We start from the raw sequence: 57671 nt of genomic DNA on the forward strand, positions 1-57671 counted from the left end.
TGGTTTTCCGCGGCCAGCAGCGGTGCCCACATCCGCCGGGCCAGCGCACCGAAGCGGGTGCTCTCCCCCGGCTCGCCCGCCGCGGCGGGCGCGGCCATGAGGTCCTCCAGCCGGGGCGCCGAACCCCACACGTAGCGCAGGTGACGGTCGGTGTGATCGCCGAACGGTCCCGGGCCGTTGGGTCCGCCGTTGAATTCGCGCTCCGCGGCGGCGATCGCGTCGTCGGTGCTCGCGCCACGCAGACGGCGCTCGGCGTAGACCGCGGACGCGGCGGGCGCGACCGGCAGCGGTTCGGTCAGGCCCGCGTCGCGCAGCGCGACGAGCTGACGCAAGATCTCCCCGGCCGCAGGCACGTCGGGCGCGGTGAGCTCGCAGCGCCAGGCAGGACGGCCGAACTGGCCGCGGCCGGTGCTCACGGCCCGCCAGGACCGATCCTCCGTGACGGTCAGCGCGAGCAGCGAAACCCACGCCGCGATCCGGTGTTTGGGAGCCAAGCGGGAGAAGGTGGTGCGGACCAGGGTGTCGCCGCGCACTTCGGGCACGGTGCCGGTGAGCCGTCGTCCGTTGCCCAGGTCGACCGCGATGTCCACCGCGCGCGCCTGGCCCGCGTAGTCCGCCTGCGCGGCGCGCACCAGCCGGTCCACGGTGTGCTCGACCTCGTCGAGCACGGCGGCGCCGAATCCGAAGGGCGGCAGGGTGCCGCGCCGCCACTCCGCCGCCCGCAACCCGGCGGGGTCCGCGCCGGTCAGGCGGGCCGCGAGCAGGCGTTCGCCCAGCTCCCACTTGGCCAGGCCGTCGAGTTCGATGGGCAGCCGGTCGGCGATGTCCTCGTCGTGCTCGGGCACCCGCAGGCCGAGACGCTGCCAGAGGAAGGCACGCACCGGGTGCTCGGCGAACGAGATCAGGTCGGCCAGCGCGACATCCGCCGCGTCCGCGGCGGGCAGCGGCGCGGGCAGGAATGCGGGCCGCGGTTGTGCGGGTCCGTCGGCCGCGCACGCGCCGGCCAAGGCCGCGGTGTCGAAGCTGAACGGCTGATCGGCCCGGAAATTCCGGCGATCGAAGGACTGCAGCGGATGCCGCGTCACCACCCTCGGCATCGCCGCGGCGCCGGCATGAGCGCGCAACGCGTCCAGCAACTCGGCGACCGGAATGGCGGGCGGGCGGTGCGCCCCGCTGACCGGATCGGCGCCGGTGTGGAACACCAGCAGTGCGTCCCTGGCCGCGAGGATCGCGTCCAGCAGCATCTGCCGGTCCTCGCTGCGCGGATCCCGTTCGCCGAGCAGCGGTTCGCGGGCCAGCACGTCGTCACCGTCCGCCGCGCTGGCGCGGGGGAACATCTCGTCGTCGAGGCCGAGCAGCACCACCACCCGGTGCGGCACCGATCGCATCGGCACCATCGTGCAGACGGTCAGCTCACCGGTGCGGAAATTGGCCCTGGTGGGACGCGCGGCCAGCCGCGAACGCAGCAGCACACCGACATCGGCCAGCCGCAACGACACCTCGCCCGCGTGGTCGGTGGCGGCGGCGAGTTCCTGCCTGGCCTCGGTGCGCACCCATGCCTGCGCGTCCGGCACGTCGGTCAGCAGATCCAGTGCGCGCCCCAGCACCACCGCCCATTCGTGCGCGGGCCGGGGGCCGCGCAGGTCACGCAGGCACACCGCGAGCCGGTCGATGAACTCCGCGAAGCGCCCGGCCAGGTCGACGTCGTTGCTGTCCACGTCGTCCAAGGGCAGTGCGAGATCCAGCCAATCGTCCGAGGTCTCGCCCGCGGTGACGCCGAGCAGGATCCGGTCCACCGCGCTGTTGAGCGTGTTCTGCGCGAAATCGGCGAGACCGAACGCTTGGCGCTGCCGCTGCCCGATGCCCCACCGCGCCCCGGATTCGGCCGCCCACTCGCGCAGTCGTTCGATGTCGTCGTCGTCGAATCCGCAACGGCGCCGGACGGTCTCGGCGGCCGCGAGGTCGAGCACCTGGGTCACCGTCACCCGGCCGTCGGCCAGCTCGAGCAGCGCTGCGATCACCGCGAGCAGCGGATTGGTCACACCACGTCCCCGGTCGGCCAGGCGCACCCGCAGCCGGTGTGCCGGATGTTCGGAGTCGGCCTGCGCCTCCGGCGTCCCCGAGGTGCGCTGCCCGAACGCCGCGCGCACCAGCGGCGCGTACGCCTCCACCTCCGGGCACATGATCAGCACGTCCCGCGGCTCCAGTGTCTCGTCGGCCGCGAACAGCCCGAGCAGGCATTCCCGCAGCACCTCGACCTGCCGTGCGGGGCCGTGACACGCGTGCACCTGCACGGTGCCGTCGGCGGCGGCTTTCCCCGGCACCGGCGGCCACCGGTCGTCCCGGATGCTCCGTTGCAGCGCACGCAGCAGTGTCGCGGGCGAATCGTTCTCCGCGACACCGTCTTCGGATCGGGCGGAGATGCTCGGGTGATAGGTGTCGGAGCCGGTGGCGGCGGGTACGGCCAGCCGCTGCTGCAACTCCCGCACGTCGCGGGCCAGTCCGGCCAGCAGCGGGTGGGCGACCGCCGTGACGCTGCGGTCCTCCGCCCGGGTGCGGGCGGTCGGCAGCTCGCTCAGCGCCGACCAGAGGACCGGGCTGGGATGCACGAGCCACAGGTGGACGTCGCGGCCCGCAGCCAGCGCAGACAGGACGGCGAGCTGGTCGCTGGGCAACCGGGTCACGCCGAACAACGACAGCCGCGGCGGCAGCGCGACCAGATCCGGCCGGGCACGCAACCGCGCGCAGGCGGTTTCGAGCCGCTCGGCCGGACTCGGCGCCCCGATCGCGGCACGCAGCCCGCGCCACAGCATCGGCTGCCAGAGCAGGTCGTCGGGCATCGGGGCGCCCGTCCCGTCGGTGTCCGAGCCCGCCGCCCACTCGGTGATCAACGCGGGCCGCTGGGCGCCGTAGCTGTCGAACAGCGCGGCGATCCGGGCCGCGGTCGCATAGCGCCGACCGGCCCGGTGCTCACCGCCCGCGGTGCCGCGTGCGCCGAGGTGCCTGGCCAGAACCGCGCACCACGGCTCGGACAGCGACGCATCGATCACCCGCAGCAGTGACCACACCGCCCGCTCCTGCGCCCACGGGTCCTCCGTGGGCTCGACCTCGCTCGCCGCGGCCAGCACTTCGGCGACCAGCGCCGAGGGCGAGGGAAACGCGACGTTGGCGCACACGCCGTCGCCCGAGCCGCCCGCGCCGAGCACCCCCGAGAGCGTCTGCGTCAGCCAGCGCTCCACGCCTTTCGCGGGTACCGCGACCACCTCGGCCGCGAAGGGATCCGCCTGCGGCGAGGCCAGCACCTCCGCGAGCACCCGGGCGAGCACGTCGGCGCGCTCGGCACGGTGGATGTGCAGCGGCATCTGCGGCCTCTCGATCGATGGTGTCCGGCTGCGCTGGCCTCGGACTTCGTGCACGTTTATACGCCCAGCGACCGACGCGCAACTGCACCGCCCCATCGGGACGCCAGTGAAATAGACCACACGAGAACGGATTACTCCGCCGTGTCACAGCGGGACCGCCGCGGCGATGTGCGACAGTGCTGCACCGGGGAGGTAAGAGTTTGCACCGGGGCGGAACGAGAGAGCTGCACCGAAAGGCTGGTTCGCGTTCATGGATGCGATGGTGATTCCCCTGGTCCCGAGAGGCGGATTCACGGTCCGCCGGATCGGAGACCGCTGGGAGCTCGTCAACTCCCGCCACTACGGGCGCACCGTCGTCCTACATTCCTGGCCCCGGGATCGGCACACCGAGGCGTTCGAACACTGCTACCGGCTCAACGGACGCACCGTCGAAGAACTGCGCGCCGCCTTCCGCTGACGCGCCCTGGCCAGCGGTGATGAGCGAATCACGCTGCGGCGCAAGCACCCGGACCGGGCGATAGCACACCCTGGACCCCAGCTCAAGACGTGCGTCCGGACCCGCGATGTGCGATCGTGGTCCCTCGTGCGTTACCCGTCCCCCGCCACCCGAACCGTTCCCCGCGTGGCCGCCTCCGCCTGTCTCCTCGCCGCCGCGGCGATCATCGCCCCGAGCCTGCCCGCCGCGCTCCCGATCGCGGGCGCGACGCCGCTCGCGCACACGCAGGGCTGCCTGCCCGGCTTCGACTGCGATCTGAGCAGCCGCATCGCCAAAGCCGACGCCTACCTCAACAGCCGGCCCGGTGTCACCGGCTATGTCCTGCGCGACCGTGTCTCCGGCGGCGTCTACGCCAACGCCAACGCCGAGAACGCGGTCTGGACCGCGTCCACCATCAAGCTCGCGATCGCCGCCGACCTGCTCAACCGGGCACGCGTGGGCGCCATCAACCTGACCCCCGAGGACCGCGGGCTGATGGAAGGAATGCTCGCCACCTCCAACGACGGCGCCGCCGACCTGCTCTGGACCAAGTACGCGGGGATCGACCGGATGTCGTTCAACAACGCCTTCCGCGCCAACGGGATGAGCTCGCTGGTGCCGCAGCCCACCAACACCGCGCTGTTCCCGGACTGGTCGTTCCAGAAGTGCACCGCCGCCGACCTCGACCGGCTGATGGACCACATCCTCAACCACATGCACCCCGACGACCGCAACTACCTGGTCGACCGGATGCGCGCGGTGGACTCCAACCAGCACTGGGGCGTATGGGGCGCGGGCGCGAGCATGCGTCCCGGCCTCAAGAACGGCTGGTCGGCCGAACAAGGCGGCTGGGTGGTCAACTCGGTCGGCTTCGCGGGACCGGGCGAGCGCTACACGCTGGCCATCATGAGCTCGCTGGGTGACGCGGGCGGCTACACCGAGGGCGCCGAGACCGACACCAAGCTCGCGGAGATCCTGCTCGCAGGCCGCTGACCCGGCCGGGCCGGTCGCTCAGGCGGCCGCGCGCCTGCGCAACGTCATCGGCGCACCGTCCCTGGGGAAGGGAATCGTGGTGAATCCCCAGGGCATGCGGTATTCGCCGGGGATTTGCCACTCGTATTCGCGCACCAGGGCGGCGGTCACCGTCTTCACCTCGAAGGTGCCGAAGTGCATCCCGATGCACTTGTGCGCGCCCGCTCCGAACGGCATCCAGGCCAGGCGGTGCGACTTGTCCTCGCGCCGCTGTTCGCCGAACCGCTCCGGATCGAAGCGCTCGGGCCGGGTCCACAGTTCGGGCAGCAGGTGATTCACCTGGTAGGCGAGGTCGACGGGGGCGCCCGCCGGGATGTAGTGCCCCGCGATCTCGGTGTCGCGCACGGCGCGGCGCGACAATCCGGGAACCGGCGGCATCAGCCGCAGGCTCTCCCGGACCACCAGATCCAGGTCGCGCAGCGCCTCCAGGTCCGCGATGGCGGGCGCCGCGTCGCCGAGGCGCGCGTCCATGTCCAGCACTTCGGCGCGCACCCGCTGCTGCCAGTCGGGGTGCTTGCCCAGGTAGTAGGCCACGGCGGTGGCGGTCGTCGTGGTGGTGTCGTGCGCCGCCATGATCAAGAAGATCATGTGGTTGACCACGTCCGCGTCACCGAAGACGCCGCCGTCTTCGCTGCGGGCGTGGCACAGGCCCGAGAAGAAGTCCGCCGATTCCGCGCGGCGCTTCTGCGGCAGCATCGCGGTGAAGTAGTCCTCGAGCACTCTCCTGCCACGCAATCCGGCCCGCCAGTGGCCGCCGGGTACCGAGTGCCGGATGATGGAAAGTCCCGCGTGGGTGCAGTCGACGAACGCGTCGATCAACTGCCTGCGCTGCGGCCCGACGTCGGCGGCCATGAAGCTCTCGCCGGCGATGTCGAGGGTCAACTCCTTGATCGTCGGATACAGCCGCACCGTGCGTTCGGCGTCGCGCTCGCGCGGCACCCAGCGTGCGATGCTCGCCCGCACCACCGGGGTCAGCGCGGCCAGGTGCGCCTCGAGCCGGTCCCTGGTGAACGCCTGCTGCATGATCCGGCGGTGGAATTTGTGCTCGTCGAATTCCAGCAGCAGCAGGCCCCGGCGGAAGAACGGGCCGATGAAGTAGTCCCAGCCCTGGCCGAAGTCGCGGCGGCGGTGGCCGAGCACTTCGTCCAGCGCGTCGGGTCCCGCGACCAGCACCCGGTCCACGCCGAGCGAGCTGTTCAGCGACACGGGGCCGTACCGGCGGTAGCGCTCCATCATCTCGGCCGGACCCCAGCGCATGTAGTGCAATGCCCGGCCCAGGTAGGGAAGTCCGGCATCGCCGCGCACCGGCCGGGCATCGCTGCCCCGCGGCGGGGTGGCCAGCACCTGGCGTCGTTCCGGCAGCAGTCCGAGCGCCCGGTCGATCAGATGGCCGTGCGGGACCTCGATCAGCGCGATGTTCTCCGAATCGGCCTGCACGCTGCGCTTTCGGCCGACCGCACGGTCACCGGCGACCATGGCAATCCTCCCTGGACGACAGTTACCATCGTAGGCTCTCGACCTCGTCCGCTCGGCCGATTCGCCGCGCGTCGATCCTCCCCGCCCCGGCCCGGCGGCGGGGAGCAACACGCCAGGAACGGGGATCTCGCCGTGACGCTGCCCGGCGCGGCGGCTACGGTTTAGCTGTCAGGAATCGCCGCCGGGGACGAGCCCCAAGGTCCATCGAGGAGCAGGACGATGAGCACTCAGACTGTCGAGAACGGCCGGCACCGGGTGGTGGTGATCGGCTCGGGCTTCGGCGGCCTGTTCGGCACCAAGCACCTCAAGCGCGCCGACGTCGACATCACGCTGATCTCGAAGACCTCGACCCACCTGTTCCAGCCCCTGCTCTACCAGGTCGCCACCGGCATCCTTTCGGTCGGCGAGATCGCGCCCGCCACCCGGCTGGTGCTGCGCAAGCAGAAGAACGCGCAGGTGCTCCTCGGCGAGGTCACCGATATCGACCTGACCCACAACACGGTGACCTCGCGCCTGCTCGACCGGGACACGGTCACCCCGTTCGACAGCTTGATCGTCGCGACCGGCGCCCAGCAGTCCTACTTCGGCAACGACCGGTTCGCCACCTACGCGCCGGGCATGAAGACCATCGACGACGCGCTGGAGCTACGCGGCCGGATCCTCGGCGCGTTCGAACAGGCCGAGCTCGCGACCACCCAGGAGGAGCGCGACCGGCTGCTGACCTTCGTCATCGTCGGCGCCGGACCGACCGGCGTCGAGCTGGCCGGGCAGATCGCCGAGCTGTCCGACCGCACTCTGGAGGGCACCTTCCACAACATCGATCCACGCGACGCGCGGGTCGTGCTCATCGAGGGCGCCGGCGCGGTGCTCGGGCCGATGGGGCCGAAGCTCGGCGGCAAGGCCGAACGACGACTGGAGAAGATGGGCGTCGAGATCCAGCTCAACGCCATGGTGATCGATGTCGACGCGTTCGGCGTCACGGTGAAGGACTCCGACGGCACGATCCGCCGCATCGAGTCGGCGTGCAAGGTCTGGTCGGCGGGTGTGCAGGCCAGCCCGCTGGGCAAGATGATCACCGACCAGTCCGACGGCACGGAGGTCGACCGGGCGGGCCGCGTCGTGGTCGAGCCGGACCTGACCGTCAAAGGCCACCCGAATGTCTTCGTGGTCGGCGATCTGATGTCGGTGCCGAATGTCCCCGGCCAGGCGCAGGGCGCCATCCAGGGCGCGACCTACGCCGCCAAGCAGATCAAAGCGGGGCTGAAGGGCCAGACGCCGCAGGAGCGCAAGCCGTTCAAGTACTTCAACAAGGGCAGCATGGCCACCATCTCGCGGTTCAGCGCCGTCTGCCAGGTGGGCAAGCTCGAGTTCGGCGGGTTCATCGCGTGGCTGGCCTGGCTGGCGCTGCACCTGTACTACCTGGTCGGCTACCGCAGCAGGATCATCACCGTCATCCAGTGGTTCGTCACCTTCCTCGGCCGCAGTCGCGGTCAGATGGCGGCCACCGAACAGTGGGTCTTCGCCCGGCTGGCCTTGGAGGCGATCAGCAACGGCGACGACGAGGACGCCGAACAATTGGCCGCCGCCCTCGGCACCTCCACCAACAGCCGGGTCGCCGTGGACAAGGCGCACACCGACGCCAAGGCCGGCTGACCGGTGTAGTAGCGCGCTCGACCAATCCAGGTCGCCGACAGATCCGAATGTGAGGCGTCGACGTCTCCTTCGGATGAAAGGTGATCTATGGGCACAGGCAAGCACCGGGCACCCGCACCGCATCGGCCGAAGCTCGGCTCCATCGTCGCCGCTGGGACGGTTCCTCTCGTTCTCGCGCTGGTGGGAACCGGTACGGCGAACGCAGAGCCCGATCACCCCGCTCCGGTGACCAGAACGGATTCCATCGAGCAGGCCCAGTGGCCCGCGGCCGAGGCGCCGAACGTGCGGCCGTACGAGGGTCTGCGAATTCCGGACGACGTCCTGAGTTCGTTGCAGTGGGCACGTCCGTTGCCGGATCACCAGTACCTGGCTCCGGTGGAAGGGCTGCACGCTCCCGTTCCGGTCGCCCCCGTGCCGCCGATCGCACCGCCTTCGGGCAAATTGCGCTTCGGTGACGTGCAGGTCGACGCACCGGAGTGGCTCTACCGGGAGCAGGCGATCCAGATCAACGACAGCTCCGCGATGGCCGAGGCCAATATGGCGACGTTCCTCGATTCGATCGGGATGGAGCGCACGAGGTCCGACCGCGTCGCCGGGCAGACCATGGGCGCCGCCGCGATCGGCGCGGCGGCGGGCTTCGTGTTCGCCAGCCCGTTCGCGTTGTTCGGGGCGGCCATGGGCGGGGGTCTCGGCCTGGCCATCGGTCTGCCGTTCGCGCCGATCGGCCTCGCCGCGGGCCCGGTCGGCGCCGCTTATGGTGCGGCCCTGATGGCCGCCCCGCTGTCCGCCATCGGCGCGGGCATCGGCGCGGGTTTGGGGGCGGTACACGCACTCAGCGCGCCTCCTCGAGCGCTCAGCGCGCCGACGCCGGGGGCGGAGGCCACCGAGCCGGCTCCGGAGGTCACAGAGTCGGCTCCCGAGGCCGCCGAGCCGGCTTCGGAGACCGCGGATACGGCCAACGGCTGATCGGATGACAATTCCGAGGAGCGAACCGAAAGGGTGGGAACCCGACGACGCTGTCGGGTTCCCACCCTTTCTTTCTCCATGTCTCGGGTGGACTACACCTGTCCGAGACGAAATCGACAGACTGCACGGTCTGTTCATCAGATGTTCAGTAGCGCCCCGGTACGGGTGAACAAACTGCCACCCGCCGCCAGCGGCAGCCGGGTCTGCGTCAAACCGGTCGTCGCCGCCGCGCGTTCGTCCGGATAGACGAGCTCGCTCTCCAGAGCCCGAGGCGCGGACAGCGCGTCGTCGGCCGGTGTGCCCGCGCCCAGCGCCAACCGGTGGCGCAGTAGCGGCACGTCGTCCACGTCGGCGATCAGGTCTCCCTGCCACTCGCCGCCGTCCTCGCCCGCCCGGCCGACCTGGACACGTTCGCGCACGCGCAGCCGGGCGCCGGAGGCCAACCGAATCGTGGTGACCGTGTGGTGCCGCGCGCCACCGGCGACGATCATCGGCTCGGGATCGAAATCCAGCGCTCCCCCGCTACCGACCTCCAGGCGCCAGCGTCCGGACGACAGGGGCGTCGCCGCGCCCGGTAGCGCGAGAGTGGCCGCGACGGAGCGCACCACCAGTTCGGCGCCGGGCGCGACCACGATCCCGATGTCGAGTTCGTCCCCGCCCAGCGGTGTGGCGGCGGTGCCGATCAGATGGACCGTTCGCGGGCCCGTGCGGCGGGCCGACAACCCGCCGCTCGCATGGATCTCGGGAAGGGCCGCCGGGTGGGCGACTATTCGTAATTCGGTGCGCACCAGCGGCGCTCAGTGCGCGGCGGCGGATTCGTCCGCGCGGTCCCGCTCGGCGACCGCGCGAAGCTGCTCGCGCACCCAGGCCAGCACCGGTGTCGCCGCGGGATCCTCGGTGAGCGAGACGAGTACCGTCGGCCGGTCCGCGCGCACCCGCGCCGCGTCGCGCTCCATCACGCCGAGATCCGCGCCGACCAGCGGCGCCAGATCGGTCTTGTTGACCACCAGCAGGTCCGAGAAGGTCACGCCGGGGCCGCCCTTGCGCGGGACCTTGTCGCCGCCCGCCACGTCCACCACGAAGATCTGCACGTCGATCAGGCCGGAGGAGAAGGTCGCGGTCAGGTTGTCGCCGCCGGATTCGACCAGGATCAGATCCAGCGGCGGGTTGGCGGCGACCAGGTCCTCGATCGCGTCGAGATTGGCGGTGATGTCGTCGCGAATGGCGGTGTGCGGGCAACCGCCGGTCTGCACGGCGGTGATCCGCTCGTCCGGCAGGACCGCGTGCCTGCGCAGGAAATCGGCGTCCTCGGTGGTGTAGATGTCGTTGGTCAGCACCGCCAGCGACAGTTCGTCGCGCAACTGCCTGCACAGCGCGGCCACCAGCGCGGTCTTGCCCGAACCGACCGGGCCGCCGATGCCGATGCGCAGCGCCTCTCCGGGCGTGCGGGTCCGTTTCGGCCGATCGTGACCGTGGTCGTGCGGCTCACCGTCGAGCAGATGCGGGGGCATGGCGCAGTCTCCTTCTTCCTGGGCTTCAGCTCGCGAACAGGGGCATGTCGCGTTGCCGATGGCGCTCGGCGAGCACGTCCTGCAACGGATCGGACATCGCGGCGAGACCGGTCACGGCCTCGGCGGCGACGCGGTCGCACAGGCCGGCCAGCCGGATCGTGCACGCGGCGATCGCGGCGGGATCCAACGCCAGCAGACGCTGAGCGGCGGTGGCGGCGCCGGTCAGGGTCGTGTAGACGACCACGCCCGCGATTTCCCGGGGCGGCACCGAGGCAGCCGCGCCTGCCATGCCGAAGACCGTGGACAGATGCGGCGTGGTGCCCAGCGGCGACCAATCGTGCCGGGGCCAGAGCTGTTTCGCCAGGCGCAACAGGCCACGGCCCTGCGCACGCGATGCGGCCCGCGCAGCGGGGGCCGGTGTGCGCGCGTCGGCTTCCGCCTCGGCGCGCGACGGATCCAGTTCGCCCGCGCACACCGCCGCGGCAAGCGAAGCGGCCACCAGTCCCGCCGTCCGGATCCGGCGGCGCAGATACAGCTCCACCGTCGCGGCGTCGCGGACCGAGCCGGACGCGACGGCTTCTTCCACGCCGCCGGAGTGCACGTGACCGCCGATCGGCAGCCGAGAGTCGGCGAGCGCGAGCACCATCGTCAGGCCGGACGCAGCCGGACCGGTCGCAGTGGATGCACACACCGGTCGATCCTATGTCCCGGCGGGCCGAGCGGACGTCCCGGTAGTCGCGGGTCAGCGGCGGAAGGCGCGTTGCATGAGGCGCTGGGCGCGGCCGCGGGTCAGGTCGGTCCACGCCTGCACCGGGGCCGACCACCACGGGGCGATCTCCCGCGGCTTGGCGGTCACCGCGTGGCAGACCAGGTCGGCGGCCTCGTCCACGGTCAGCCCGGGGACGCGGCTGAAGTCGGTGGGCGCGCTCATCCTGGTGTGCACGAGCGGCAGGTAGATCGAGGTGGTGGTGACACCGTCGCGGGCCACCTCGGCCGCGACACTGCGCAACCAGACGTCGAAGGCGGATTTCGACGCGCCGTAGGCCGCCCAGCGCGGCGCGGGCGGCATGCGCACGCCCCAGGTGGACACATTGACGATATGGCCCGCTCCGCCGGAGCGCATGGCGGGCAGCAGCGTGAGCAGCAGGCGCACCGGACCGAGGTAGTTCACATCGATGGTGCGGGTGAAATCGTGGAAACGGTCATAGGACTCCGCGATCGGGCGGCGGATCGACTTGCCCGCGTTGTTGATCACCACGTCGAGGCGGCCGTGCTCGTCGAGGAGCCTGCGGCCGAGCCGTTCGACGGCCTCCATGTCCGTCAGATCTGTGGGGTAGGTGTGCGCGACACCGCCCGCGGCGGTGATCTCCGCGGCCAGCCGGTCGAGTTCGTCACCGGAGCGGGCCACGAGCAGGACTATCGCGCCCGCCGCGGCAAGCTTGCGCGCACTGGCCTTGCCTATGCCGTGCGAGGAACCGGTGACCAGCACGATCTTGCCGCCCACCGCGGCGCGCAACGCCTGCTCGCGCGGACGCGATGTGGGGTACAACAGCCGCGTCGCCACCCGTTCGGCGATCGGTCTGCCGTTTCTGGAGGCTCGGGCGTGGTTCACGAACTCGACTGTAGGCGTCGATCAGGACACCCACCCGGGGTTCGTGTGATCAGTGCGCGCGCGAGATGTCCCGCACGAGTTGTGGCATGTCCTGGCGGGTGAGGTAGGCGGCGATGCTCAACTCCCCCTCGCTGCGCCGGACCAGGAAGTCGCTGTAGAGGTCGAGGGCGGGTGCGTGATCGAGGGTCATCGTCCAGTGCGCCGATACACGACTCGAGCATTTCTACTCACGCGTGCGGCAGCGGCGATGTGCTCGAATGTAGGTTCTAGGGAGACTCTTTCGCCGGGCTACGTCCCGGCGCACCAGCCGAGGGGGGAACACCGTGTCGACGCCGGACACGCAGGTCTCGATCGCCCAATGGATCGCGCGCGGGCTCGCGATCGTGGTACTGGTCCCGATCCGCCTGCTATGGGAGGGCATTCTCCTGCTCGGCCGCGTCACCGGAGCGGCGCTCGTGTTCGTCGCGCGGCATCTGCTGGTTCCGGTAGCCGAACTGATCTGGCACTGGATGCTGCGGCCCGCGTGGATCTTCGCGAAGGACTTCCTGTGGGGCTGGGTGCTCCAGCATCTGCTGTGGGGCATGGTGCTCACGCCGTTGGCCTCCCTCCTGCTGGAGTACCTGCTGCGACCGCTGCGGCGAGCGGTGGAGATCTTTCTGTGGCGCAGGGTGATTCGCCCAGCTGGAGCTTGGCTGCTGCGGTGGGTGGTGTCCCCGATCGTCTACGCCGTCGCCTCGGTATGCCGCTACACCGTCGAATGGCTGATCGTCTGGCCCCTGTCTCGGTTATGGCGTTGGGTGCTCCGCCCGCTGTGGAATGTGGTGCGCGCGACCGCGCGGTACGGGTGGCGGGTGGCCGCTCGCATCGTGGGCGTGCTCGTGGTGATGCCGTGCCGGGCGGTGTACCGCTTCGTGCTGCGCCCGGTGTTCGCCGCCTTCGCTGTTGTCTGGCACGCGCTGGTGGTGCGTCCGGTCCGATGGGTGCACAGCACGATCGTCCGGCCGATGAACCGCTGGGCGGCCGAGGTCGTGGCGACGGTATTCGGCCGCTGATTCCGGCCGCGCGGCTCAGCGCGGGCGGGGCGAGGCGAACCGCGCGATCAGCGCCATCGCGGTGAGCGCCGTCGCACCGACGGCCAGCGCGACGTGCATGCCGTCGACGAAGGAGCCGCGCGCCGCCTCCACCAGCGCCGCGTCACCCGCGGCCTGCTGGATGGTCTCGCCGAGCGTCCCCGCGTAGTCGCCCCCGGACCGGAAGATCAGCGCCGCGAGCGACCCGAGCAGTGCCAAGCCCAGCGCGTTGCCCAGTTCGAAACTGGTCTCCGAGATGCCGACCGCCGACCCGGCCCGCTCCGGCGGCACCGAGGACACCGACACCTCGGACACCAAGGTGAATGCCAGACCGTAGCCGACTCCGGCGATCGTGGACCCCGCCAGATACCACGCCAGCCCGTCGTGCGCGCCGACACCGAGCAGCATCAGGTTGCCCGCCGCGGAGGCCAGCAAGGCGAACACGAAGGTGGCACGAGCGCCGAAGCGATGTCCGACCCGGGCGCCGCCCACCGAGCAGACGAAAACGGCGATCGCCATCGGAATGCCGAGCACCGCCGCGGCCAGCGGCGTGCGCCCGGTCACCGACTGCAGGTAGACGCTGGTCAGATAGCTCAGCCCGGCCAGCGACATCATCCCGGTCAGACTGGCGCCGATGGCCACCGAGAACTGGGGCCGGGCGAACAATCGCAGGTCGAGCAGAGGTTCGTCGAGCCGGCGCTGCCTGCGCACGAACACCGTCAGGATCACCACGCCGACCAGCGCGACGACGATCGCCTGCGCGTCGATGCCTTCGGTCGCGGCGTGTTTGATGCCGTACACCACCGGCAGGATGCCGCCGATCGACAGGGCGACGCTCGGTAGGTCCAGCGGGCCCCGAACGCCCGCCCGGTGTTCGGGCAGGACGAACGGACCGAGGGCGAGCAGCACCAGCAGCACCGGGATGTTGATGAGGAACACCGAACCCCACCAGAAGTGGTGCAGCAGTACGCCACCGATGATCGGTCCGACGGCAGAGCCTCCGGCGAAGAACGCCGTCCAGACGCCGATCGCGGCGGCTCGCTCCCGCGCATCCGGGAACAGGCTCGAGATCAGCGCGAGGCTGGACGGCAGCAGTGTCGCGCCGCCGATACCCATCAGCGCTCGCGCGGCGATCAGCACGCCCGCGCTGGGCGCGAACGCGGCGATCACCGACGCGATGCCGAAGACCGCGGCGCCCACCAGCAAGATGTTGCGCCGCCCGATCCGGTCACCGAGATTGCCCATGGTGATGAGCAGTCCCGCGATCAGGAAGCCGTAGATGTCCAGGATCCACAGCTGCTGGTCCGCCGACGGGTCCAGGTCGAGCGTCAGGGTCGGCATCGCGAGGAACAGCACCGAGATGTCCATCGACACCAGCAGGACCGGAAGCAGCAGGACCGCGAGGCCCAGCCAGGCGCGGCGCGAGCCGGTCGTGAACGGCGCGGTCCGCACCGGCTGCACGTCTGTCATCGCCGAACATCCTCTCGATGGCGCGTACGTCGTACGCATGAGTCCGGGTACAGTGTACGCATGCTGCACCGCGCCGCCATAGTCGATACCGCGATCGAGCTCGCCGACTCCGAGGGTCTGGACGCGCTGTCCATGCGGCGCATCGCCGACCGGCTCGGGGTCGGCGCCATGTCGCTGTATCGCCACGTCGCGAACAAAGACGAACTGCTCGCGCTGATGACCGACGAAGTGGCCCGGCGCAATCCGTACCCCTCCCCCGAAGGACAGCGGTGGACCTGGCGCGACCGGGTTCGCATCGCCGCCGAGATCGACTGGGCCCTGTACCGGCGGCATCCGTGGGTGCTGCTCACCTTCGCCACTCCGCGCTACAGCTTCGGGCCGCAGAGTCTGGCCTGCCTGGCCTGGTTGGTGGACGGCTTCCTGGAACTCGGCGTGTCCACCCGCGAGGCGACCGGCATGTCCTTCTCGGTGTGGAATCACATCTCCGGCGCGACGCTGCCGGAGATCAGCGCGGATTTGATGGCGCGCAAAGGCATGGACCCCGGCGGGGACAACGGGCTGCGGACGCTGTTGAACGGCACGGCGCAGGATTCGATCCCTTCCGTCCTGACTGATCTGGCCGGCAGCGGTGTGCGCGATCTGACGCAGGAGGAACTGCTCTACGACGGACTCGACGCGCTCTGCGACGGATTCGAGGCCAGGGCCACGCGCCGCGATCGGTTGACCTCGACCTGAGTTGATGTTGCAGGCTGGCCGGCGACCGCATCACGATCGAGGAGTCACCGTGCACGCCATTCGCCTCCATGCCTTCGGCCCGGCCGAGAATCTGCGCTACGAACCCGTGCCCGATCCCGTGCCGGGCCCCGGCCAGGTCCGCATCGCGGTGGCCGCCGCCGGTGTGCATCTGGTCGATACGACGCTGCGCAGGGGCGAGGCCGGGCCGTTTCCCGCGCCCGAGCTGCCGTCCATCCCCGGGCGCGAAGTCGCGGGCACGGTGGACCGCGTGGGCGCGGGCGTGGCCGCGAGCCTGCTGGGCGCGCAGGTGGTGGCCCATCTCGGCGCGGTGCCCGGCGGATACGCCGAACTGGCCGTCACCGACGCCGCCCGGCTGCACGAGATCCCGGCGAACCTGGACGCGGCGCAGGCGGTGGCGATGATCGGCACCGGCCGGACCACCATGGGAATCCTCCAGTTCACCGAACTGAAGCCCGGCAGCGTCGTGCTGGTGACGGCCGCGGCGGGCGGCATCGGCACCCTGCTCGTGCAGTACGCGAAGAACGCCGGAGCCACGGTGATCGGCTTGGCCGGTGGCCCCGCGAAAGTGGATCAGGTGCGGCGCAACGGCGCAGACCTGGCGGTGGACTATCTGTCGCCGGACTGGCCCGAGCGGGTCCGTGCGCGCGTCGGCGACCACGGGACGAACGTGCTGTTCGATTCCGTGGGCGGCGACGTCGCCCGCACCGGCATCGATCTGCTCGCACCGGGCGGGCAGCATCTGGTCTACGGCTGGTCGGGCAAGTCGGCCGCCGAGGGACCGGTGCGGCTTTCCGCCGCGGAACTGGCCGAACGCGGCATCACCTCGGAGACGGTGATCGGCCCGCCGATGTCGGCGCGTGCGGGCGGCGATCTGCGCGTGCTCGAGGACCGCGCCATGGCCGAGGCGGCCGCAGGCCGGCTGCGCCCCGCGATCCATCGCTTCGCGCTCGCCGACGCGGCCGCCGCGCACCGCGCGCTGGAGACTCGCGCGACGACCGGCAAGGTGGTGCTGGAGCCCTAGCCGAGCGGGTTCACTCGGCGCTGTCGCCGTTCACCACGGCATAGGCGAAGCCGTCCCAGCCCTTGCCGCCGACGGTCTGGACCACGGTCGCGTCCAGGCTCGGTTCGGCGGAGAGCAACTCCACCAGCTCGCGACTGGCCTGTGCGTTCGGATCCTCGGAATGCTCCTCGGCGATCGCGCCGCCGCGCACGACGTTGTCGACGATGATCACCGAACCGGGCCGGGTCAGCCGCAGCGCCCACAGCACGTAATTCGAGTTGTTCACCTTGTCCGCGTCGATGAACACCAGGTCGAAGGGGTCCGGGTCCTCCTCCGCGAGTACGGGCAGGCTGTCCAGCGCGGCGCCGACCCGGATCTCCACCCGGTCGCCCACACCCGCCCGTTCCAGGTTCGCCCGCGCCACATCGGCGTGCTCGGCGGCGAACTCCAGCGTGACCACCCGGCCCTTGGGCCCGACCGCGCGAGCGAGCCAGATCGTGCTGTATCCGCCGAGCGTGCCGATCTCCAGCACCCGCCGTGCCCCAACCGTCCTGGCCAGCAGATGCAGGAATTTCCCCTGTGGCGGTGACACGTCGATCGGGGGCAGGCCGGCCGCCTTGTTCGCCGCCAGCGCCGCGTCGGAATCGGGATCCGCCACCAGCGTCTCCACGAGATAGCGGTCCACGTCGGCCCATCCAGGTGTCGTCATACCTGGAAGTCTGCCACCCGATTCCGCCCGCGTGCCCACCTCGCCGGGTAGCGTTCGGCACAGAGACGTACATGTCCCGGGAGGGCGCCGACGAACGGACGGACAGGATCCGACATGACGAATCTTGCACGGGCCGTCGCGGTCGTCGCCTGCTCGATCGCCTTCGGCGCCACCGGCTCCGTCGAGGCCGCCCCCCTCGGCGGTGGGGCCGAGTACGTCGCGCTGGGCGATTCCGGAGCGGCCACCACGGGCGTGCGGAACTTCGACATCACCGCCCCGCCGCGCTGCCTCCGCTCGACCGCGAACACACCGAAGCTCATCGCCCGGGAGCTCGATCTGCGCCTCGACGACCGCACCTGCAACTCCGCGCGCATCCCGGATCTCGCCGCCGCGCAGCAGCCGGGCATTCCACCGCAGTTCGAGGCCCTCGGTCCCGGCACCAGGTTGGTCACGGTGCACATAGGCGCCAACGACGCCTTGATGGCCGAGCACATCGTCGCCTGCCATGTCTACGGCCTCTCCGGCGCGGGTGGGTGTGCCGGTCCGGACTGGGATGCCGCCATCGACGCGATCGCCGCGCCCTACGCGGCCGCGTTGCAACAGGTTTCGGATCTGGCGCCGCGGGCGACGATCGTCGTCGACGGCTGGCCGACCTATGTGCGCGACGGCGGCTGTCCGGAGCTGGTCGGTCTCCGACCGTCCGACGCCGCGCCCATCCAAGCGGCCTTCGATCGTCTCGACACCGTGGTCGCCCGCGTCGCCACCGCGCACGGCGCGATCTACGTCGACACCCGCGCCGCCTCGGCGGGCCGTGACGCGTGCGCACCCGTCGGTGTCCGCTGGATCGACCCGGTCATCGCCACGGAAACACTCATCCCCTATCACCTCACCCCGCAGGGCATGCGTGGCGTCGCCGACGTCATCCTTCCCGCGATCCGTGGCACCGGCCTGCCCCGCTGAACGATTCGGCCGCACCGACACGCCCGCCCCGGACTCGGGGAGTCCGGGGCGGGTCGGGTGGTGTTATTTCGAGAAGTTCTCCGGCGGCTGCCAAGGACGGCCGTGTGGGTCGTCCGGGCGCTGGGCCGGCGGCTGCGGCGGCTGCTGTTGTTGCGGCGGCTGCTGCTGGGGCGGGAAAGCCTCCTGCGGCGGGATCACCGGCTGGTGCGGCGACGGTTCGAAGTTCTGCGGAGGCGGTGTCGGTGTCGGTGTCGGTGTCAGCCCCTCGACCGGAGTCCGCGCCGTCGCCTCGGCGGCCCGGACGGCTCGCTCGATGGTCGGGTCGGGTGCGGTGTCGAACCAGTCCGCGACATCGGAGTCGTCCTCCGGCTTGGCTTCCGCGCCGTCCGATGCGGGCGGCTCGTACCGGAACACACCGTCCTCGCCTTGGGTGCCGAAGCTCTTGGCGAACCCTTCCAGCGCTTTGCCGAAATCGCTGGGCACCAGCCACACCTTGTTGGCGTCACCGCGCGCGACCATGGGCAGCGTCTGCAGGTACTGGTAGGCAAGCAGTTCCGGCGTCGGCTTGCCGGATTTGATGGCGGCGAAGACCTTTTCGATGGCCTTGGCCTGGCCTTGCGCCTGCAGGAAGGCGGCGGCGCGCTCACCCTGCGCCCGCAGGATGCGGCTCTGCCGTTCGCCTTCGGCGGCCAGGATCGACGACTGCTTGGCGCCCTCGGCGGACAGGATCTGCGCCTGCTTCGAGCCCTCGGCCGTCTTGATCTGCGATTCGCGCTGACCCTCCGCGGTGAGGATCATGGCGCGCTTCTCCCGGTCGGCCTTCATCTGCTTCTCCATCGACTCCTGGATCGACGGAGGCGGATCGATGCTCTTCAGCTCGACCCGCGCGACGCGCAGCCCCCAGCGCCCGGTCGCCTCGTCCAGCACGCCGCGCAACTGGCCGTTGATCGAGTCGCGCGAGGTGAGGGTCTGCTCGAGCGTCATACCACCGACGACGTTGCGCAGCGTGGTGACGGTCAGCTGCTCGACGGCGGCGATGTAGTTGCTGATCTCGTAGACCGCCGCCTGCGGGCTGGTCACTTGGAAATAGACCACGGTGTCGATGTGCAGGGTCAGGTTGTCCTCGGTGATCACCGGCTGCGGCGGGAACGACACCACCCGCTCCCGAAGATCCACCTTGGCGCGCACCCGGTCGGCGAACGGCACCAGGAACGTGAGCTGGCCGGACACGGTACGCGAATACCGGCCCAGTCGCTCGATCACCGCGGCCTCGGCCTGCGGCACCAGCGCGATCGACTTGAAGACCACCACAACGACCAGCAACACGAGGACGGCGGCAACGATCAGTACAGGCATCAAGGCCCTTTCCAGACGACGGCGGTCGCGCCGTCGATCTTCATGACATACACGGTCGTACCCGGTTCGTAGACTTCGGTCGTGTCCATCGGCCGCGCGGTCCACACTTCACCGCCCAGTTTCACCTGGCCGGAGTGCGCGGCGACCTGTTCGAGCACCAGGGCGGTCTTCCCCGGCAGCGCGTCGACGTTCGTCGGCGTGGGCGGCGGAGTTCCGAAGCGACGCCGGATGATCGGCCGCACGCCGAGGAACAGCACCGCCGAGACCACCGCGAAGACGATGGCATCCACCACCAGCGAGGTGTCCGCCGCCGCGCTGACACCCGCCGTGCCCAGCGCGGCGACGCCGAGCATCAGCAGGGTGAAATCGCCGGTGAGCATCTCCGCCGCCGCGAGCAGAACGCCCGCGACCAGCCAAAAAATTGCGGCCACACGACCACTGTAGTGCGCCGATCATGATATCGGGCGCGACCTTCGCGAGTACTCCCGATGAATTCCGGCCGCGAACGCGCGGTGACCCGGCTGCGCCGAAAGCCGCAGCGGCGGTGCTAGCTTCAAGCGGGTGAGCGGGCGTGACAGGTATGGCGACATCTACTCCGGGCATCCTCGATCGAAGAAGAGGGTGGTGCCGACGGTCACCGCGGATCGCGACCTGGTCGTCGAGGACGCCGCCACCGGATTCTGCGGCGCGGTGGTCGGATTCGATCGCAGCTACGACGGCGAGTTCGTCAAGCTGGAGGACGCGCGCGGCGCGGTGCGCCTGTTCGCGCTGCGCGAGGCCGCGTTCCTCATCGACGGCGAGCCCGTGACGCTGGTGCGGCCGACGGCCGCCCCGCCGAAGACGCCGAGCCGTTCCGCCTCCGGCTCCACCAGGGTCGATGGTCTGCGCGCCCGGATCGCCCGCGGCAGCCGGATCTGGGTGGAGGGCGTCCACGACGCCGCGCTCGTCGAGCGGGTGTGGGGCCACGACCTGCGCGTCGAGGGCGTCGTCGTGGAGCAGCTGGAAGGCCTGGACAATCTGGCCGCCCGCCTGGCCGAATTCCGGCCGGGCCCGGGCAGGCGGGTCGGCGTGCTGGTCGACCACTTGGTGACCGGGTCGAAGGAAACCCAGCTGACCACCGGACTCGGGCCGCATGTCCTGGTGACCGGTCACCCGTTCGTCGACGTCTGGCAGGCGGTGCGCCCTTCCACCCTCGGGATCGCGCGGTGGCCACGGGTGCCGCGCGACGAGGACTGGAAGACCGGCGTCTGCGAACGGCTGCGCTGGGGCACTCCGCAGGACGGCTGGCGGCGGGTGTACGACGCGGTGAGTTCCTTTCGTGATCTGGAGGCGCCGCTCATCGGCGCGGTCGAGCGTCTCATCGATTTCGTCACCGAACCGGACTAGCGCGTTCCGGGAGCAGGGCCCGAGCCAGATGCCGGGCGGTATCCGCGCGGACCCGCTCGTCGCGGGCAGCGCGGCGACCCCGGTTTCCGCGCTGCTCACGAATGCCCTTGCGCATGGATGCCCACCGGTAGCGCCCACCCTTTATGCTCGATAATTATGTGCTCTCCAAGTGCGACGCTGACGGTGTGGGCGAGCTCCTGGCTGGCCGGCCGCAGCGCGCCCGACGACGTTTTGGCCGCCTTGCACGCGTGGGCGCCGAAGCACACGATCGCGGCGGGCGACCCGCTCACCGGCGGCCGCACCGATCTACCCTGGTCCGCACACGGCAACCTGCCGGGAAGCGGAGTCATGGCGCTGCTCAAGGTGATTCGCGAGACGATGGCCCAAGCCGGGGCGCAACTGCGGCTGGTGCTGCCCGTCCCGGGGGACGTGCGCGGAGTTCCCAGCGGTACGGCGTTCGCCGCCGACGCCGTCGAGGCCGAGGAGGGCATCCTGATCGGCGTACCGGGCGCCGAAGGCACCGGCCTCATCCCGCAGTGGTCCGACGACGACACGCTGCAGTGGACCGTCTACAGCACCCCCATCCCCGCCGCTCCCGGCCCCGACATGTCACTCGGTGAGGCCGAATACGCGATGCGCGAAGCGGTCCGCGACGCCGCCGACGCGCTGATGAAACTGCACACCACGTCACTCGGCACGGTGGACTCCGATCCGCGCGAACTCATCGAAGCCGAACTCGCCGACTACTCGCGCCACGACTACCCCGAGTCGATCCCGCTGCGTGCCAGGCGCATTCTCGACACCGCCGATCATGTGGCGGCCATCCTCACGGTGGCGCAGCGGGAGCCCGCTTCCGCGCCCACGTCCGCCAGCGCGATCGGCGCGCAGGAATCGCTGCTGCGACCGCTGTGGGACGCGATCCGCGCCGCGCGCCTGGTCGCCGTGCACGCCTCCGCGCGCGAGAGCCGCTGACATCATGGCGCGGGCGGTGTGACATGCGAGTTTCCCGCCGTGGCCGCACCGCCGCCCTCACCGTGCTGATCGGTCTCGCGCTACACGCCCCGGCCGCGGCGATCGTGGGCGGCACCGATGCGACGACGGCGGAGTACCCGTGGCTGGCCGCCATCGGCACGCCCTTGTTCCTCACCCGCGCTTCCGGCCAGTTCTGCGGCGGCGCGCTCATCGCTCCGGACGAGGTGATCACCACGGCGCACTGCGTGGCCCTGACCCGTCCGCTCGCGCAGACGCTCACCGTCACCTTCGGCCGCGACGACCTCCGCGAGCAGACCGGAAACACGGTGCACGTGAAGGATATTCGCATTCATCCGGACTTCCGTGCCACCGTTCTCGACACGACGACCGCCTATCAGAACGATGTGGCGATCCTGACCCTGGACGAGCCGCAGTCCGGTCCGACGATCACCGTCGCCGCACCCGCTCCCGGCAGCACCGCCACCATCCTGGGCTGGGGCGCGACCTTCGAAACCGATGAGGCCAACACCCGGTTGCACGCCGCGAACGTTCCTCTGTCCATCGACGCGGAGTGCGCCACCGCCTACGGCCCGGCCTTCGACCCGCGCACCATGCTCTGCGCGGGCAGCCCGACCGCCGACACCGCACAGTACGACAGCGGTGGACCGATTGTCGTCGACGGGCGCCTCGCCGGTCTCACCTCCTGGGGCACCGGCGCGGCCCGCCCCGGCTTCCCCACCGTCTACACCCGCCTGGCCGCCCCGAACTTCTGATCGTTCGAGTCGGGGATGCTCACCGCTGCGGCGGCTGGTACGGCTGCTGCGCGGGATAGGGCTGCTGCTGCGGGTACTGCTGATACTGCTGTTGCGGTTGCGACGGATAGGGCTGCTGGTACTGCTGCGGCGGTGCGTACTGCTGTTGCCCCGAGAAATCCTGCGGAGGATACGGCTGCGGGTACTGCTGCCCCTGGGGATACTGCTGTTGCTGGAACTGCTGCTGTTGCGGGTACTGCTGCTGGGACTGGTTCGCTTTGCCTCGCTTGCTCAGCCAGATGATGAGTCCGATGACCACGGCGACGACCCCGATGCACAGCAGCAGACCACCGAGGGAGAACCCACCACCGCCACTGCTGCGGCCGCGGCGCCTGGCCTCCGTGGCGTCGAGCGCCACCGTCCACACGTTCGCATCGGACCAGGCGTGCGGATCGAGCAGCGCGGCATTGGTCAGCACGTCGGCATAGGTCATCGAGAGATACCCCCCAGGAAGTCGGATTCGGCGATCGGTCGCTGGCGATGCTATCGCGCCCGCGACGTCTCAATTCCCAGTCGTGGGACGGCGCGCAACCGCGCAACAGCCGACGGCACACGGTTCGCCGTCGCGTGTGCAGCCGTAGCCCGGGACCGACCCGAGCCGCCGGGGTTCGATGCCGCGCAACTGCTCGGAGACCAGCTCGACGATCAGCTTCGCGAAGCGCGGGTCGGTTCCCGGCGTCGCGGCCCTGGCGAAGCCCATGCCGAGCTCGGCGGCTTTCCGCGCGGCCTCGTTGTCCAGGTCCCAGATGACTTCGAGATGATCCGAGACGAAGCCCACCGGGCAGACGACCACGGCCTCGACCCCCTTGGCCGCGAGATCGTCCAGGTGGTCGACGATATCCGGATCCAGCCAGGGCACCTGCGGCGGACCGGAACGAGACTGCCAGACGACGTCGTAGTCGGTGAAACCCGTTGCCGCGGCGCACAACCGGGCCGCCTCGGCGACCTGACGACTGTAGAGCCGCCCACCGTCGGCCGGCGGCCCCGCGGCGGCATCGGCCGATACCGGGATCGAGTGCGCGGTGAACACCAGCCGCGCCGCGGCGCGCTGCCCGGCCGCGAGCTGATCGCGCGCCGCGCGGATGGCGTCGGCGAACGCCTCGATCAACAGCGGGTGATCGAAGTACTGGCGCAGCTTCAGCAGTTCCGGCGCGCCCGCGCCGAATGCCGCCCGCGCACGGACGATGTCCTCGTGGTACTGCAGGCAGCCGGAGTAGCCGCCCCAGGCCGAAGTCGGGAAGACCAGCGCGGAGCCGACGTCGGCGGCGGCCATCCGGGCCACGGTGTCCTCCACCATGGGGTGCCAGTTCCGGTTACCGAAGTACACCGGCAGCTCCAGGCCCGCGGCGGACAGTTCGGCCTCGACCGCCGCGAGGATGTCGCGATTGAGCGCGTTGATCGGCGAGACACCGCCGAAGTGCAGGTAGTGCTCGGCGACCGCCTCGAGGCGCTCACGTGGCACTCCCCTGCCCCGGGTGACGTTCTCCAGGAACGGCATCACGTCTTCGGGACGCTCCGGACCGCCGAAGGACAGCAGCAGCAGCGCGTCGGCGGTCCGAACCACGGTGTCTCCCCTCGAATCCGGCTCAGTTGATGGACATGTCCTCGGGGAACCAGGTGTTGTGGCTGGCTCCGCCGTCGACGTAGATGATCGAGCCGGTGGTACCCGGCAGCCAGTCCGACAGCAGCGCCACAATCGACTTCGCCACCACCGTGGGGTCGTCGACGTCCCAGCCGATCGGCGACGCGCCGTCCCAGTAGGTGTTGAGCTGGTTGAGCTTGGCCGCGTCGTCGGTCGCGGTGCCCGCGATCGCCTTGGCGGCCAGCGTCTTGATCGGACCGGCGGCGATGAGGTTGGAGCGGATCTTCTTGGCGGCGCCCACCTCCCGCGCGACGTACCGGTTCACCGACTCCAGCGCCGCCTTCGCGACACCCATCCAGTTGTAGAAGGGCATCGCCGTGCGCGGGTCGAAGTCCATGCCGACGATCGAGCCGCCCTCGTTCATCACCGGCAGCACCGCGCGCGACAGCGAGGCGTAGCTCCACGCCGAGATCTCGAACGCCTTGGCGGCGTCCGGACCGGGACCCTCCAGGAACGGCCGCGCCTCCGGCCCCATCAGGGTGCGGGGTGCGAACGCGATCGAGTGCAGCACTCCGTCGATGCCCTGCGGAGCCAGTTCACGCAGCTTGTCGGCCAAGCCTGCGAGATCCTCTTCGCTGGTGACGTCGAGCCCGATGGCCGGCGGGACCTCCTGGGGCAGGCGCTTGGCGATCCGGTCGATCAGCCGCAGCCGCTCCGGGATGCCGGTGATGACCACCTTCGCGCCCTGCTCCTGCGCGACAGCCGCCGCGTGGAACGCGATCGACGAATCGGTGATGATGCCCGTGACCAGGATGGTCTTGCCTTCGAGCAGTCCGCCCATGAGTTCTCGGTTCTCCTGAAATTCGTATGTGGGATTGGCTGCGGGCGGCCGCGCTCGGCCGCGCTACGCGTTCGGTGTGGTCAGTGACCCATGCCCATGCCGCCGTCGACGGGAATCACCGCGCCGGAGACGTAGGCGGAATCCTCGGAAGCCAGAAAGCTGACGACGGCCGCGATGTCCTCGGGCTGGCCGAGCCGCTGCAGGGGGATGAACTTCTTGGCCATGTCGCGCATGTCTTCGGGAAGGTCGGCGGTCATGTCGGTCTCGATGAAGCCCGGGGCGACGACATTCGCGGTGATCGACCGCGAGCCGAGTTCGCGGGTGATCGAGCGGGCCAGGCCGATCACACCCGCCTTGGACGAGGCGTAGTTGATCTGTCCTGCTTGGCCGCTCATGCCGACCACCGAGCCGAGGAAGATCATCCGGCCCCAGCGCCCGCGCAACATCGCGCGGTTCGCCCGCTTGGCGCACCGGAACGCACCGGTCAGATTGGCGTCGAGCACGCGGGTGAACTGCTCCTCGTTCATCCGCATCAGCAGCGTGTCGTCGGTGATACCCGCGTTGGCCACGAGGACCTCGACCGGCCCCTGGTGCGCCTCCACCTCGGTGAAGGCGCGGTCCACCGATTCGCTGTCGGTCACATCGCATTTCACACCGAACAGGCCGTCGGGCACCCCCGACCCACGATGCGTGACGGCCACCTTGTGACCGTCGGCAAGCAGACGCTGCGCGACCGCGAGTCCGATGCCGCGGTTACCGCCGGTCACCAGGACCGAACGTGACGTTGTGTTCGACATGGGCTAAACCTACCTGGTCGGGGTGATCACGCATGAGCGGGCATCGATGCTCGAGGCGATGACACATGCTCCGGCATCGGTGCTCGTGCGATGTCACCCGTTCGAGACGCCGACCGACGGCACATCCGCGCCCGGCGCTGGTCGGGCCCCGATCCGATCCTCCGATGTCGTCGCGCTTCGCCGCGGGTTCCGCACGCGAAAATCGGGCCGTGTGCGTGCGGAACGCACGCACACGGCCCGATCGTGGCCTCGGTCGATCACCGAATCAGCACTGCCTGCACCAGTGCACCGAGTAGGCGTCGAATCCGAGATCGGAAAACGACGTGGCGCCGTTCGTGTGGCGACCGTTGCAGTTCGAACTTTCCCAGAAGGTCAGCGACTGACCGCTGCGATTCACCACCGAACGGGCGGCGCCGCCCTTCGGGTAGGTCAATACACACGAGGTCGAGTCGACCACCGGAATCCACTCGAGCATCCTGCCGGTGTAGTTCGCCCCCGTCCACATACAGACGCTCCCGTTCGGACACGACGGCGCGGCGGCCGCTTCCGGCGCCCCCACGAGAAACATCGCAGTGAAAATGGCTGCCGCAGACGCGATTACAGTACGCATCGAAACTCCCTCCCCAGACTGATACGAGCCTGAGCGTACCGAAGCTTCTCCTGGCGGACAACGCCTTTCCGCCGCTCCGACTACGGAAGCCGTTGCCGATACAGCAGACCCGTGATGATTCCCGCCGCGACGAGCAAGAGGCCGAGCAACAGCCAGGGCCGGCTCGCGTCGCCCCGAGTCAGCTCGAATCCGATCTGCTCCTCGAGCGTGTTGTACACCTTCGTCAACTCGTCCAAGGAAGCCGCCGTGTAGAACTCTCCACCACTCAGACGCGCGATCTCCCGCATGGCGTCGTCGTCCACCTTGACTTCCACGCGATCGCGCGAACCGTCCTCACGCGGAATCTCCACGACACCCCAGGCGGTGCCGAAGGAAATGGTGGAGATCGGGATGTTCTTGCTCTTGGCGAGCCGGGCCGCGACGTATTCGTGCCGCGGATTGTCGAAGTCGGTGAAATTGGGAACGGTTTGTTTGCCGTCCGACATGAGCACGATCCGGGCGGGCGGCGGCTGCTGGCCGCCGCCGAGCACCGTGGCGAGCGTCTGGATCGCCTGCAGCGCGGTATGGATTCCTTCGCCGGTGGCGGTGCGCTCGGCGAGGCGGACATTGTCGATCGCGGCCTTGACCGATTCGTGGTTGGTCGTCGGCGAGACCATCACCGAGGCGGTGCCCGCGAAGGTGACGAAGCCGATGTTCACGCCTTCGGGCAACCCGTCGACGAACTCCTTGCCCGCCTGCTTGGCGACCTGGATGCGGCTGGGGGCGACGTCGGTCGCCTCCATCGACAGCGACACGTCCATCACGAGCATGACGGTTGCGCGGTTGCGCGGCACCTTCTTGACCGCGGTCGGTCCCGCGGCCGCGACGGTGAGGAACACCAGGCCGACGAGCAACAGCGCCACGGCCACGTGGCGGAACGGGCTCGGCCGCGAGGGAGCTACCTTCTCCAGCAGCTCCATGTTGGTGAACTTCAACATGTGCTTGCGCCGGGTGCGCTGCACCAGGACGTAGCCCAGCGCGATCAGCGCGATGACGGCGAGAAATCCGAGCCAGATCTGTGCGGTGAAATGCGAAATACTCACTGACGTGGCACCCGCCCGGTCGGGGCGCCGAAGCTGTGGCGCCGGGTGGACACGAACCGGACCACATCGGCGATCCAGTCCCGGTCGGTTCGCAGGGTGAGCACCGGGGCGCCACAGCTGCGCAGCGCCTGTTCGACCTGCTCACGGTGGCGCTGCGCGGCAGCCGCGAAATCGGCGCGCAGCGTGGAGGTCACGCTGAACTCGCGGGTGCGCCCGGTCTCCGGGTCGTGCAGCACGACGTCGCCCATATCGGGCAGCGACAGGTCGCGCGGGTCGAGCACCTCGACCGCGAGCAGATCGTGCCTGGCCGAGATCGCGCGCAGCGAGCGCTGCCAATCGATGTCGCCCAGGAAATCGCTGATGATCACCGCGAGTCCGCGCTTGCGCTGCGGGCGGCGCAGCGATTCGATGCCGCCGCGCAGGTCGCCGCGCACACCGTCACGCGCGTGCGGGGTGGTCGCGATGCTGCGCAGCAGTGACTGGGCGTGCACCCGCCCGCCGCGCGCCGGGATGCGGGTCAACCGTTCGCCGGTGGCGACGACCGCGCCGATCCGGTTGCCGCCACCACTGGTCAGATGGGTGATCGCGGCCGCGGCGGCGATGGCGAGGTCACGCTTCTGGCAGGCGGCGGTGCCGAAGTCGAGGCTGGCCGACAGATCGACCACCATCCAGGTCTCCAGCTCCCGGTCGGCGATCATCTGCCGCACGTGCGGATGGGTGGTGCGGGCGGTGACCGACCAATCCATCTGGCGCACGTCGTCACCGGGCTGATAGGCCCGCGCCTCGCCCGGCTCGGAGCCGGGTCCGGGGATCAGACCGAGGTGATCGCCGTGCAGCACGCCGTCGAGCCTGCGGCGCACGGTGAGTTCGAGGGTCTTGAGCGCGACCGTGAGCCTCGGGTCGGTCAGCTCGCCCGAATGGAAGGACGGCGGTGCGTGGGACGGCGACATCGGCACTGGCACAACCGGATCCGATGCCGAGGTCACTTCGGCGGGAGGGTGCCCGCGGGCTGGGACTGCTGCCCGTTGGGCGGCTGGGGAACGGCCTGCTGCGGCTGCGGAATCTGCTGCTGCGGGGCACCCTGCGCAGGGGCGGCCGGCGCGCCCGGCGCGACGGCCTGCGGGGCGACCTGCGGCAGGCCGACCGTCTGCAGAACGCGCTTGATGACGTCCTCCGGGCTGATCTCGTCGGCGAGCGCGTCGTAGGACAGCACCAGGCGATGGCGCAGCACGTCCGGGATCACCTCGACGACGTCCTGCGGCACCACGTAGTCGCGGCCGCGGATCAGCGCCACCGCACGCGCTGCGGCGATGATGCCGAGGCTGGCACGCGGGGAGGCGCCGTAGGAGATCCAGCTGGCCACGTCCTGCATGCCGAATTCGGCCGGTTTGCGGGTCGCCGCGATCACCCGGACCACGTAGTCGACCAGAGCGTGGTGCACGAAGGTATTGGCCGCGACCTTCTGCAGGCGGATCAGGTCCTCCGGCGCCAGGATGCGGCTCGCCTCCGGCGGGGTGACGCCCATCCGGTAGATGATCTCGCGCTCCTCCTCCACCGAGGGGTAGTCGACGACGACCTTGAACAGGAAGCGGTCGCGCTGCGCCTCGGGCAGCGGATACACGCCCTCGCTCTCGATCGGGTTCTGCGTCGCCATGACCAGGAACGGGTCCGGCATCGGGTAGGTCTTGCCGCCGATCGACACGTGCCGCTCGGCCATCACCTCGAGCAGCGCCGACTGCACCTTGGCGGGCGCGCGGTTGATCTCGTCGGCGAGCACGAAGTTCGCGACGACCGGGCCGAGCTCGGTGTCGAACTGCTCGCGGCCCTGCCGGTAGATGCGGGTACCGATGAGATCGGTGGGCACCAGGTCGGGCGTGAACTGCACCCGGGCGAACGAACCGCCGACCACCTTGGCGAAGGTCTCCACGGCGAGGGTCTTCGCGATACCGGGAACGCCTTCGAGCAGGACGTGACCGCGCGCGAGCACACCGACGAGCAGTCGTTCGACCAGGCGGTCCTGGCCCACGATCACCCGCTTGACCTCGTAGATCGCCTTCTCCAGGGTCTGGACGTCACGCTCGAGGGTGCTGGGCGTGGAAGCCGGCGTGTCCTTCGCCGAGTTCACTCCGCTCACACCGTCCGTCGAAGTCACCAACATCCCCGCTTTCGCCTTGGTCCTGTGCGTGCTGCCACAACTATTCCAGGTAATCACCGCCTGTGCCGCAACCGGACCCGACAGAATGGGAATTCGGCGGCCCCGCGGCCACGCACAGTACCCGGAATGTCCGATATCAGGAGACGATGCGCACCGCGAACGGCATGATGCCGCCCTCCCGGACCGGGGACACCTTGACCACGTCGCCGGATTCCGGCGCCTCCACCATCTTCCCGTCGCCCAGATACAGCGCCACGTGCTGACTGCCGTTCGGCCCCCAGAACAGCATGTCGCCGCGTTCGCGGTCATCGACCGGCACCCGGGTGCCCGCGTTGTACTGATAGCCGCTGTAGTGCGGCAGCGAGACCCCGATGCCCGCGAACGCGTAGACCATCAAACCGGAGCAGTCGAAGCCCACCTTGCCGTAGTCACCGTGGCGGTCGGCCACACCGCCGTCGCGGATGCCGAGCGTGGGCCCGTCCTCGTCGCCACCGCCCCAGGCGTAGGTGACGCCCAGCTGGGACATGGCCCGATCGACCACGATCTCGATCGCCGACGAACCCCCGACCGACGGCGCGTCCGGCCGGGGCGCGCTGCGCCGCGCCGGTGGCGAATCCTCCAACTGGGTGTGCGGGCGCCTGCCCGCGCCCAGTTCGGCGGCGCGATCCTGGGCGGCTCGGTCGGCGGTCGCGCGGGCGGCGGCGGCCGCCGCGGCCGCGCGGACCGCGGCCTCCTCCGCTTTGCGCAGCGCGTCCCAGGCCAGGTACGCCTCGCGCTGGTCCTGTAGCCCCGCCACGTTGTGACGTGCCTGATCCAGCCGGCCCTGGGCGTCCTGGCGCTGCCGCAGCAGGTCGTCGCGCTGGGCGGTCTGACGGTCGAGTTCGGCCTTGGCTGCGGCGACCGCGTGCTCGGCGTCGGTCTTGCGCGCCGCGGCGACGGCGGCGGCCGCGTCGGCGTCCGACTTCGCCCGCCGGGCGCTGGAGTTCTTGTTGGCCTGATCGATCTGCGCGCGGCGCAGGCCGTCGAGCACCTGCCTGCGGTTCTTGGAGACGAGGTCGAGGAGCTGGGCCCGGTCCAGCGCGACCGCGGGCGTGGCCGCCGCGAGGTAGGTGACCATCGAGTCGGAGCCCGGCCGGGTATAGACCTGGGTGGCGAACTGGTCGAAGTTGCGGCGCGCCTGGCCGACCCTGGCCCCGGCGTCGGCCAAGGCGACTTGGGTGTCCACCACCACGACAGCGGCCGCGTCGGCGGCGTCGCGCGCGTCCTGCAGGTCCACCAGCGCCTTGTTGACGTCTTCGCGGCGCCGCGCGACGGCGTCGTCGAGCTGCCCCAGCTGGTGATCGACCACGGCGACCTGGTTGACCAGGGTGCCGACCTCGGCGACCCCCGCGTCGACCTGTGCGCCCGCCTGCGCGATCTGGCCGTCGCTGGGATTTGGCGGAGGAGGCGGCACAGCGACGACCGGCCCGGCCGTGACCACTACAGCGACCGAGATCAGCAACCCCACAGCGATCGTTAATCGGCGCCGGTAGGTCAGCGCGCCGTTGTTGCGCATCACACCTCCAAGGACCGGATTCCGGTAATCCTCGAGGGCATCAGGCGGACCATGACGCACTGTGGTCGACGGATGGCCTCTGGGAACACTTATTCCCCATCAGAAACCATTCGAACCGTAAGACACTTGCGTCACCGACGAAACAACATTCACGCAACTATGCGGTTCGGTTTCCTAATTGCTAAAAGTTTGCTACATGCGGTTGATGGTTCATCCAGACCGAACGAACCAACTGTTCGGAAAATTAGCTGAATGAAAACTGGAAGCGCTGGTTATCCCCCTAGACCCACCTGCGACAGCCTTCGCATCCAGCGAAGAATCAGGCGAGGGAGACCGCGGGCAACGGCGACATCGCGCAGCCGAAACGGTGAGCCTCGGGCTATTCGCCCTCCGGGCCCCGCCGATCGTTCGCCACTCGCACCGGCTCGGCGTCGTTCGCCGCGCGCCGGACCTTGAGCCAGTACAGCCCCGCGATGGCCGCCGCCGTCCCGACCAGCAGCGTCCCGGTGATCGCGGTCCAGGACATCGACTCCGGCGTCTCCAGGCGGGCGACGAAGATGCTCGCGGCCTCCCCGCTCTTGCCCTGAGTGCCCTTCGCGGCGTCCTCGGCCCATTCCAGCCGCACCCGGCTGATCGCGTCGCTGTAGGTGCCGATCCAGTCGTCGCTGAAAACGACGACAGTGCCGTGCTGCGTCTTGCCCACCTCGGTGGCCAGGTCCCGTAGGCTCGAGTCGTGTCCCGGATTGCCGGGGACGACCACGATGCTCAGCGGGATTCCCTGCGATCGCGCCTCCGCGGCGATGGTGGCCAGTTCCGCCTTGTCCTTTCCGGTCAGCGTCGCGACGTGATCGTCGGCCAGATCGGCGTTGAGCGAGCGCACGGTGTCGGTGGTGACATTCGGCGGCAATTCGGCGGCCATAGGGGTGAAAACCGAGTTGTGCGGGGCGGTCATCTTCCATCCGGTCTGTCGAGCCGCATCGGCAACCGAAGCGACGGGCATCCAACACTGCAGGTCGAGCAAGATCCCCCTTGCTGGCTCGAAAGCACAGTACGCGACGGAGTGTCGCATTCCGCGCGCACGGCACGCGGAACCGCCCCCTGGTGTTTCACAGGACAAGCGTACTGTTAAGGTCGTAGGCGCGAGGAACCGGCGCTCCAGCGGCGCCGGAGCACCTCCGAAGACTCGGCCGCCGACACAGCCCCGTCGGTGGCCGCCCTCACAGACGAGTGGAGCTGACGTGACGACAAGTATCGATACTTTCGGCGCCAAGGGCACCCTCGAGGTGGGAAGCAACTCCTACGAGATCTTCCGCCTCTCCGCCGTGCCCGGCACCGAGAAACTCCCCTACGCACTCAAGGTCCTCGCGGAGAACCTCCTCCGCACCGAAGACGGCGCCAACATCACCGCCGATCACATTCGCGCCATCGCGAGCTGGGATCCCTCGGCGCAGCCGAACACCGAGATCCAGTTCACGCCCGCCCGCGTCATCATGCAGGACTTCACCGGCGTGCCCTGCATCGTCGACCTGGCCACGATGCGCGAGGCCGTGGCCACCCTCGGCGGCGACCCGGACAAGGTGAACCCGCTCGCCCCCGCCGAGATGGTCATCGACCACTCCGTCATCATCGACGTCTTCGGCCGCGCCGACGCCTTCGAGCGCAACGTCGACATCGAGTACCAGCGCAACGGTGAGCGCTACCAGTTCCTGCGCTGGGGCCAGACCGCGTTCGACGACTTCAAGGTCGTCCCGCCCAGCACCGGCATCGTGCACCAGGTCAACATCGAGCACCTGGCCCGCGTCGTCATGGTCCGCAACGGCCAGGCCTACCCCGACACCTGCGTCGGCACCGACTCGCACACCACCATGGTCAACGGCCTCGGCGTGCTCGGCTGGGGCGTCGGCGGTATCGAAGCCGAGGCGGCCATGCTCGGCCAGCCCGTCTCGATGCTGATCCCGCGCGTCGTCGGATTCAAGCTGACCGGCGAGATCAACCCCGGCGTGACCGCGACCGACGTCGTGCTCACCGTCACCGACATGCTGCGCAAGCACGGCGTGGTCGGCAAGTTCGTCGAGTTCTACGGCAAGGGTGTGGCCGAGGTGCCGCTGGCCAACCGCGCCACCCTCGGCAACATGAGCCCCGAATTCGGTTCCACCGCAGCGATCTTCCCGATCGACGAGGTGACCGTCGAGTACCTGCGCCTGACCGGACGCTCCGACGAGCAGGTCGCGCTGGTCGAGGCGTACGCCAAGGAGCAGGGCCTCTGGCACGATCCCGACACCGAGCCCGCCTACTCCGAGTACCTCGAACTGGATCTGAGCACCGTGGTGCCGTCCATCGCGGGCCCGAAGCGGCCGCAGGACCGGATCCTGCTGTCGGAGTCGAAGATCGCGTTCCGCAAGGACATCCACAACTACACCAACGACGCGGAGAGCGGCCCCGCCGCCGACACCCCGCACAGCAAGCTGGACGAGGCCGTCGAGGAGTCCTTCCCCGCGAGCGACCCGGCGGTGCTGTCCTTCGCCGACGACGGCGCCGAGTCGCTGGCGTCGGCCGCCAACGGTGCCGAGGGCCGTCCGTCCAAGCCGGTGGCCGTGCGCAGCGAGGAGTACGGCGACTTCGTGCTCGACCACGGCGCGGTCGTGGTCGCCTCGATCACCTCCTGCACCAACACCTCCAACCCGTCGGTCATGATCGGCGCGGCCCTGCTGGCCCGCAACGCGGTCGAGAAGGGCCTGACCCGCAAGCCGTGGGTGAAGACCTCCATGGCGCCGGGTTCGCAGGTCGTCAACGGCTACTACGAGAAGGCCGGCCTGTGGCCGTACCTGGACAAGCTGGGCTTCAACCTGGTCGCCTTCGGTTGCGCCACCTGCATCGGCAACACCGGCCCGCTGCCGGAGGAGATCTCCAAGGCGGTGAACGACAACGACCTCACCGTCACCGCGGTGCTGTCGGGTAACCGTAACTTCGAAGGCCGCATCTCCCCCGACGTGAAGATGAACTACCTGGCCTCCCCGCCCCTGGTCATCGCCTACGCGCTCGCGGGAACCATGGACTTCGACTTCGAGAACGACCCGCTGGGCAAGGACACCGAGGGCAACGACGTCTTCCTGAAGGACATCTGGCCCGCGCCGCAGGAGATCCAGGACACCATCGACCGGGTCATCAGCCGCGACATGTTCCTCGAGGACTACAAGGACGTGTTCCGGGGCGACGAGCGCTGGCGCGGCCTGCCCACACCGGAGGGCAAGACCTTCGAGTGGGACGCCGAGTCGACCTACGTGCGCAAGCCTCCGTACTTCGAGGGCATGCCGCAGACCCCGCAGCCGGTCACCGACATCAAGGGCGCCCGGGTGCTCGCGCTGCTCGGCGACTCGGTCACCACCGACCACATCTCCCCGGCGGGCAACATCAAGCCCGGCACCCCGGCCGCCCAGTACCTGGAGGCCAACGGCGTCGAGCGCAAGGACTACAACTCCTACGGCTCGCGCCGCGGTAACCACGAGGTGATGATCCGCGGCACCTTCGCCAACATCCGGCTGCGCAACCAGCTGCTCGACGACGTCTCGGGCGGTTACACCCGCGACTTCACCCAGGAGGGCGGCCCGCAGGCGTTCATCTACGACGCGTCGCAGAACTACCAGGCCGCGGGCATTCCGCTGGTCGTGCTCGGCGGCAAGGAGTACGGTTCGGGCTCCTCGCGTGACTGGGCCGCCAAGGGCACCAGCCTGCTGGGCGTGAAGGCCGTCATCACCGAGTCGTTCGAGCGCATCCACCGCTCCAACCTGATCGGCATGGGCGTCATCCCGCTTCAGTTCCCCGCGGGCGAGTCGGCCGCGTCGCTGAAGCTGGACGGCACCGAGACCTTCGACATCGAGGGCATCACCCAGCTGAACGAGGGTGTCACCCCGAAGACCCTGAAGGTCACCGCCACCAAGGAGAACGGTGACAAGATCACCTTCGACGCGGTGGTGCGGATCGACACCCCCGGTGAGGCGGACTACTACCGCAACGGTGGCATCCTGCAGTACGTGCTGCGCAACATGATCAGAGCCTGATTTGCGCCGCCTTCGGCGGCGCGTGTTCGCGCCCCTGAAGTCTCGTGTTTGCGCGCCCGAGACTCGCGCCTGCGGCGCATACGCTTCGGGCACGCAAACACGAGACGGGCGCGAACGTCGCTCGTAAGACTCGCTCCCAGCGGAGTTGCCTCAGCGCAAGCGACGGCGGGTCCGCGAGCACCGGGTTGTCAGTGCTCTCCGCACCGCCGTCCTGGTCGCTCGGATCACTGCTCGCCTCGCTCGTACTTTGAGAACCCCCGCATCGGTGGACCGTCGATGCGGGGGTCCGTGTTTCCCCACTGGAGGATTCCGTGCCCAAGGTCAGTGACGATCACCTCGCCGCCCGGCGCAGCCAGATTCTCGACGGAGCACGCCGCTGCTTCGCCGAATACGGCTACGACGGCGCCACCGTGCGCCGCCTCGAGGAGGAGATCGGGTTATCCAGGGGCGCCATCTTCCACCACTTCCGCGACAAGGACGCGCTGTTTCTCGCCCTCGCCCAGGAGGACGCCGAACGCATGGCCGACGTCGCGGCCAACCAGGGCATCGTGCAGGTGATGCGCGACATGCTCGCCCATCCCGAGCAGTTCAACTGGCTCGGAACGCGGTTGGAGATCGCGCGGCGGCTGCGCACCGATCCCGAATTCCGCGCGGGCTGGACCCAGCGTTCGGCCGAACTCACCGCCGCCACCCTGGCCCGCTTGGAACGCCGCAAGGCCGCGGGCGCACTGCGCGACGACGTGCCCACCGACGTCCTGCTCGGCTACCTCGATCTGGTCCTCGACGGGCTGATCGCCCGGATCGCCTCCGGGCACACCAACGAGAACCTCTCCGCCGTCCTGGATCTCGTCGAGGCGTCGGTCCGCTCCCCGGCCTCTCCGGGTCTTTAGGCCGGTACGAACTCTCGGGCGCGGGCCGCGACCACGAGCGCGGACAGATGGGACCGTCCGCGCTCGCGACAAGGGCTCAGTACGTCGTATTGATGTACTCGGCGGCGTGCGTGGTCCACGGGACGTTCGTCCCGGGCATGTGCTGATTGTTGTAGAGGACGTGCTGGCCGTAGGGCCACGGGATGAGGTAGCCGACGACGCCGCGGACCGCCGCGGTGTAGCGGTCGAGGTTGCCGATCGGGTCGTGCAGCAGGATCTCGAGCAGTTCGGCGAAGATCAGCGGTGCGACGTCGCCGATGCGGGCGCCCTCCACGAAGGAGAACGGCGAGATGCCCACGTCGATGATGCGCAACGGCGAATTGCCCGGTGACGCGGTGATGATGTCGCCGGGGTTGGCGTACTCGCGCACCGCGACGGAGGCGGGCCACGCGCCACGCTGCCCGTGCAGGCCGAATGTGTTCGCGGGGCAGAGATTCCCGACCGACTGCCCGGCACGGCGCAGTGGGTTGGCGATGTTCACCACGAAAGCGATCTCCAGCGGCGTGCCGTTCGTGTTCTCGTACTTCCCCGCGTGCACGCCCTCCAGGATCCGGCTGGCGCAGATACCGCCGAGCGAATAACTCAGCAGGCCGCAGACATTCGGCGAGTCCTGGATCGCCTTCACCCCGGCGGCGACGCCGAGCCGCACCGACGTCTCCAGCGAAGGGCCCCACGCCTCGGGCACCGGCCCCACCGACGCGGGCCAATCCGGTTCGAAGCAGCTGAACTTCCCGGTGTCGAGTAGTTTCGTGACGTCGTGCAGCATGCCCGCGGGCGTTCCGTCGGAGTTGCGCGGCTCGCCGGTGCCGCGGAGAGTGATGATGTCGATCATCGTGGCCTCCTTGCACAACCGCACCGACCCCTTCGGTACGGAATCTCAAGGTAGACCCGCGGCGCCCCGCGCACACGAGTATCGGGCTACCTCATCGCAGCCCGAGTTCTCCCATGTAGAGCGCGATTCGGCGGATCGGGTGGTGTGCGAGCTACCGCGACTACGCGTCCGGTTCCATACTGGTCAGCAGGATTCGCGCGATTCGGTCCAGTTCTGTCCGTTCCCCCGCGGTGAGTACCGACAGCATCCTGGTCTCGTTCGCGGTGTGCTCGGTGACCACGGTGTCGACCAGTTCCCGCCCGGCCGCAGTGAGGGCGACGCGCACTGCCCTGCGGTCCTTGGCGTCGGCGACGCGCCGTACCAGCCCCGCCGATTCCAGCCGGTCCAGCCGTCCGGTCATACCCGCCCGGGACAGCATCAGCGTGTCGGCGAGCACCGACGGGTTGAGTTCGAACGGCTCGCCCGAACGGCGCAGCGCGGCAAGCACATCGAACTCGCCGCGTTGCAATCCGTGCTTGCCGAACACCGCCTCGATCTCACGCTCGGCCACCACCAGCAGCCTGCCCAGGCGCCCCACCACGCCCATCGCCTCGAGATCGAGGTCCGGCCGTTCGCGCTCCCACTGCGCCACGATGGCGTCCACGGCGTCCGTTCTTTGCTCGGTCATGGACAGGATCTTATTCGGCAGGTTATAGTTCGGTAGCGAATTATCAACCACCGAACTAATTGGAGACTCCGATGACCATCCCCGCTCCCCGCAAGGACGTCGCAATCCGGCAGCCGCAGGACGCGGAAGTCCTGCGCACCACGTCGGTCACATTGCGCCTGCTGATCGACGCCGAGGAGGCCGGCGGCGGGCTGAGCACGCTCGAGGTGAACATGGATCGCGGCGCGGACGGCGCGGCGCCGCACTATCACACGCGTTCCGACGAGCTGTTCTACGTCGCCGAGGGCGAACTGCAACTGCTGGCCGGCGACCGCATCGTCACCGTCGGCGCGGGCGGTTCCATCGTGGTCCCGAAATTCATGCCGCACGCTTTCGGCGCCACACCGGACAGCATGGCGCGGATCCTGATCGCGCTCACCCCCGGCGTGCAGCGTTTCGAGTACTTCCGGCTACTGGAACGGATCGCCGCGGGCGAGTCCACGATGACCGATCTCGCTGCCGCCCAAGACGAGTTCGACAACCACTTCATCGACGCGCCCGCCTGGTGGGCGGAGCGCAACGCGAATCGAAACCGATAGCGGGCAGGGCCCCGGATCCGACTGCGCGCGAGCGGATTCGCGGGAATCGCTCAGGAAGCGGTCGCACCCCGGCGGGCCAGGGGCGCGAAAGTACAGATGCACAGCCGCCACCATCGGGCTATGGACAGCGGCCGTGCGGCATGGGAGAACAGCTCCATGATTGCGCTGTAAGTATTTCCAGCCTACCGGAAAACTTTCGGCACTCGGCCGTTATGGATCGGAATTCGGTTTGTCACAGGCCGGGAAATCTCGCGATACGAGCCGATAGCGCCCCTCATCGCGATATGATCGCTCACACGCTTGGGGGTCGTGGCAAATCGTGAGCAGATCGGAGAACCGGCTATGACCGACGCAATCCACCTTCCCGGGACGACGCCGAAGGATGACCGTGTTCCTCCGCTCCAGGGTTTGCTGGTCGCGGAATCGGACCGGCAGATCAGCGTGCGCGTCGCCGAGGGAACGTGGACGTTCAGTCGGTCCGATGTCCTGCGCGTGGTCGATTCCGCGGCACCCCGGACCGATCAGGACGGCCGTCCGGTACTGGTCGACATCCGCGCGGGCGCCACCGCCGATTTCACCCGCAGGCTGCGCATCGACCTGGTCGATCGGCCGATGACCATTCCGGAGTCGCCGTCGGAGGCACTCGGCGACGAGCAGCTGCGTCAGCTCACCGAAACCTGGGCCGACCGGCTGCAACTCGTGGACTGCCCGGGGTCGGGCGGCGCGACGTTCACCTACTGCCAGACCAAATCGATCAACGGCAGCGACGACGGCATCAACTGCGACAGTCTCGACTGAGCGGCAGGCGGATGGCCGCACGCCGGCGCGGTTCGGTCCTGATCGTGTCCGAATCCGATGATCTACACGCCACCGCGATGGCGGCGACGCTGCGAGACCACTACGGGCTCGGCCCGATCCATCTCGACCTGCGTGATTTCCCCCGCGAGTCCGGCAGCTTCCGGCTGGACCGGCTCGGCACCGCACACTCGCTGTCGCACGTTATCGGCCTCGACGACGTCCGGTCGGTGTGGTGGCGGCGCCCGCACCCCGCGCGGGTGCCCGCGGGTGTCCGCGCCTCGGACAACGATTTTCGCCAGGCCGAGTGCGACGGGTTCATCCAGGGACTGCTCTGGTCCATCCCCGCCTACTGGGTCAACGACCCGGGGGCCGACCGGACCGCGGGACGCAAGATCGTGCAACTGGAAACGGCGCTGCGGGCCGGGTTCGCGGTGCCGGAAACGCTGATCACCAACGATCCGGACGAGGCGCGCAGTTTCGTCGAATCCCGGCCCGGCCCGGTCGTTTACAAACGCACCGGCACCAGCCGGGCGGAATTCGCCGAGACCAGGATCATCTCCGAGGACGATTTCGCCAGGCTGGACGCGATCCGTTCGGCGCCGACCACCTTCCAGGACTACATCGACGCCACCTGCGATCTGCGGGTGGTCTGGGTGGACGGCGTCGAATGGACGGTGCGCATCGACTCGCAGGCGGGCGTCGGCAAGGTCGACTCACGGCTGGACACGTCGGTCGATTTCGTGCCCGAGCACCTGCCCGCCTCGGTGAGCAAGTCACTGGCCACGCTGATGGGCGCGCTCGGATTGTCCTTCGGTGTGCTCGACATTCGGCTCGGCCGCGACGGCGAGTACTACTTCCTCGAGGTCAACCCGCAGGGCCAGTTCGCCTACCTGGAGATCAAGACCGGTCTGCCGATCTTCCGCAGCCTGGCCAACCTGCTGGTGGACGGCGACGGCATGGTGTCAGGCTACTGAGTTCGTCCTCCGCGCCGGACGCGGGCACTCGCACAGGCCCGCGCCGGTCCAGCGGGGAACCGGCCATGACGGGCCGGTACTACGACACCGGCTCGACCAGCATCACCCCGGCGCCGGATTGTGTTGCGCCTGCGCCCGATATCGGCCGAAAGGCCGTCACCTGGCGAACCGACGATCCGGGTATCGACACCGCCGAACAGCTCGGCGAGACAAGCATCCGGTTCGGTGGCGTGGACGTCGATCCGGTCGAGTGCTCCGAGCACGCCTGATCCGTGGCCGGGCAAGCCGACCAGGGTCCGCGGCAGCAGGGTTCCGCACCGCGCGGTTGCTTCCGTCGGCAACGTGTCCCCACGTGCGGACGGCCCTCGCGGCGCGGATCCCTCGCGCCGTTACGGCGCTATTGGCCCTTGCGGCGATTGGCTCCGCCCCGGCTGCGGAGTTGCACATGCGACTCCACCAGCACATTGTGGATGAAGCCGTAGGAGCGGCCGGTGGACCGCGCCAGTGACCGGATGCTCGCACCCGCCTCGTATTGTTTCTTCAGCTGGGTTTGTAGGCGATCGCGGGACTTCCCGGTGACGCGTGTGCCCTTACCCAATGTGGCCTTGCTTTGTGGCCTGTCGCTCATGGCTTCCTCCGAGTCGCCGAGCAGCGTCTTTCCAGGCTAAGCACTCAGGAGGCCATGATCAACGGGTTCCTGTGATGAAACTCACGCGAGCTGAATAAGTTCCAGATATTCGGCCGACCAATGGTCTTCTGTCCCGTCCGGGAGCAGGATCACGCGTTCCGGAGACAACGCCTCCGCTGCGCCCGGGTCGTGGGTCACCAGCACCACAGCGCCCGCGTAGGTGCGCAGGGCGTCGAGCACCTGCTCGCGCGACACCGGGTCGAGGTTGTTCGTCGGCTCGTCCAGCAGCAGCACGTTCGCCGCAGAGGAGACCAGACCGGCCAGCGCGAGACGGGTCTTCTCACCGCCCGAGAGGGTGCCCGCGGGCTGGTCGAGCTGCGGACCGGAGAACATGAACGCGCCGAGCAGGCCACGCAGATCCTGCTCGCCGGCGTCCGGCGCGGCGTGGCGGATGTTCTCCCACACGGTGGCGTTGTCGTCCAGCGTGTCGTGCTCCTGGGCGAAATATCCGATCTTCAGCCCGTGCCCCGGCACCAAACCGCCCGCCGTGGGCTGCTCGACTCCGGCCAGCAGGCGCAGCAGCGTCGTCTTACCCGCGCCGTTGAGCCCGAGAACCACCACCCGGCTGCCGCGGTCGATCGCCAGATCGACGCCGGTGAAGATCTCCAGCGAGCCGTAGACCTTGGTCAGGTTCTCGGCCATCAGCGGCGTCTTGCCGCAAGCCGCGGGCTCGGGGAACTTGATCCGGGCGACCTTGTCGGCGACGCGTACGTCGTCGAGTTCGGCCAGCAGGCGATCGGCGCGCTTGGCCATGTTCTGCGCCGCAGTCGCTTTCGTGGCCTTGGCGCCGAGCTTGGCCGCCTGGGCGCGCAGCGCGCTCGCCTTCTTCTCGGCGTTCGCGCGTTCGCGGCGCCTGCGCTGCTCGTCGGTGGCGCGGGCGTCCAGGTATTTCTTCCAGCTCATGTTGTAGACGTCGGCCTCGCCGCGCACCGCGTCCAGGAACCACACCTTGTTCACCACGTCGGCGAGCAGTTCCACGTCGTGACTGATGACGATCAGGCCACCGTCGTGATTCTGCAGGAAGCCACGCAGCCAGGTGATCGAGTCGGCGTCGAGGTGGTTGGTCGGCTCGTCCAGCAGCAGGATGGTGTCCGAGCGCCCGCCGCTGCCGTCGGAGGCGGCGAACAGGATGCGCGCCAATTCGATTCGACGCCGCTGACCACCGGACAGGGTGCGCAACGACTGACCGAGCACCCGGTCGGGCAGACCGAGGCTGTGGCAGATGCGCGCCGCCTCGCTCTCGGCGACGTAGCCGCCGAGCGCCGAGAAACGTTCCTCGAGCCGCCCGTACTTGCGGACCGCCTTCTCGCGTTCCTTGTCGTCGGCGACCTCGGCCATCAGCGCCTGCTGCTTCTCCATCTCACGGATCAACGTGTCCAGGCCGCGCGCGGACAGCACCCGGTCGCGGGCCAGCACGTCCAGGTTGCCCTCGCGCGGGTCCTGCGGCAGGTAACCGATGTCGCTGGAGCGAAGAATCTTCCCGGCGTACGGCTCGCCCTCGCCGGCCAGGATGCGCAGCGTGGTGGTCTTGCCCGCGCCGTTGCGTCCGACCAGCCCGATCCGGTCGCCCGCCTGTACCCGTAGCGCCGGTCCGGGAGCGGACAGCAGGGTGCGGACTCCGGCCCGGACCTCCAGGTCGGTCGCGGTGATCACAAACTTCTCCTTGCGGATCGTGGGGCTGGGCGCGTGCTCGATTGTGCGACCCGACGCGCACAAGAACCACCGATTTTACCCGGGCCGCGGGGTGCTCCCCCATACCAGCACCCCGCATGTGACGGCGGTAACGGCTCGTGCGATCGGCTGCGCTACCGTGCGATGCCATGAGTACCGATCTGTTGGGCAAGAGCGCTCTGGTCACGGGGGCCAGCCGGGGCATCGGCAAGGCGGTCGCGGCGGAGCTGCTCGGCCGCGGCGCGAACGTGCTGATCACCGCGCGGAAGAAGGAGCCGCTGGAGGAGGCCGCCGCACAGCTGCGCGAGCTGGGCCACCAGGGTCAGGTCGTGGCCTTGGCGGGCAACTCGGGCGTCGCCGAGGATCGGGCGGCCGCGGTCGAGCGCGCGGTCACGGAGTTCGGTTCGCTGGACGTCCTGATCAACAACACCGGCATCAACCCGGTCTACGGCTCCCTGATGGAGGCCGACCTGGACGCCGTGCGCAAGATCTTCGACGTGAACGTGGTCGCGGCGCTCGGCTACATCCAGGAGGCGTACCGGGCGTGGATGCGCGATCACGGCGGCGCCGTGGTCAACGTGGCCAGTGTCGCGGGCATCCGCTCGACCGGTGTGATCGCCGCCTACGGTGCGTCCAAGTCCGCGCTTATCCATCTCACCGGGGAACTCGCCTGGCAGCTCGGGCCGACGATCCGGGTGAACGCGGTCGCGCCGGGCGTGATCAAGACGAAATTCGCCGACGCGCTGTACTCGTCGGACGAAGAGCGCGCCGCGAGCGTGTACCCGATGAAGCGACTGGGCAGTCCGGAGGACGTGGCGCGTTTGATCGGCTTCCTGGTCTCCGACGAGGCGGCCTGGATCACCGGCGAGACGGTGCGCGTGGACGGCGGACTGCTCTCCACCGGCGGGATCTGACCCAGGCGGGACGGCCGTCCGCATCGGGCCGACCTGGGCTACCGGAAGGCCAGTGCGCCGATCGTGTCGGCGTGCCGGTAGCGCAGGTACTTCTCGACGGTCGCGGGGTCGACCGCGCCGGTGGCCGTCGCCAGCGTCACCACCACGAATTCCTTCTCGCTGCCGTCTTTCCACTTGCCGGTGGCGTAGCCCTTGATGTAGGTGCCGGGACGCAGGGTGAGGTCCGCGTCGGTGAACCTATCCTTCGCCGCTGCGGCCCGGCTCCGGTCGGCCATGCCGAGCACGAACTGGGTGAGCATGAGCGCGCCGCCTTCGGCGCGGTAGACCAGCTCCGCCGCGTAGCCGCAGCCGAGGCTCGTGAGCTTGCCCGCCACCTCGATGGGGTGGCAATCGGCGTGGTCACGGCCGTCGACCCAGTCGGCGTGCAACTCGACGCGATCGAACCGGAAGTCCCAGTCCTCGGCGAATTCGGTGTAGCTCAGCCTGCCCGACGAAGGGTGCGTACCGCCCGGCGCGGGAGTCGCGGGCCGCGTGCTGGTGACGCCACCCGCGCGGGTGGTCGCCTCGGCGGACGCGGCGGCCTGCGCGTGCCCCTGCACGCGTGAATTCGCCGATACGCCGATACCGACCACCGCCCCCAGCACGGCGACCACGCCGACCGCCAGTGCGACGATCACGCCGGTTCGGCGCTCGGGCGCGGGCGGCTGCGGCGGCGTCTCCCATGCCTGCATCGGGTACGCGCTCGGCGGGGGCATGCTTCCCCAGTCCGGCGCTTGCCGCGACTGGTCCGATTTCCCGTTGTCTCCTTGGCCGCCGAATCCGGAACCGGACGGGTAGGTCATCGGGTCGCCCTCCACACTCCCGGCAGCCGTCCCACCCCGTGTGGGCCTCCCCGGAGCTGCCGGAGAGACCCTACCCGATCGGGCTCGTACGGTCGCCGTGGCTCAGAGCCGCGCGGGCTGGAGCCAGTCCTCCCGTCCCGCGACCGCCGCAGCGGCAGGCCCCTCTTCGATGCCGAACCGCCGGTGCAGTTTGCCCAGCGGGCCGGGCGCGTACCAGTTCCAGTGGCCGAGCAGTTCCATCGCGGCGGGCAGCAGGAAGCCGCGCACCAGGGTCGCGTCCACCAGGACGGCCAGCGGAAGGCCGATGCCGAACGCCTTCATGAAGGTGATGTCGGAGGCGAGGAAACCGAGGAAGACCAGCGAGATCAGCACCGCGGCAGCGGTGACGATCCGGCCGATCCGCTCCAATCCGGACGTGACGGCCAGCGCGTTGGACTTGGTGCGCTGGTATTCCTCCCGGATGCGCGCCAGCAGGAACACCTGGTAGTCCATGGCGAGGCCGAACGCCACGCCGAACAGCATGACCGGAACCGTGGGCGGCAGATCGCCGGTGACGGTGAATCCGAGCAGACCCGACAGGTGCCCGTCCTGGAAGATCCAGACCAGCGCACCGAAGGTGGCCGTCAGGCTCAGGAAGCTGAGCACCACCGCCAGCAGCGGCAGCACGACGCTTCCGGTCAGCAGGAACAGCACCACCACCATGATCAGCACGACGAAGGCCAGCGCGTACGGCAGCGCCGAGACCACCGCGCCGATCGCGTCCGCGTTGGCCGCGGCAACGCCGCCGACCAGCACCTCCGAGGCGGCGGGCGTCGCGCGCACGTCGTCGGCGATCCGGTCGAGCACCGTGGGGTCGGTGGTGTCCGGGATCACCGCGAGATAGGCGGCGTTCTCGGCGCGGAAACCGTCGTGGGCGGCGGTGGGCGCGGCGAGCAGACCGCCGTGGCTGTAGCTGCCGGTGGCGGTGTCGACCCGGCGGACGTTCTCGATCTCCGACAGCTCCCGGGCGTAAGCGTCCAATCCGGCGGCGCTGTAGGCGCTTTCGGGCAGCACCGCGAACAGCCCGTTCTGTTCGGTGGCCGCGAAGTCCCGCTGGATGATCTCGGTGACCTGGCGGTTGTTCATCGACTCCGGCAGGGAGCGTTCGTCGGGGAAGCCGAGCTGCACCCCGAGGAACGGCGCGCCCAGCACGAGCAGCAGGGCGGTCACCGCGAGCCCGATGGGCACGGGTCGCATCATCACGAACCGCGCCAGGCGGTGCCAGGCTCCCTCACCGGGCGCGGGACGGGCGGCGCGCAGGAACCACCACAACTGGCCGCTGTCGATCTTGGCGCCGAGCAGGAACAGGATCGCGGGCAGCACGGTCAGCGACACCGTCGCGGCGATCACCGCGACGGCCAGGCCCGCGTAACCCATCGACCGCACGGCCAGCAACGGGAAGAACAGCAGGCCCGACAAGGCGACGGCGACGGTGACGGCCGAGAACAAGACGGTCCGGCCGGCCGAGCGCATCGTCGCGGCCACCGCGGCACCGGGCTGCTGACCGGCCACCAGTTCGTCGCGGTAGCGGCTGATCATCAGCAGGCTGTAGTCGATCGCCAGACCGAGCCCCAGCAGCGTGGCGACGTTGGTCGCGGTCGCCGCGAGGTCGGTGACGCTCGCGATCAGCCACAGCGCGCCCATGGTGATCATCACCGTGATCATCGCGACCACCAGCGGCAGGCTGGCCGCGACCAGACCGCCGAACACCAGCAGCAGTGCGATCAGCGTGATCGGGAAAGCGATCGATTCGCCGAGCACGACGTCTTTCTCACTCTGCTGCACCGTCTCGTGCAGCAGCATCGCGTAGCCGCCGACCCGCACCTCGAGCGGGCCGTGGGCGCCGCCGAACCGATCGGCGAGGTCACCCACCCGCTGGTCGACCTCGGCCTCCTCGCCGAGGATGCTGGCCACGATCAGCCCTTTGGTGCCGTCGGTGCTGCGCAGCGCGGGCGATCTGTCGGTCCAGTACGACGTGACGCCCGCGACTCCGGACACCGACTTCAGCTCGGTGACCAGGTTGGTCGCCGCGGTGGCCGCGGCGTCGTCGTCCACCGACCGGCGAGTCTGCACCAGCAGCACGAAATTCGGGGTGGCCTGGCCGAAGGTATCGCGCAGCACCGCGGTCGCCCGGCTCGACTCGCTGCCGGGGTCGATGTACCCGCCGCCCTGCACCTTGTCGAACAACGTCGCGCTCAGCGTGCCCATCGCCAGTGCGAACACCACGAACACGGCGAGGATCCACCGGCTGCGCCGCCTGGTCAGTTCGAACACTGCGTCTACCCCTAACTCGTTCCGGTCGAACCGCTTTCGCTCCGCGAGCTCCAGCGGTCGCCGGTCGGCAACCTGTCGGCGCGCCATCCGCGGCGCACCGGTGCGCCGACACCGCGCACTCGGCACCGGGGCCGGGTGCGTGCGCCAGCGCCCCGGCATCCTAGCAACGTGCGACAAACTACGGTGAGCGCGAACACATTCCGTCGGCGCGAGCAGCTGCTGTGCGCTGCGCCGCCTCCGCTCGGCTCCCACGGCCGGAAAGGCCGTCGCGCTCGCCGGTACCCGTGCCCACACCTCGGCTGGTGATTCTCGATCGGCCGCCACCGCGTTTCGGCGGTCGATCCGGGCCGGTCACGGTTCCACCCGCGGGGCGCGTCCGGATCGCCGCGACGGTGTTCGCGAAAAATTCCGCCTCGCGAGATCCCGACTCACGGCCGACGCGGTGGCCGCACCCTTGTCGAGCGAGCGGATGAGAGGCTCGGACCATGCATCGCATCGCAGCCCCGCGAATCCGAACGGCCGGGAAGTGAGGCCCGACTTGGTCGTGTGCGGCCTCGGCCCCGCCGGTCGTGCCCTCGCACACCGCGCCGTAGCGCGCGGGCTCACGGTCACCGTGCTGGATCCCGCACCGGAGCGCAGGTGGACCGCCACGTACGCGGCGTGGGCCGACGAACTGCCGGATTGGCTGGCGCCGGAGGTCGTCGCGGCGACGGTGTCCCAGCCGCTGGCCTGGGGAACGCGCGCGCACCGGCTGGACCGCCCGTACGTCGTGCTGGACACCGCGCGATTGCAGACCTCGCTGCACCTATCCGATGCACACGTCGTCGCCGACCGCGCGGTCGACATCGCTCCCGAACGCGTCACCACGGCTTCCGGCGCGACGATCACCGGCGGCAGAGTGATCGACGCGCGCGGACTCGCCCGCTCCCCCGCCCGAGCCGAGCAGACCGCCTACGGCGTCATCGTGGACGCGGGACGCTGCGCTGGTCTCGATCCGTTGTTCATGGACTGGCGGCCGGACAACGGCGCCGCCCCCGGCACGCCGCCTTCGTTCCTCTACGCCGTCCCGCTCGACGACGAGCGGATGCTGCTCGAGGAGACCTGCCTGGCCGGCCGCCCCGCGTTGACGGGCGCGCAACTGCGCGCGCGCTTGCGCCACCGGCTCGGCGCGCGGGGCATCCGGCTCACCGGCGACGAGCCCGTGGAGCACGTCCGGTTTCCCGTCCAGGGAGGCCGTCCGGGGCCGCGCGCATTCGGGGCGGCGGGCGGCTTCCTGCACCCGGCGACCGGTTACAGCGTCGGCGCCGCGCTGGCCGCGGCCGACGCGATGGCGGCGGGGCAGAACGTGTGGCCGGCCACGGCACGCGGCGTCCACCGGTTGCGCAGCGCCGGTCTGCGGGCCCTGCTCGCGCTGCCGCCGGAGGACCTCCCGCTGTTCTTCGACACGTTCTTAACGCTCCCCCCGGCCGCACAGCGCGCGTATCTGTCCGGCCGCACGGACCTGGCGGGCACGGTCACGGCGATGAGTTCACTCTTCGCGGCTCTGCCGGGACGGCTACGTCGGCGTGTCGCGGTTGCGACACTCGGTTTCCGGTTCGCTCGCGAGGTCGAAGGGCTTCGGCCATGATGGGAACATGAGATCGATCTGGAAGGGCTCGATCGCATTCGGGCTGGTGAATGTTCCGGTGAAGGTGTACACCGCCACCGAGGACCACGACATCCGATTCCATCAGGTGCACGCCAAGGATGGAGGCCGGATCAAGTACGACCGCGTCTGCACCGTGTGCGGCCAATCCGTCCAGTACACCGAGATCGACAAGGCCTACGAGTCCCCGGACGGCGACAAGGTCGTCCTGAGCGACGAGGACTTCGCGAAACTGCCCGTGGCGGAGAAGCACGAGATCCCGGTGCTGCAGTTCGTGCCATCCGAGCAGATCGACCCGATCCTGTTCGAGAAGAGTTATTACCTGGAACCGGACTCCAGCACGCCGAAGGCCTATGTGCTGCTGGCGCGGACGCTGGAGAAGGTCGAACGCACCGCCCTGGTGAACTTCACGCTGCGGCAGAAGACCAGGCTGGCCGCGCTGCGCGTGCGCGACGGCATTCTGGTGCTGCAGACGCTGCTGTGGCCCGATGAGGTCCGCTCCGTCGACTTCGAATCCCTCGACGGGGTCGCCGACCCGCGTCCGCAGGAGATCAAGATGGCCGAGACGCTCGTCGAGGCGATGTCCGACGACTTCGATCAAGAGCAGTTCACCGACGAGTATCAGATCGAACTGAAGCGCCTGCTCGACGAGGCGATCGCCAGCGGCACCGGCAAGGTGCCCGAGCAGCCGGAACTCGCGCCGGCCGGAATGGACGCCGAGGTGGTCGATCTGGTCGCCGCGCTGCAGCGCAGCCTGGAGGCCAGTGGACGCCGGACTGCCGGCGGCGACGGGGCAGAGGCCGAGCCGAAGAAGACCGCGAAGAAGGCCGCGGCCAAGAGCGCCGGAGCCAAGACCAGCGCGGGCAAGAGCAGCGCGTCGAAGAGCACGGCCTCCAAGAGCGCGGCGAAGAAGACGCCCGCGAAGAAGGCGGCCAAGAAGGCTCCGGCTCGCAAAGGAGCCTGAGTCTCGGAGCGAGGCCGCGACCAAGGGGCCGAGTCAGTCCCGCGCCGCGCGCCGCCGGCCTTCTTCGAAGAACTCCAGCAGTGCCGCGACGGTGTTCACCGCGCCGCGTGGCCTGAGTGCGCCGAACGGCGCGTTCCAGAAATCGCCGGTTCGCGGGGTCCACGGTCCGACGTAGGCGTACGGGCCGGGATGGGCGTCGTCTCCCGGCGAGATCCCGTAGTTCACCTCATCGATGGTGCTGGAGAGGTCGAAATGCTCCGGCCACAGCACCGGTGTCACATCGGGCGCCAGGCAGCGCAATGCCTTGTCACCCAGCGCCAGCCAGTCTTCGATCAGCCCGGCTGCCGAGGGATCCACCTCGATGGCCGCATCGGGATCGACGCCCGCGGTGGCCGCGTACACCCCTTCCGGCGGCCCGGGCTCGAAACCCGCGGCCCTGGCGACCTCCCGAAGGGTCCCCGCCAGCCGGGCACGCCCTTCCGGCCACACCAGCCCGTCCCCGACCACGGACACCGGCCATCGCACTCCCCCGAAGCCTCCCCGCACGACCCCCAACCGGATGGTGCCGAACTCTCGGAACTGCGGCCCAGCGATCAACGACTCCGCGACCGCATGCAACCCGACTCGCGATCGCCGGTACGTCACCTCGTCCACCTCCGCATCATCTCCGCTGTGCGCGGTCTCGCGCACGCGTTTGATCCGAGCAACGCGACGGGCGGGCAGGGCAGGAAGGCCAGGCGTGATAGCGGAGGCCCTTTCAGGCGTCTCCTACTGCTCACGAAGGCCCGGTGATGCCCTCACTGCTGCCGAAGCTCGCTTCTTCGTGGCTGACCAGTCCGAGCAAGGCGAGGGGCCGCGGTGTCACCGCGATGGTCAGGTAGGAGACCGTGATCGCCCAGCGGTTGACCGCTCTCGGCACGGCGAAGGTGTGATAGGCGCGGGTCACCGCCTTCGCGGGCAAACCGGACAGGCGCAGGCCCATCGGGTTCGCGACCGCGAAGCGCGGCCCGAGGTCGACGACCAGTCCCAGGTCGCGGTGCTTGTAGTCGACGGCCGTGCCGATACCCAGGCTGGCGGCGACGTTCCTGGCGAGTGCCTTGCCCTGCCGCGTGGCGTGCTGGGCCGTGGGCGGGGTGATCCGGCCGGGCTTGGTCAGATCCGGCACCGCGGCCGCGTCACCGCCCGCGAACACGGCCGGATGGCCGGGCACGCCCAGCTTCGCGTCGACGACCAGGCGGCCCTTCTCCAGCGGCAGGCCGAGCGTGCCGAGCACCGGCGCGCCGGTCACACCCGTCACCCAGGCGACCGTGTGGGTGGGCACGACCGTTCCGTCGGTGAGCACGACCGAGTTCTCGTCGAGTTTCGACAGGGAGGTCTCCAGCCGGATCTCGATGCCTCGTTTGCGCAGTACTTGCAGCACCTTGTCGCTGAGCCGCTCGCCGACCTCCGGCATCACCCTCGGGGCCGTGTCGAGCAGAAGGAAACGCACTTCGGCGGGGTCGAAGCCGCGGCGCGCGGCGTAGGCGTCGGCGAGGGCGCGCAACTGCGCGATCAGCTCGGTGCCCGCGTAGGACGCCCCCACCACGACCACGGTGCGGCGCGCCCGCCGTACCTCGGGGTCCTCTTCGTCGTCGGCGAGCTCGAGCTGACGCAGCAACTGCTCGCGCAGGTACAGCGCTTCGGCGACGGTCTTGAGCCCGCGCGCGTGCTCGGCCAGGCCCGGGATGTCGAACAGGCGGGTGACCGACCCGGGCGTGAGCACCAGCCGATCCCAGGACAGCTGCTGCGGCGGATGGTGCTCGCCGACCACCGTGATCGTCTTGTTCTGCAGATCGACCGACCGAGCCTTCGCGACCACCAGCCGGACCCGTGGCAGCGAATCGGCCAGCGAATGGCGACGAACCGGGGATCGATCAGTCCACCCGCCACATCCGGTAGCAAGGGCGTATAGAGCAGGTAGTCATTGGGTGTGACGAGGACGATTTCGACCTCCCGTTTCGCTTTCGCCACTATGCGGCAAAGCTTTTGGGCGCAGGTGAACCCCGCGAACCCGCTTCCGACGATCACGACCCGCTGCGGGTCCGCTGTGTTCCCATCCGGCACGAAGACCTCCTCGGCGTCAGCTCCCCGACGCGATTCCCGCCCAGAGTGATCCGAAACCGCGAGATCCGGCCCTCGGGCCGCGAAGGACGACTCGGGCCGGCCGTTGGCACGGTTCGTCCGTCGCTTTCTGGCGCTCGACCGGCGGGGTATGAACGCAGCGGAACCGCGTAGGCGAGACAGGCGCTCCCACTACCCGCCGACTGCGCCCCCCGGCCTGACCGCTGCGCGGCCGAACCGGGACGCAGCCGTATGCCCGGCGACGCGACACGCCCTCGGCGGCCTCGGCCTCCCGACCCCGGTCCGCGGTTATCAGCGCTTCGACTCGCAGGTCACGCTTGTCACGGCGCTGATCCTCGCGAATGGGCGGGCCGGGCTTCCGGCCGTCACCCGGGCCGAAAAAGTCTGTGCCGGTGAGCTATCCGGCCGTCGACGTACAAGCGGTCAATCGGACGCTCGCGGGCCGGGGAATCGCGCTACCGAGACTCGGGAAGGGCGGAGCGCTGGGACCGAGGACCTCGATGGCCCGGCGTTCGGCTTCGGCGCGGGTGGGACCCCAGGCCCATCCGTGCTTCCCGTCGGCGCCGCGCACGACCGACCCGCAGGCATTCCAGAACTGCACGACCGTCTGGCAGTCGGTCACACCGCATTGGGCGCGGGCCGCGGTGTCGGCGGCGGCGGCGCTCGCGTAGTCCACCGCCGAAACGACGGCACCGGTGCTGGGCGAAAGCGCCAGCGCCCCATAGTAGGTCGCCGCGCGCGCTTCACCCGCCGGTGCGCCGACGACGGCGCAGGTGGCGGCCGATACCGCCGCGAGCCCGATGGCAGCCTTGTGCGGCAGCGACATGTGATGATCCTCCCCGTTTCGGACGACTCAGCGCTCAGATCATCGTCGGGCACAGGTGGTTTGTCGAAGTGCGGACTTCCCAAGCCTGGGCGGGTGTGCGGCCCCGACGCCCGGCGCATCGGACGGCTCCCCATCCCGGCGTACGTCTCCACAGCGAACGGAGCGCCGGTCGATTCGACCAAGTGCGCCAAGGGCTGACGATGGGCCGGGAACGCATCGGCGGGCACAGCCGACGCCCGCGCGGCGGATACGACTCAGCCGCCGGAGCACCCTGTCGGGGCGCTGCTCGGCGGCTGCTACCAGTCCTGGCGATTACACCGTGAACCCGAGGGCGCGCAGCTGCTCGCGGCCGTCCTCGGTGATCTTGTCCGGACCCCACGGCGGCATCCAGACCCAGTTGATCTTCAGGTCTTCCACCAGGCCGCTGCGCACCAGCGCGTTGCGGGACTGGTCTTCGATGACGTCGGTCAGCGGGCAGGCCGCCGAGGTCAGCGTCATGTCGAGGACCGCGACGTTGTCCTCCTCCACGCGCAACCCGTAGACCAGGCCGAGATCGACGACGTTGATGCCCAGTTCCGGGTCGACGACGTCACGCATCGCCTCTTCGATGTCCTCGAGCAACTTGATGTCCTCCGCGGACAGCTCGGACAGTTCGGCGGCAGGCGCGGCCTGCTCGGTCGTGTCGGTAACCGGTGTGTCAGTCATGACGCTTCCCCGTTTCGCATCGGACGGTCAGTTCTTTTCCGCGGCGCCGGCGGGCTGCTCGGGGCCGATCCTGAGGACGGCGTCCTTGAACGCCATCCACCCGAGCAGCGCGCACTTCACCCGCGCGGGGTACTTCGAGACTCCCGCCAAGGCGATGCCGTCGCCGATCACGTCCTCGTCGCCCTCGATGGTGCCGCGGCTGGAGATCATCTCACTGTAGGAGTCGACCACCTTCAGCGCCTGTTGCACCGGCAGCCCGATGACCTGGTCGGTGAGGATCGAGGTGGCGGCCTGGCTGATCGAGCAGCCCTGGCCGTCGTAGGAGACGTCGGCGATGTCACCGTCGTCGCCGAGCTGCACGCGCAGCGTCACCTCGTCGCCACAGGTCGGGTTCACGTGGTGTACCTCGGCCCCGAACGGCTCGCGCAGCCCCCGGTGGTGCGGGTGCTTGTAGTGGTCCAGGATCACTTCCTGGTACATCTGCTCCATGCGCATGTCTTATGCAACTCCGAAGAAGCTCTGGGCCTTCCGCACGGCGGCGACCAGCGCGTCCACCTCGGCGACGGTGTTGTAGACCGCGAACGAGGCGCGCGCGGTGGCGGCGACGCCGAAACGCCGGTGCAGTGGCCACGCGCAATGGTGGCCCACCCGGATCGCGACGCCCTCGTCGTCCAGGATCTGCCCGACGTCGTGCGCGTGAATGCCGTCTACCACGAACGCCACGGCGCCGCCGCGGTCGACGTTCTCGGTGGGTCCGATGACGCGCACGCCGTCGATCTCGGCCAGCCCTTCCAGCGCCGCGCCGACGAGCGTGTGCTCGTGCGCCGCGACGGCGTCCATGCCGATGCGTTCGAGATATCGCACGGCCGCGCCCAATCCGACCACCTGCGAGGTCATCGGCACCCCGGCCTCGAAGCGCTGCGGCGGCGGAGCGTAGGTGCTGTGGTCCATGAAGACCGTCTCGATCATGGAGCCGCCGGTGATGAACGGCGGCATCTCCTCGAGCAGCGCGCGGCGGCCGACGAACACGCCGACGCCGGAGGGACCGAGCATCTTGTGCCCGGAGAACGCGGCGAAATCCACGCCCAGCGTGCGGAAGTCCACCGGCATGTGCGGCACCGACTGGCAGGCGTCGAGCACGACCAGCGCGCCTACCGCCTTCGCGCGGCGCACCAGTTCCTCGACCGGCGCCACCGCGCCGGTGACGTTGGACTGGTGGGTGAACGCGACCACCTTGGTGGCGGGCGACAGTTCCAGCGAGTCCAGGTCGATCCGGCCGTCCTCGGTCACGCCGTACCACTTCAGCGTGGCGCCGGTGCGGCGGGCCAGTTCCTGCCAGGGCACCAGATTCGCGTGGTGTTCCAGCTCTGTGATGACGATCTCGTCGCCGGGACCCACGTGGTGCGGGAACCGGTCGTCGGCGAGCGCGTAGGTCACCAGGTTCAGCGACTCGGTGGCGTTCTTGGTGAAGACGATCTCGCCCACGTCCACGCCGACGAACCGCGCGATGTCGGCCCGCGCGCCCTCGTAGGCGTCGGTCGCCTCCTCGGCCAACTGGTGCGCCCCGCGGTGCACCGCGGAGTTGCTGGTGATCAGGAACTCGCGTTCGGCTTCGAGCACCTCGATCGGCCGCTGCGCGGTCGCGCCGGAGTCCAGGTACACCAACGGTTTCCCGTCCCGGACCGTGCGGTTCAGGATCGGGAAGTCGGCCCGGATGCGGGCGACGTCGAGGGTGCGGACCGTAGCGGTCATGTCAGGCTCCGGCGGTTGCAGACTGGGGGATGGCAGTCGGCGAAGCCGACGGGGCGGGTGAACCTTGCGTGAAACGAACGTAGCCGTTGGCGTCGAGTTCCTCGGCGAGTTCGGCGCCGCCCTCGGCGACGATGCGGCCGCCGACGAACACGTGCACGAACTCCGGCTGGATGTAGCGCAGGATGCGGGTGTAGTGCGTGATCAGCAGGACACCGCCGTTCTCGCGCTCCTTGTAGCGATTGACGCCCTCGGAGACGATGCGCAGCGCGTCGACGTCCAGGCCGGAGTCGGTCTCGTCCAGGATGGCGATCTTCGGCTTGAGCAGGCCCAGCTGGAGGATCTCGTGGCGCTTCTTCTCACCGCCGGAGAAGCCCTCGTTCACGCTGCGGTCGGCGAAGGCGGCGTCGATCTCCAGTTCGCTCATCGACTCCTTCACCTCCTTGACCCAGTGCCGAAGCTTCGGCGCCTCGCCGCGCACGGCGGTGGCGGCGGTGCGCAGGAAGTTCGACATCGAGACGCCGGGAACCTCGACCGGGTACTGCATGGCGAGGAACAGGCCCGCACGCGCGCGCTCGTCCACCGACATCGCCAGTACGTCCTCGCCGTCGAGGGTGATCGAGCCGGAGGTCACGGTGTACTTCGGGTGACCGGCGATCGCGTAGGACAGCGTGGACTTGCCGGAGCCGTTCGGGCCCATGATGGCGTGCGTCTCACCGGACTTCACGGTGAGGTTCACGCCCTTGAGGATCTTGATGGGCTCGCCGGACTCGTCGGGGTTGGCGACCTCGACGTGCAGGTCCTTGATTTCCAGGGTGGTCATCGAATTCGAATTCCTTTGCCGAATATGGGGTCGTCGTTGATCAGGCGCCGATGGCGGCGAGTTCGGCCTCGATGGCCGCCTCCAGCCGGTCTCGGATTTCGGGCACCGCGATCTTCTGGATGATCTCGTGGAAGAACCCGCGCACCACCAAGCGGCGGGCGGCGTCCTCCGGGATGCCGCGGGCGCGCAGGTAGAACAGCTGCTCGTCGTCGAACCTGCCGGTCGCGGACGCGTGTCCGGCGCCGACGATCTCGCCGGTCTCGATCTCCAGGTTCGGCACCGAGTCCGCGCGGGCGCCGTCGGTGAGCACCAGGTTGCGGTTCACCTCGAAGGTGTCGGTGCCCTCGGCGGCGGCGCGGATGAGCACGTCGCCCACCCACACGGTGCGGGCGTCGCCCTTCGGGGAGTTCGGATCGCCTTGCAGCGCACCCTTGTACAGCACGTTCGACTTGCAGTTCGGCACCGCGTGGTCGACCAGCAGGCGCTGCTCGAAATGCTGGCCCGCGTCGGCGAAGTAGAGGCCGAGCAGTTCGGCGTCGCCGCCGGGGCCGTCGTAGCGGACGTTGCCGGTCAGGCGCACCAGGTCGCCGCCGAGGGTGACCGAGATGTGCCGCAGGGTGGCGTCGCGGCCGATCTCGGCGTGGTGCGCGGTGGCGTGCACCGCGTCGTCGGCCCAATCCTGCACGGCCACGACGGTCAGCTTGGCCGAATCGCCGAGCACGAATTCCACGTTCTCCGCGTAGGTTCCGCTGCCGCGCTGGTCGATGACCACCGTGACCTTGGCGAAGGCGTCCAGCCGGATCTGCAAGTGGCCGTAAGCGGTCTTGCCCTCGCCGGGTCCGGTGATGGTGACGACCACCGGCTCGGCGACCTCGATCTCCTCGCCGACCGACACGACAGTGGCCTGCTCGAAGCCCGAGTATGCCTGCGCGGCAACGCGGTCCGACGGCACACCGGCCTCGCCGAGCCTGCTGTCGGTCCGGTCGACCGTCTCCACGGTCACGCCCTCGGCCGCCGCGACATCGACAGTCGCGTGGCCGTCGCGAACCGCGGTGCCGTCCTGCAATCCGCGCAAGCGGCGCAGCGGCGTGAACCGCCACGCCTCGTCCTTGGCGGAAGGCACCTCGAAGGCGTCGACGTCGAACGAGGTGAAGACTTCGCCCTTGTTGACCGCGGGGGTGCGACCTTCGGCGGCTTCGGCAATGTTCTCCACGGCCATCAGCCGACGGCTCCTTCCATTTGCAGTTCGATCAGGCGGTTCAGTTCGAGCGCGTACTCCATCGGCAGTTCCTTGGCGATCGGCTCGACGAAGCCGCGCACCACCATCGCCATCGCCTCGTCCTCGGTGAGGCCGCGGCTCATCAGGTAGAACAACTGGTCCTCGGAGACCTTCGAGACGGTCGCCTCGTGACCCATGGTCACGTCGTCCTCACGGATGTCGACGTAGGGATAGGTGTCCGAGCGGCTGATCGTGTCGACCAGCAGCGCGTCGCACTTCACCGTCGACTTCGAGCCGTGCGCGCCCTTGTTCACCTGGACCAGGCCACGGTAGGAGGCCCGGCCGCCGCCGCGCGCCACCGACTTCGACACGATGGTCGAGGAGGTGTGCGGCGCGAGATGGAGCATCTTCGCACCGGTGTCCTGGTGCTGGCCCTCGCCGGCGAACGCCACCGAGAGCACCTCGCCCTTGGCGTACTCGCCGGTCATCCAGACCGCCGGGTACTTCATGGTGACCTTGGAACCGATGTTGCCGTCGATCCACTCCATAGTCGCGCCCGCCTCGGCCTTGGCCCGCTTGGTGACCAGGTTGTAGACGTTGTTCGACCAGTTCTGGATGGTGGTGTAGCGGCAGCGGCCGCCCTTCTTCACGATGATCTCCACCACCGCGGAGTGCAGCGAGTCGGACTTGTAGATCGGCGCGGTGCAACCCTCGACGTAGTGCACGTAGGCGCCCTCGTCGACGATGATCAGGGTCCGCTCGAACTGGCCCATGTTCTCGGTGTTGATCCGGAAGTAGGCCTGCAGCGGAATGTCGACGTGCACGCCCGGCGGAACGTAGATGAACGAGCCACCCGACCAGACAGAGGTGTTCAGCGCGGAGAACTTGTTGTCGCCCGCGGGGATCACCGTGCCGAAGTACTGCTGGAAGATCTCCGGGTGCTCCTTCAACGCGGTATCGGTGTCGAGGAAGATGACGCCCTGCTGCTCCAGATCCTCCCGGATCTGGTGGTAGACGACCTCGGACTCGTACTGCGCGGCCACACCGGAGACCAGCCGCTGCTTCTCCGCCTCGGGGATGCCCAGCTTGTCGTAGGTGTTCTTGATGTCCTCGGGCAGTTCGTCCCAGGTCGCGGCCTGCTTCTCGGTCGAACGC

The 57671-nt window shown here is 69.4% G+C and carries 55 protein-coding genes and 1 pseudogene (1 of these 56 running past the window's edge); 20 read left to right on the forward strand and 36 right to left on the reverse strand.

All coding sequences use genetic code 11. From position 1 onward, the window contains the following. Positions 1–3362, reverse strand: a 3362-nt coding sequence (gene recC / locus NG1_RS25185; protein ID WP_062974769.1) for an exodeoxyribonuclease V subunit gamma, incomplete at its 3' end; no start/stop codon positions are given. A gap of 259 nt (positions 3363–3621) precedes the next feature. Between recC and NG1_RS25190 the strand changes: the two genes are divergently transcribed. Both NG1_RS25190 and NG1_RS25195 read left to right on the forward strand, forming a co-directional pair. After that, a complete protein-coding gene (locus tag NG1_RS25190; protein ID WP_245660045.1) occupies positions 3622–3819 on the forward strand; it encodes a hypothetical protein in 198 nt (65 codons plus the stop codon). Between the two features lie 165 nt (positions 3820–3984). Next, positions 3985–4830: a serine hydrolase gene (locus NG1_RS25195; RefSeq protein ID WP_084499178.1), complete on the forward strand. Its 846-nt coding sequence runs from the start codon at positions 3985–3987 to the stop codon at positions 4828–4830. Between the two features lie 18 nt (positions 4831–4848). Here NG1_RS25195 and NG1_RS25200 read toward each other — a convergent pair whose 3' ends face one another. After that, the gene (locus tag NG1_RS25200; protein ID WP_062974773.1) at positions 4849–6345 is read right to left on the reverse strand and encodes a cytochrome P450; all 1497 of its coding nucleotides are present in this window, start codon (positions 6343–6345) and stop codon (positions 4849–4851) included. A gap of 219 nt (positions 6346–6564) precedes the next feature. Between NG1_RS25200 and NG1_RS25205 the strand changes: the two genes are divergently transcribed. Next, positions 6565–7998 (forward strand): NAD(P)/FAD-dependent oxidoreductase, encoded by a 1434-nt coding sequence (locus NG1_RS25205; RefSeq protein WP_062974775.1) that lies wholly within the window; start codon positions 6565–6567, stop codon positions 7996–7998. Positions 7999–8085: 87 nt separating this feature from the next. Then, complete coding sequence (locus NG1_RS25210) at positions 8086–8964, forward strand: hypothetical protein (RefSeq protein ID WP_245660046.1); 879 nt, start codon at positions 8086–8088, stop codon at positions 8962–8964. Between the two features lie 137 nt (positions 8965–9101). Here the strand turns inward: NG1_RS25210 and NG1_RS25215 are convergent, their stop codons facing one another. The 5 genes from NG1_RS25215 to NG1_RS36950 all read right to left on the reverse strand — a co-directional run bounded on the left by NG1_RS25215 (position 9102) and on the right by NG1_RS36950 (position 12277). After that, a complete protein-coding gene (locus tag NG1_RS25215; RefSeq protein ID WP_062974779.1) occupies positions 9102–9752 on the reverse strand; it encodes an urease accessory protein UreD in 651 nt (216 codons plus the stop codon). 9 nt (positions 9753–9761) lie between these two features. Continuing rightward, complete coding sequence (gene ureG / locus NG1_RS25220) at positions 9762–10475, reverse strand: urease accessory protein UreG (RefSeq protein ID WP_062974781.1); 714 nt, start codon at positions 10473–10475, stop codon at positions 9762–9764. A 25-nt stretch (positions 10476–10500) separates the two neighbouring features. Then, the gene (locus NG1_RS25225) at positions 10501–11121 is read right to left on the reverse strand and encodes an urease accessory protein UreF (protein ID WP_062974783.1); all 621 of its coding nucleotides are present in this window, start codon (positions 11119–11121) and stop codon (positions 10501–10503) included. A 96-nt stretch (positions 11122–11217) separates the two neighbouring features. Next, complete coding sequence (locus NG1_RS25230) at positions 11218–12087, reverse strand: SDR family NAD(P)-dependent oxidoreductase (RefSeq protein WP_373686157.1); 870 nt, start codon at positions 12085–12087, stop codon at positions 11218–11220. A 49-nt stretch (positions 12088–12136) separates the two neighbouring features. Further along, complete coding sequence (locus NG1_RS36950; protein WP_157114222.1) at positions 12137–12277, reverse strand: hypothetical protein; 141 nt, start codon at positions 12275–12277, stop codon at positions 12137–12139. Between the two features lie 133 nt (positions 12278–12410). Here NG1_RS36950 and NG1_RS25235 point away from each other — a divergent pair, with 133 nt between their 5' ends. Beyond that, positions 12411–13139 carry a hypothetical protein gene (locus tag NG1_RS25235; RefSeq protein ID WP_062974785.1) on the forward strand — a complete coding sequence of 243 codons (729 nt, stop codon included), beginning with the start codon at positions 12411–12413 and terminating at the stop codon, positions 13137–13139. Positions 13140–13154: 15 nt separating this feature from the next. Here the strand turns inward: NG1_RS25235 and NG1_RS25240 are convergent, their stop codons facing one another. Further along, on the reverse strand, positions 13155–14627 hold the full coding sequence (locus tag NG1_RS25240; protein ID WP_062974787.1) for an MFS transporter: 1473 nt from the start codon (positions 14625–14627) through the stop codon (positions 13155–13157). A gap of 60 nt (positions 14628–14687) precedes the next feature. Here NG1_RS25240 and NG1_RS25245 point away from each other — a divergent pair, with 60 nt between their 5' ends. Beyond that, a complete protein-coding gene (locus NG1_RS25245) occupies positions 14688–15362 on the forward strand; it encodes a TetR/AcrR family transcriptional regulator (protein ID WP_062974789.1) in 675 nt (224 codons plus the stop codon). A 49-nt stretch (positions 15363–15411) separates the two neighbouring features. Continuing rightward, a complete protein-coding gene (locus NG1_RS25250) occupies positions 15412–16404 on the forward strand; it encodes a zinc-binding dehydrogenase (protein WP_062974889.1) in 993 nt (330 codons plus the stop codon). A 10-nt stretch (positions 16405–16414) separates the two neighbouring features. On the opposite strand, the gene NG1_RS25255 is transcribed toward NG1_RS25250, so the two are convergent. Continuing rightward, positions 16415–17092: an O-methyltransferase gene (locus NG1_RS25255; protein WP_040867389.1), complete on the reverse strand. Its 678-nt coding sequence runs from the start codon at positions 17090–17092 to the stop codon at positions 16415–16417. Between the two features lie 114 nt (positions 17093–17206). Here NG1_RS25255 and NG1_RS25260 point away from each other — a divergent pair, with 114 nt between their 5' ends. Beyond that, positions 17207–18052, forward strand: a complete 846-nt coding sequence (locus tag NG1_RS25260) for an SGNH/GDSL hydrolase family protein (protein WP_084499179.1) — start codon at positions 17207–17209, stop codon at positions 18050–18052. A gap of 63 nt (positions 18053–18115) precedes the next feature. On the opposite strand, the gene NG1_RS25265 is transcribed toward NG1_RS25260, so the two are convergent. Together NG1_RS25265 and NG1_RS25270 are read right to left on the reverse strand one after the other, a co-directional pair. Then, positions 18116–19408, reverse strand: coding sequence for an SPFH domain-containing protein (locus NG1_RS25265; protein WP_062974791.1), 1293 nt, complete (start codon positions 19406–19408; stop codon positions 18116–18118). Continuing rightward, positions 19408–19839 (reverse strand): NfeD family protein, encoded by a 432-nt coding sequence (locus NG1_RS25270; RefSeq protein WP_062974793.1) that lies wholly within the window; start codon positions 19837–19839, stop codon positions 19408–19410. Before NG1_RS25270 ends, NG1_RS25265 begins: the two co-directional genes overlap by 1 nt. 130 nt (positions 19840–19969) lie before the next feature. On the opposite strand from NG1_RS25270, the gene NG1_RS25275 reads away from it, so the two are divergent. The 3 genes from NG1_RS25275 (at position 19970) to NG1_RS25285 (ending at position 22539) form a co-directional block, all read left to right on the forward strand. Continuing rightward, entirely contained in the window at positions 19970–20794 is an 825-nt protein-coding gene (locus tag NG1_RS25275) for a DUF3097 domain-containing protein (RefSeq protein ID WP_062974794.1), read from the forward strand. A 156-nt stretch (positions 20795–20950) separates the two neighbouring features. Beyond that, a complete protein-coding gene (locus NG1_RS25280) occupies positions 20951–21766 on the forward strand; it encodes an Rv1486c family protein (RefSeq protein WP_062974796.1) in 816 nt (271 codons plus the stop codon). A gap of 23 nt (positions 21767–21789) precedes the next feature. After that, on the forward strand, positions 21790–22539 hold the full coding sequence (locus tag NG1_RS25285) for a S1 family peptidase (RefSeq protein WP_062974798.1): 750 nt from the start codon (positions 21790–21792) through the stop codon (positions 22537–22539). A gap of 19 nt (positions 22540–22558) precedes the next feature. Here NG1_RS25285 and NG1_RS37540 read toward each other — a convergent pair whose 3' ends face one another. The 10 genes from NG1_RS37540 to NG1_RS25335 all read right to left on the reverse strand — a co-directional run bounded on the left by NG1_RS37540 (position 22559) and on the right by NG1_RS25335 (position 32152). After that, positions 22559–23011: a hypothetical protein gene (locus NG1_RS37540; RefSeq protein ID WP_062974800.1), complete on the reverse strand. Its 453-nt coding sequence runs from the start codon at positions 23009–23011 to the stop codon at positions 22559–22561. A gap of 69 nt (positions 23012–23080) precedes the next feature. Then, on the reverse strand, positions 23081–24142 hold the full coding sequence (locus NG1_RS25295; RefSeq protein WP_062974802.1) for a ferrochelatase: 1062 nt from the start codon (positions 24140–24142) through the stop codon (positions 23081–23083). A 22-nt stretch (positions 24143–24164) separates the two neighbouring features. After that, positions 24165–25001 (reverse strand): NADH-dependent enoyl-ACP reductase InhA, encoded by an 837-nt coding sequence (inhA, locus tag NG1_RS25300; protein WP_040867400.1) that lies wholly within the window; start codon positions 24999–25001, stop codon positions 24165–24167. An 80-nt stretch (positions 25002–25081) separates the two neighbouring features. After that, positions 25082–25798, reverse strand: a complete 717-nt coding sequence (gene fabG1 / locus NG1_RS25305) for a 3-oxoacyl-ACP reductase FabG1 (protein WP_062974804.1) — start codon at positions 25796–25798, stop codon at positions 25082–25084. A gap of 265 nt (positions 25799–26063) precedes the next feature. Beyond that, entirely contained in the window at positions 26064–26366 is a 303-nt protein-coding gene (locus tag NG1_RS25310) for a peptidase inhibitor family I36 protein (protein ID WP_168434205.1), read from the reverse strand. A 122-nt stretch (positions 26367–26488) separates the two neighbouring features. After that, positions 26489–27490 (reverse strand): VWA domain-containing protein, encoded by a 1002-nt coding sequence (locus NG1_RS25315; protein WP_062974809.1) that lies wholly within the window; start codon positions 27488–27490, stop codon positions 26489–26491. After that, positions 27487–28440: a DUF58 domain-containing protein gene (locus NG1_RS25320; RefSeq protein WP_062974811.1), complete on the reverse strand. Its 954-nt coding sequence runs from the start codon at positions 28438–28440 to the stop codon at positions 27487–27489. Before NG1_RS25320 ends, NG1_RS25315 begins: the two co-directional genes overlap by 4 nt. Positions 28441–28472: 32 nt before the next feature. Further along, a complete protein-coding gene (moxR1, locus tag NG1_RS25325) occupies positions 28473–29648 on the reverse strand; it encodes a chaperone MoxR1 (protein WP_062974814.1) in 1176 nt (391 codons plus the stop codon). Between the two features lie 133 nt (positions 29649–29781). Next, positions 29782–31200: an NlpC/P60 family protein gene (locus tag NG1_RS25330; protein WP_062974815.1), complete on the reverse strand. Its 1419-nt coding sequence runs from the start codon at positions 31198–31200 to the stop codon at positions 29782–29784. A gap of 379 nt (positions 31201–31579) precedes the next feature. Beyond that, on the reverse strand, positions 31580–32152 hold the full coding sequence (locus tag NG1_RS25335) for an Rv1476 family membrane protein (protein ID WP_062974817.1): 573 nt from the start codon (positions 32150–32152) through the stop codon (positions 31580–31582). Positions 32153–32438: 286 nt separating this feature from the next. On the opposite strand from NG1_RS25335, the gene NG1_RS25340 reads away from it, so the two are divergent. Together NG1_RS25340 and NG1_RS25345 are read left to right on the forward strand one after the other, a co-directional pair. Next, entirely contained in the window at positions 32439–35258 is a 2820-nt protein-coding gene (locus tag NG1_RS25340; protein ID WP_062974820.1) for an aconitate hydratase, read from the forward strand. 311 nt (positions 35259–35569) lie between these two features. Next, the gene (locus NG1_RS25345) at positions 35570–36148 is read left to right on the forward strand and encodes a TetR/AcrR family transcriptional regulator (RefSeq protein ID WP_040867442.1); all 579 of its coding nucleotides are present in this window, start codon (positions 35570–35572) and stop codon (positions 36146–36148) included. 76 nt (positions 36149–36224) lie between these two features. Here NG1_RS25345 and NG1_RS25350 read toward each other — a convergent pair whose 3' ends face one another. Together NG1_RS25350 and NG1_RS25355 are read right to left on the reverse strand one after the other, a co-directional pair. After that, positions 36225–37019 (reverse strand): hypothetical protein, encoded by a 795-nt coding sequence (locus NG1_RS25350; RefSeq protein WP_062974821.1) that lies wholly within the window; start codon positions 37017–37019, stop codon positions 36225–36227. 160 nt (positions 37020–37179) lie between these two features. Then, positions 37180–37686, reverse strand: coding sequence for a MarR family winged helix-turn-helix transcriptional regulator (locus tag NG1_RS25355; RefSeq protein WP_174315454.1), 507 nt, complete (start codon positions 37684–37686; stop codon positions 37180–37182). Between the two features lie 71 nt (positions 37687–37757). Between NG1_RS25355 and NG1_RS25360 the strand changes: the two genes are divergently transcribed. The 4 genes from NG1_RS25360 (at position 37758) to NG1_RS25375 (ending at position 40305) form a co-directional block, all read left to right on the forward strand. Next, complete coding sequence (locus NG1_RS25360) at positions 37758–38264, forward strand: cupin domain-containing protein (RefSeq protein WP_062974822.1); 507 nt, start codon at positions 37758–37760, stop codon at positions 38262–38264. Between the two features lie 342 nt (positions 38265–38606). After that, positions 38607–39062, forward strand: a complete 456-nt coding sequence (locus tag NG1_RS25365; protein ID WP_040867420.1) for a hypothetical protein — start codon at positions 38607–38609, stop codon at positions 39060–39062. A 44-nt stretch (positions 39063–39106) separates the two neighbouring features. Continuing rightward, a complete protein-coding gene (locus NG1_RS25370) occupies positions 39107–40036 on the forward strand; it encodes an MvdC/MvdD family ATP grasp protein (RefSeq protein ID WP_245660047.1) in 930 nt (309 codons plus the stop codon). A 65-nt stretch (positions 40037–40101) separates the two neighbouring features. Further along, positions 40102–40305: a hypothetical protein gene (locus tag NG1_RS25375; protein WP_062974824.1), complete on the forward strand. Its 204-nt coding sequence runs from the start codon at positions 40102–40104 to the stop codon at positions 40303–40305. Positions 40306–40433: 128 nt separating this feature from the next. On the opposite strand, the gene NG1_RS25380 is transcribed toward NG1_RS25375, so the two are convergent. Beyond that, a complete protein-coding gene (locus tag NG1_RS25380) occupies positions 40434–40664 on the reverse strand; it encodes a helix-turn-helix domain-containing protein (protein ID WP_040867425.1) in 231 nt (76 codons plus the stop codon). Positions 40665–40745: 81 nt separating this feature from the next. Then, complete coding sequence (locus tag NG1_RS25385) at positions 40746–42377, reverse strand: ABC-F family ATP-binding cassette domain-containing protein (RefSeq protein WP_040867444.1); 1632 nt, start codon at positions 42375–42377, stop codon at positions 40746–40748. Between the two features lie 167 nt (positions 42378–42544). Between NG1_RS25385 and NG1_RS25390 the strand changes: the two genes are divergently transcribed. Further along, positions 42545–43309 (forward strand): SDR family oxidoreductase, encoded by a 765-nt coding sequence (locus NG1_RS25390; protein ID WP_062974826.1) that lies wholly within the window; start codon positions 42545–42547, stop codon positions 43307–43309. 38 nt (positions 43310–43347) lie between these two features. On the opposite strand, the gene NG1_RS25395 is transcribed toward NG1_RS25390, so the two are convergent. Then, positions 43348–44151 (reverse strand): hypothetical protein, encoded by an 804-nt coding sequence (locus tag NG1_RS25395; protein ID WP_157114223.1) that lies wholly within the window; start codon positions 44149–44151, stop codon positions 43348–43350. A gap of 102 nt (positions 44152–44253) precedes the next feature. Then, positions 44254–46464 carry an MMPL family transporter gene (locus NG1_RS25400; RefSeq protein ID WP_062974828.1) on the reverse strand — a complete coding sequence of 737 codons (2211 nt, stop codon included), beginning with the start codon at positions 46462–46464 and terminating at the stop codon, positions 44254–44256. 526 nt (positions 46465–46990) lie between these two features. Between NG1_RS25400 and NG1_RS25405 the strand changes: the two genes are divergently transcribed. After that, positions 46991–48091, forward strand: a complete 1101-nt coding sequence (locus NG1_RS25405; RefSeq protein WP_062974829.1) for a lycopene cyclase family protein — start codon at positions 46991–46993, stop codon at positions 48089–48091. 7 nt (positions 48092–48098) lie between these two features. Then, positions 48099–49073 (forward strand): non-homologous end joining protein Ku, encoded by a 975-nt coding sequence (gene ku, locus NG1_RS25410; protein ID WP_062974835.1) that lies wholly within the window; start codon positions 48099–48101, stop codon positions 49071–49073. Positions 49074–49106: 33 nt separating this feature from the next. Here ku and NG1_RS25415 read toward each other — a convergent pair whose 3' ends face one another. The 9 genes and pseudogenes from NG1_RS25415 to sufB form a co-directional block, all read right to left on the reverse strand. Further along, positions 49107–49727, reverse strand: coding sequence for a hypothetical protein (locus NG1_RS25415; RefSeq protein ID WP_062974894.1), 621 nt, complete (start codon positions 49725–49727; stop codon positions 49107–49109). A gap of 121 nt (positions 49728–49848) precedes the next feature. Then, a pseudogene (locus NG1_RS25420) lies at positions 49849–51140 on the reverse strand (NAD(P)/FAD-dependent oxidoreductase). Between the two features lie 451 nt (positions 51141–51591). Further along, the gene (locus tag NG1_RS25425) at positions 51592–52020 is read right to left on the reverse strand and encodes a DUF4189 domain-containing protein (RefSeq protein ID WP_062974837.1); all 429 of its coding nucleotides are present in this window, start codon (positions 52018–52020) and stop codon (positions 51592–51594) included. Between the two features lie 312 nt (positions 52021–52332). Beyond that, positions 52333–52725 carry a metal-sulfur cluster assembly factor gene (locus NG1_RS25430; protein ID WP_062974839.1) on the reverse strand — a complete coding sequence of 131 codons (393 nt, stop codon included), beginning with the start codon at positions 52723–52725 and terminating at the stop codon, positions 52333–52335. 27 nt (positions 52726–52752) lie between these two features. Then, positions 52753–53220, reverse strand: coding sequence for a Fe-S cluster assembly sulfur transfer protein SufU (gene sufU / locus NG1_RS25435; RefSeq protein ID WP_062974841.1), 468 nt, complete (start codon positions 53218–53220; stop codon positions 52753–52755). Positions 53221–53223: 3 nt separating this feature from the next. Continuing rightward, a complete protein-coding gene (locus tag NG1_RS25440) occupies positions 53224–54477 on the reverse strand; it encodes a cysteine desulfurase (RefSeq protein ID WP_062974843.1) in 1254 nt (417 codons plus the stop codon). Position 54478: 1 nt separating this feature from the next. Beyond that, entirely contained in the window at positions 54479–55297 is an 819-nt protein-coding gene (sufC, locus tag NG1_RS25445; protein ID WP_062974845.1) for a Fe-S cluster assembly ATPase SufC, read from the reverse strand. A gap of 40 nt (positions 55298–55337) precedes the next feature. After that, positions 55338–56516: a Fe-S cluster assembly protein SufD gene (sufD, locus tag NG1_RS25450; protein ID WP_062974847.1), complete on the reverse strand. Its 1179-nt coding sequence runs from the start codon at positions 56514–56516 to the stop codon at positions 55338–55340. Beyond that, positions 56516–57671 carry the 3' portion of a Fe-S cluster assembly protein SufB gene (sufB, locus tag NG1_RS25455; RefSeq protein WP_040867452.1) on the reverse strand. It continues 281 nt past the right edge of the window, so the window shows 1156 of its 1437 coding nt (coding positions 282–1437); its start codon lies beyond the right edge, outside the window; the stop codon is at positions 56516–56518. Before sufB ends, sufD begins: the two co-directional genes overlap by 1 nt.

Source organism: Nocardia gamkensis NBRC 108242 (assembly GCF_001612985.1).
In the GTDB taxonomy this organism is placed as follows: Bacteria; Actinomycetota; Actinomycetes; order Mycobacteriales; family Mycobacteriaceae; genus Nocardia; species Nocardia gamkensis.

Coding starts and splice junctions, on each gene's coding strand:
- NG1_RS25395 (WP_157114223.1), bottom strand. CDS start 44,151: ATGACCTACCCGTCCGGTTCCGGATTCGGCGGCCAAGGAGACAACGGG.
- NG1_RS25440 (WP_062974843.1), bottom strand. CDS start 54,477: ATGACCGCTACGGTCCGCACCCTCGACGTCGCCCGCATCCGGGCCGAC.
- NG1_RS25335 (WP_062974817.1), bottom strand. CDS start 32,152: ATGACCGCCCCGCACAACTCGGTTTTCACCCCTATGGCCGCCGAATTG.
- NG1_RS25375 (WP_062974824.1), top strand. CDS start 40,102: ATGACGGGCCGGTACTACGACACCGGCTCGACCAGCATCACCCCGGCG.
- NG1_RS25240 (WP_062974787.1), bottom strand. CDS start 14,627: ATGACAGACGTGCAGCCGGTGCGGACCGCGCCGTTCACGACCGGCTCG.
- sufD (WP_062974847.1), bottom strand. CDS start 56,516: ATGGCCGTGGAGAACATTGCCGAAGCCGCCGAAGGTCGCACCCCCGCG.
- NG1_RS25330 (WP_062974815.1), bottom strand. CDS start 31,200: ATGCGCAACAACGGCGCGCTGACCTACCGGCGCCGATTAACGATCGCT.
- NG1_RS37540 (WP_062974800.1), bottom strand. CDS start 23,011: ATGACCTATGCCGACGTGCTGACCAATGCCGCGCTGCTCGATCCGCAC.
- inhA (WP_040867400.1), bottom strand. CDS start 25,001: ATGGGCGGACTGCTCGAAGGCAAGACCATCCTGGTCACGGGCATCATC.
- fabG1 (WP_062974804.1), bottom strand. CDS start 25,798: ATGTCGAACACAACGTCACGTTCGGTCCTGGTGACCGGCGGTAACCGC.
- ureG (WP_062974781.1), bottom strand. CDS start 10,475: ATGCCCCCGCATCTGCTCGACGGTGAGCCGCACGACCACGGTCACGAT.
- NG1_RS25210 (WP_245660046.1), top strand. CDS start 8,086: ATGGGCACAGGCAAGCACCGGGCACCCGCACCGCATCGGCCGAAGCTC.
- NG1_RS25255 (WP_040867389.1), bottom strand. CDS start 17,092: ATGACGACACCTGGATGGGCCGACGTGGACCGCTATCTCGTGGAGACG.
- NG1_RS25320 (WP_062974811.1), bottom strand. CDS start 28,440: ATGTCGCCGTCCCACGCACCGCCGTCCTTCCATTCGGGCGAGCTGACC.
- NG1_RS25355 (WP_174315454.1), bottom strand. CDS start 37,686: ATGACCGAGCAAAGAACGGACGCCGTGGACGCCATCGTGGCGCAGTGG.
- NG1_RS25265 (WP_062974791.1), bottom strand. CDS start 19,408: ATGCCTGTACTGATCGTTGCCGCCGTCCTCGTGTTGCTGGTCGTTGTG.
- NG1_RS25360 (WP_062974822.1), top strand. CDS start 37,758: ATGACCATCCCCGCTCCCCGCAAGGACGTCGCAATCCGGCAGCCGCAG.
- NG1_RS25200 (WP_062974773.1), bottom strand. CDS start 6,345: ATGGTCGCCGGTGACCGTGCGGTCGGCCGAAAGCGCAGCGTGCAGGCC.
- NG1_RS25310 (WP_168434205.1), bottom strand. CDS start 26,366: ATGTTTCTCGTGGGGGCGCCGGAAGCGGCCGCCGCGCCGTCGTGTCCG.
- NG1_RS25190 (WP_245660045.1), top strand. CDS start 3,622: ATGGTGATTCCCCTGGTCCCGAGAGGCGGATTCACGGTCCGCCGGATC.
- ku (WP_062974835.1), top strand. CDS start 48,099: ATGAGATCGATCTGGAAGGGCTCGATCGCATTCGGGCTGGTGAATGTT.
- NG1_RS25280 (WP_062974796.1), top strand. CDS start 20,951: ATGTGCTCTCCAAGTGCGACGCTGACGGTGTGGGCGAGCTCCTGGCTG.
- NG1_RS25260 (WP_084499179.1), top strand. CDS start 17,207: ATGACGAATCTTGCACGGGCCGTCGCGGTCGTCGCCTGCTCGATCGCC.
- sufC (WP_062974845.1), bottom strand. CDS start 55,297: ATGACCACCCTGGAAATCAAGGACCTGCACGTCGAGGTCGCCAACCCC.
- NG1_RS25430 (WP_062974839.1), bottom strand. CDS start 52,725: ATGACTGACACACCGGTTACCGACACGACCGAGCAGGCCGCGCCTGCC.
- NG1_RS25380 (WP_040867425.1), bottom strand. CDS start 40,664: ATGAGCGACAGGCCACAAAGCAAGGCCACATTGGGTAAGGGCACACGC.
- NG1_RS25365 (WP_040867420.1), top strand. CDS start 38,607: ATGACCGACGCAATCCACCTTCCCGGGACGACGCCGAAGGATGACCGT.
- moxR1 (WP_062974814.1), bottom strand. CDS start 29,648: ATGTTGGTGACTTCGACGGACGGTGTGAGCGGAGTGAACTCGGCGAAG.
- NG1_RS25225 (WP_062974783.1), bottom strand. CDS start 11,121: ATGGTGCTCGCGCTCGCCGACTCTCGGCTGCCGATCGGCGGTCACGTG.
- NG1_RS25245 (WP_062974789.1), top strand. CDS start 14,688: ATGCTGCACCGCGCCGCCATAGTCGATACCGCGATCGAGCTCGCCGAC.
- sufU (WP_062974841.1), bottom strand. CDS start 53,220: ATGCGCATGGAGCAGATGTACCAGGAAGTGATCCTGGACCACTACAAG.
- NG1_RS25350 (WP_062974821.1), bottom strand. CDS start 37,019: ATGATCGACATCATCACTCTCCGCGGCACCGGCGAGCCGCGCAACTCC.
- NG1_RS36950 (WP_157114222.1), bottom strand. CDS start 12,277: ATGACCCTCGATCACGCACCCGCCCTCGACCTCTACAGCGACTTCCTG.
- NG1_RS25425 (WP_062974837.1), bottom strand. CDS start 52,020: ATGTCGCTGCCGCACAAGGCTGCCATCGGGCTCGCGGCGGTATCGGCC.
- NG1_RS25285 (WP_062974798.1), top strand. CDS start 21,790: ATGCGAGTTTCCCGCCGTGGCCGCACCGCCGCCCTCACCGTGCTGATC.
- NG1_RS25390 (WP_062974826.1), top strand. CDS start 42,545: ATGAGTACCGATCTGTTGGGCAAGAGCGCTCTGGTCACGGGGGCCAGC.
- NG1_RS25205 (WP_062974775.1), top strand. CDS start 6,565: ATGAGCACTCAGACTGTCGAGAACGGCCGGCACCGGGTGGTGGTGATC.